A 57,671-nucleotide genomic window follows, 5' to 3' on the forward strand; every position below is an offset into this window, starting at 1 on the left:
TGGTTCGTCCATCCTCGGCGCAAGGAGCCGAAGATTGATCGGGCGGATTGGCTATTAAGGGATAGGCTCTGATAGCCACGCTAGCTGTGCGGTCGCGATTGTTGCCGTTGCGCGGGAAGTCTCGATGTTTCGCCTTTGTCGGCAATCCCGGCGAATCGCCTAGCGGCACGGTCTTGCCAGTGCTGGGCGGTACTCGCGGTCCCTGCGCTCGGCGCAGCTTCTGCACATGCCGCTTGCTCTCTACCTGGAGCCCATCGGCGAGTCCGCTCAGGACAGGCTTTTCTCAGGGGGGATCAGAAAGCCGGAATCCACGGGCACGCAAACAGTGGCTCCAGAAGACGAGGCAAATACCATCTCGCCGGGGAGAAATTCAGCCTTCCCGACGTCAGTAAAGCCCTTTGGCACGTTGACCGCTCCTTGGATGTAGCGCACCTCAAAGGGAGACCTGCCGGTCAGGTTTACGCTGGTCGGAATGCCGCGACAGCTTATCGGATTAGGACGACTGGATTCGGCGACGCCGCGATCGAAGTACATGCAGCCATCCTCGATGCCGAGGCAGCTGTTTCGCCCGCTCCAAGGAGGCTGGTGGCGGCCTTTGTTTTCCACCCAAAACAATCGTCCAGGCATGACGGCGGGGTTCTTCAAGGCAAACCACATCCAGTTTTCCTCGATGTTGATCGCAACCACCCAGGAGAGGGCAGCTTTGGCAGGCCGCTCAAATTGCTGGAGGAGATCGCAAAAGCCGGGACGCGTCGGAAACGCGGAATAATCCGCCGGGGGCTCGCCCTTGAATATCGAATGCACCTTTGCCAGCGAACGGAAAACGGCGTCACGAGCCAGAAACTGATACTCTCCCTGCGCGGGATCAGCCAAGGCCACAGGGTAGGTCCGCCCAAAGGTGAAAGGGCTGGTGAAGATGCGCAGCGCACGCTCCTGCTGAGGAGTCGCAAGCACGGCATGGTGTGCAAAGGGAGTATGCCCGCGAAATCCCTCGATCACCGTGCGGCAATAGACGGCATTGTGACCATCGCGGAGCGTGAACTCGCGATGAACCACGCCCGGACGCACCTGGGTCTCGAGGCAGATGCGAAGGCTGGTCGCACCCTCGGTCCGAACCGCCTCCTCCAGCCTCCAGCGGTCCCCCGCAGTATCGCCGTGCGGGGGATGTCTTTCGCCGCGCCAGGCTTCCTGATTCGCACCAAAAGGCAGGCAGAAGAAATCACCTCGCAGCGGGACCATCGTTGCTGGCATGGGAACCGGGCGCTCATCCTGCCACGGGCTGATATAGTAGGGCTGGACGGGATGCTTGCCGTCCCGGCAAAAGGTGACGGGTGCCATGTGGCCGCCGAGTTCCGTCACGGCAAGACTCACACAATCGTTACTGATGACCCAGGACGGCTGGGAGGCTATCTTTCGGCGCTCGGGAAAGGGGTACTTCATTGATGGATGGAGGCAAATCTATCCTCCAGCATCAGGCAGAGACAATGATAGATCGGGAGATGAAATTCTCGGACGAGCGTCGTGCTCGTCGCAGGGACACAGATGCAAACATCGGCCAGATCCTTTAGCCCGCCGCCACTTTCCCCGGTGAGCGCGAGAACAGGAAGCTGCCTCACCAGTATAACCCCGCCATTGCTCAACACCTCCCTCCCGTGAACTCCCCCTCGAATCGCCGGCGATCCAATCTTAGCAACTTCCACCCATCTCCGGCACTATATTTCATTAATTAACCCCCCTCGGTTAAGCGTCTTGAATAACGTCAACCTTAACAGCCAACCCCGGCGACCTCGCAACTTTCTTGTTCCAGGGACAAAATATCCGGGCTAGCTGTGTAAAAGCTAGTGTAGAAAGTCGGATCCGGCGCGCCCGCCAACTGTAGCAGTGCATCGCCGAACGCTCCCGCCGTGATGATGCTTGCCAGAGTGCATGATGACTAGGACATGCTCCCGCTCCGGGGATGACTTTTTCAGAAAGCGAAAATTTTCGGACTTTCGGCTTCGGTTGATGATTACTGCGCTGAATAGGTCAGCTCACCGTTCGCCGTCGCAATAGGCCGAGACCCAACGCCACACCAGAGACCATAAGCATCGCGTAGGTCGCCGGGAGATTCGACTGCTCCATCTAGGTTGCCAGCCGGTCGTCTGTGTATGGAAAAATTGGGAAGCCGCACCCCACGAATGGGGCGAGAAAAACCGGCGGCTGTATCAGAAACGAGGGCTAAAGAAGCTTGCCATCAGCTTTCACGGACGCGGACTTCACACCCTTTCCACCGGGCCGGTAATCGATGAGAAGAGCTTAGTTGGAGACGTGTTTGTCGGATTTATGGAACGTGCTTTTGGCGTAAGCGCTCTATCGGGAAAGGGACGAAAGCCGTTTGTGATTCGTACGGGTTGTTTTTCGGCCTTTGATGAGGAGGGCCGCTGCGCCTGCGAGGGCGAGGAGCGCGTAGGTCGAGGGCTCGGGAATGGCGGCGAACTCGCTATTGTGGTTGGTGACGGCCCAGACGGTGTTGTTAGCGGTGTCCAAGCCGTAAGTACCGAGGTGGAAGTCGGTGGCGGCGTTGTAGGCGCGGTCTCCGGCGAAGAAGGCGGTGCCGCCGGTATTGCCGTCCACAGCGAGGGTCCAGCTTCCGGTGCCGGGGTCGAACCACCCGAGGCGGGTGGCGGCTTCGTTGCCGAAGAGGGCGGTGGCGGTGGCTTCGTCGTAGGTGAGCTGGAGGACGAGGATGTCGGAGAAGCCTATTCCGGAAGTGCCGCTGAGGCTCACGATGTCGCTGGCGAGCCCGATTTCCAAGTCGGTGAAGAAAACATCCACATCGCGGTTCTGGCCGTAGTATCCGTTCCCGCCGCTTCCAGCCGTGCCGTCGAGCAGATCGACGGTGGTGCCGAGTCCGCTTGAGCGGGTAAGGGCGGTAAATTTGTCGTAGTTCATCCCGGCGACGAACTTCGTGTTCGTGACTCCGGCGGCGGTGCTGGTGTTGGGATCGGCGGGGTTGAGCAGCAGGGCACGTGTCTGGCCGCCCACCGTCCCATAGGCTGCGATCTGGCCCCAGTCGTTGATGGGAGAGCTGACGCTCCCGATAGTAATATTGGTGGCCCCGGTGGTGATGGCATTGAGATCCAGCATGGTTTTGTTGACATAGAGGAAGCCATTCTCGGCACTGTTTCCGGATGTGTTGGCAGATCCCACGATCTGGCCCGAGGCATTGATGCCGTAGGCGCGGCTATTCGTCCCGCCGAGGGTGCCGAGGTCGGTATTGCCGCTGCCTGTGCCGCTGAAGAGTGTCGCGTGGTATGCAGTGTTGCCGGATGTGTAAGCCAAGCCCACAATCTGGCCCGAGGCATTGATGCCGTAGGCGCGGCTATTCGTCCCGCCGAGGGTGCCGAGGTCAGTATTGCCGCTGCCTGTGCCGCTGAAGAGTGTCGCGTGGTATGCAGTGTTGCCAGATGTGTAGGCCAAGCCCACGATCTGGCCCGAGGCGTTGATGCCGTAGGCATGGCTATTCGTCCCGCCGAGGGTGCCGAGGTCGGTATTGCCGCTGCCTGTGCCACTGAAGAGCGTCGCATGATAGGCACTGTCGCCAGATGTGGTGGACCTGCCCACGATCTGGCCCGAGGCGTTGATGCCGTACGCGTCGTTATATGTCCCCCCGAGGGTGCCGAGGTCGATATTCCCGCTGCCTGTGCCACTGAAGAGCGTCGCGTGGGAGACGTCGTCGGACGTGACGGCATATCCCATGATCTGGCCCGAGGCGTTGATGCCGTGGGCGGCGCTATACGTCCCGCCAAGGGTGCCGAGGTCGGTATTGCCACTTCCGGTGCCGCTGAAGAGCGTCGCGTGCTCGGCACTGTTGCCAGATGTATAGGCAGATCCCACAATCTGGCCCGAGGCATTGATGCCGTTGGCGCGGCTACTCGCCCCGCCGAGGGTGCCGAGGTCGATGGCGGTGTAGGATTGGGCGTGAAGGGGTGCGGCCTGGAAGGCAAGGGCCGCAGCGAGAAGGAGCAGGCAATAGTTGGGTTTCATCATTGTGGAATTGGAAATGGAAGGTGCTCTCGGCGAGAGAACTCCTTAGCAGGGCAGGAGCGGAAGCCGTTTGTGATTCGTGCGGATTGTTTTCGACGTTTTAGGAGGAAGAGAGTTGCTCCGCTGAGCGCGAGGAGCGCCCAGGTAGAGGGTTCGGGGACGATTTCGACAACACCGTGCAGCGGGAACGGTGGGGCTGTGTTCGCATTGAAGTAATCGTCCCAATATCCTGCCGTCCCGCGTCCTAATCCGAGAATGAAGCCGTAATCCTGATCGCCGGCGTTATTCGGTTCGCCAACACTCCAATTCCTGAAAGAAGACGTTTCTCCGTTTGCCCACACCCAATTCCCCTCGGATGCAAAATCTGAAAGCCCAATCCACAAATCTTTGTAGGTGCCGCCATAAAACGAGAAAGTGGATAACACCCAGGCGTTTTCGTCCGCGTCATTGATCGTCGTCAAATGACCGCCAAGATCGATGGCTTCGTTTTCCGAGGCTGTCCAAATATTCGAATTCAGCAAGTAATAGGTGTGTCCGTTCGCCGGATTTACCACCGGGCCCGTGAGTACTGCAGCCTCGACCGCTCCCGTGGCAGAGAGGATAAAGACCGCCGCCAAAAGATGTGCGGCAATGCCCTGCGAGAGGGTTGCGAAGACGGCGGATATTTTCTCGGACATATTCGGTCTAGCTGAGTGTAATGGTGGCAGCGGGGCCGGGGGGCTCGGGGTCTCCGCTGGGAGCCTGTCCCAATGACCAATACCCTGCCGTGCTGAAAGATCCGTTTTTCATGAATGGAGTTGGGTTTGGGCCTGAATCTTGCAATGAGAGGATTCGTCGGGAGTTTCGACTGATCCATCCGCCTGATCTATCGGCGGTTTGTTTATGGGAAAACCGGAGCTCTGCCTACCCCCACGATTGGGGGGAAGAAATAGAGGCGTTATCAGGAACGAGGCCTGAAGACACTTTCCCGCAGCTTTCATGGGCGCGGACTTTGCATCCTTTCCACCGGGCCGGTAAATACGGAGAAATGCGTATGGCCAGATGTCGTCCTGGCTGTAAGGATCATGCTCGGCGCATGGAGATCGCGCAAAGTAGGGAAATGAATCTCGCAATTCTAAGGAGCCGCGAACTGAAAGCTTACTCCGAGGCCGTGGAAAGAATTCACGCTGCCTCGGATACAAAGGATTTTTCCCAGTCGGTCTTTTCGGCTCTGGCAGAGTTGATTCCGGCAAGTTTCATTACTTCCGACGCGTACCACCTGGCGTCAGGCATTTCGAGACACGCATCCTCGCGCCAAGGCCCCCGCGGTTGGGCGGAAAGGCTTTCGGAACTCGTGGAAAAAGAGCATCCTGCGTATTTCGCCATCCGCGACGGACTGCGTGAGCCGTTACGTCTGGACGACCTGATCAGCCAGAGGAGACTGCGCCGTCTTGCCCTCTACCACGATGTCTTTCGTCCTTTGAACGGAGGACACCAAATCGTTCTGCCGCTGGTCGCGCCGGGCTTCGTAGCCGGCTTCACGATCAACCGCGACACCCCGTTCACGGAGGAGGAAATGTGCCTGGCTCGCTTGCTTGGCCCTCATCTGGCGCTGGCTCATCTGCACTCGCGAAGCGAGATGGAGGCATGCCGGGGATTTCCTGATGAGCGCACGGTCACTCCCCGGGAGAGGGAGGTTTTGCACTGGATCGGCCAGGGGAAAAGGGATGCGGAAATCGCGCTCATCCTGGGCATAGCGAGACGCACCGTAAGCAAGCATGTCGAACACATCCTGGCGAAGCTCGGATGCGAAACGCGAACGGCGGCCCTCAGCGCCCTTAACGAGCACCGGCGCGAGGTTTGACGGTCACAAGTCCTCCTCGCAATGCGACCGGAATCTGCTCAGCAACTCTGCATGGGAAGGAACTCCGAAATACCGATAAATCGCCTTCAGGCATCCCGAAACGGTGTTTTCGCTGATGGTCTGGTAAGCCACGATCTGATTTTTCCCAGGTCCGTCGAGAAGCAGTTTGAGGACCAGTCCGGACTTCGCAACAACTCGGGCACAGTCGCCCATCGATTCTCTGGCCATCCCATTTCGTGCAGCCAAGGCACCTCGCTCAGAACGACATGAGCGATGCGAGATTCCCGGTCGGAGAATTCCTTTTCATCCTTTCCTCGGTGAAGCCCTCACTGCTTACGGATCATAACCGATGGGCCTCAACAAGAGAATAAGCGGGCCGATATCTGATAAGGGAATGAGAACCGTCGCTTCCATGCCGATGGATGAAATTTTCCAAGGAATCGAATTCATAAATGCGATGGCCCGGTGCAGTCTCCTGCAAAGGTGCCATCTCTAGCGAAGATGCTGCCGGGATGAGGCCTGGCTACAAGGATGCACCGTTGGACGCAATCACCTGCTGATACCAGTGATATGAGGCCTTGGGAGTCCGCTTCAGTGATTCAAAATCCACATGAATCAGGCCAAAGCGCTGTTTATAGCCCTCGGCCCATTCGAAGTTGTCCATCAACGACCAATGAAAATAGCCGCGAACGTCGACGCCGTCGGCGATTGCCGCACCCAGGGCGCGGAGATAGCGCCGGGTAAAGTCGATGCGTTGGGGGTCCTCCACGGCGCCGTCGAGATTCACCCAGTCGGGATTGGCGATACCATTCTCGGTGATCACCACGGGCAGCTTGTATCGCTCGTGCAGGAAGCGCGGCCCCCAATACAAGGCTTCAGGCGTGATCGCCCATTGGAAGGATGAGCGCGGCGTCCCCGGCATGGGCTCGACCCTTTGGGCGAACCCATCTTCCGTGGCGCGCACCGTGAGAGCATGGTAGATGTTGACTCCAAAGAAATCGATCGGAGCGGATATGGTCCGCATCTCCTCCGACGTGAAAGCCGGAGCATCCGCTCCGAATGCGCTCAACTCATCCTCCGGGTAGTGCCCGAAAATGACCGGATCGCCCCACCACGTATTGCTCCAGACGCAAGTATCGTCCCAGGGATTGACGATCATTCGCCGGCTGTCTCTAGCAAACATCGCGCGCCTGGCCGCATCGATATCCGATTCGGTCTCGGATGCTGGCAATGCAACCACCCCGACGGGAGCGCAGCCGATAAGCGGACTGCTTTTCGCATGTTCGCGTATTACCTCCACCGCGCGGCCATGGGCCAGCAGCGCGTGATGTGACGCTCGGAGGATCTGAGCGCGGGAGAGCCGGATACCGGGAGCATGAATGCCGCTGTCCAGCCCCAGCCCGATGAAGCATTGAGGTTCGTTGAGCGTTATCCAGTGCCTGACCCGGTCGGAAAGCCGGGCTACCACGACCTGGGCATAATCGGCGAAAAGGCCCGGCATGGCGGAGTTCATCCATCCCCCACGATGGTAGAGCGCGCTGGGGAGGTCCCAGTGATAAAGCGTCACCCAGGGTTCGATCCCTGCAGCCAGCAGTTCATCCACGAGCGAGTCATAGAAATCGAGACCAGCCTCGTTGACCATCCCCTCGCCCTGCGGAATGATCCGAGGCCAGGCAAGCGAGAACCGATACGCCTTCAAGCCCAGCTCACGCATCAACGCCACGTCCTCCTTCCAACGATGATAATGATCGCAGGCAATAGTCCCGGAGTTTCCCTCCCACACCCGGCCGGGGGTGCGGCAAAAATCGTCCCAGATCGAGGATCCGCGCCCTCCCTCCTCGACGGCTCCCTCGACTTGATAGGATGCCGTCGCGGCGCCCCAGGCAAAGTTGTCGGGAAAGGGACTGGCCTCGAAGGCTTCGCGGGGCCGAAGGAAAGTGTCTGTAATCATGAAGAAAAATCGCCAGCACTATTTCCTCATCAATTCCCTCGCGCAGGAATTTTCCGGCTCTAACGTTAGAGCATTGGATCGCTGTGAGCTTCGAAGGCAGGATTCATGAACCGCGGAGCCAACGGAGAACAATCGGAAGGGTCTCTCTGACGATGCAGCGCCGAAATAATCTCACCGATGGCTCCCCTTACCTACTTCACAGCGAAAGCTCGCGGAGTGCCTTCAGATGTATCTTCAACATGGAAAATTGCTGCCAATTTCGGCGAAAGCTGTGTAGCCGCCAAGCGGTTTCATCCATTGCCGACAAATCAGCAGCCCTGCCGTGGCCATCGTCTGTCCAATCCTACCCCCGCTTCCCTCGCCTTTCTTTTTTGCGCTCCGAATATTGGTACTCTGGTTCAAAACAAACTGCAGGTAGTTCTGTCATCGCACCCAGCAGATAGCGCCCCGCATCGGATATCGCCTGATTATAGACGGTGGGTGCGATTTCACTGAGGAAGAACCTCAGCAACAATCCCGTTTGGAGATTGCCGACCTCAAGCTCCAGCTCGGTCGATAAAAACTCCTGAAGGGAACTTGTCATCTCCTTTTCGGCCTCTTTGGAAAGTTGAACAGGCACGGGGGAAGATTATCGCGAGGAGGCGACGAAACCCAAGCTTTCTTGCAGTTCGCCCGGCGACGCATGCCGGGGTACCGACTGACTCGGCCTAATTCGCTTTCTTGTCTCGGTCTGTGAAGACAGCAATCCGGCGTTTCACTTTTTGCCAGAAAAGCATCACCCGCAGCTTTGCGTCCAGTAGGAACCGCAAGCCCCATCGCAGGGGTGTCGTTACCGGGTGAAGCGCTCTTGGTTGCCCCAATTGTTGCATGGTGGAGCCGGCAAAAGACTCGACGACCCAGAGTTCCCATGGAGACAACTCCTTCCGCCATCCACCGATATTGGCTACTCCCACCGGATTGCGAGTCTTCACGTGGATGCTGTTCTCCCATGGTGCTGTCTCTTTGGCCGCTGTGCGATAGAAGTTCAGCATCTCCGGTTCATAAGGTTCCTCCAAGAAATCGCAGATCAAACGGAGATTTCTTTCCGGTTCGGTCACCAGATCCTCATAACTGACCTCAAGGTATCGCTCCGGACCAAGAGCCAGCCCCAATCTCGCCGCCCGGGTCATGCCAGTCCATTGTCTGGCTATCCGATGGATGTCCCCTTCACACCACCCGCCGTTGCGCATGGACACACAGGTGTCTCTGGCGTCGCGGTACAGGTGGATAAATTTCGCTGAAGGAAATACCTCATGCAGCTTGGTGACATAGTAAGAGTATTTGGGAGTTTTTTCTCCCCAGCGCGCTTTGCCTCGCATCCCCGAGCACTCGCGAAAGACCTCATTCACGAGAGAAGAGAGATCCGTCACCTTTTCGGAAAAGATCGCCGCTTGAAGGACGTCATCCCCGCATTCCCAATCCTTCCATCTGGAGTGCGTGGAAATCATCTCATATGCCTGCGCTTTTTCCTCCTCGGTAAGCGGATCCTTCAGCGGAAGCCTGTCGAGCAATGGAATAAGAAACCAGGACTCTCTCGGCACCCGCAGCCGCGGGTGCATGTTAATCATCAGCCTCAGTATTGTCGTACCGGACCGCCCGGACCCGACGATGAAAAATGGAGACTCCGCCATTCTCCTCAGGCGTTCACCCGGATCGAGCTGCTGCCTTGAATCCAGAAAGTTTCAAAGTTCATACACATCATAACCCTCCAAGTTTGAAATTGTTTCATAATCACTTCCGCGTACCTAGTGACGCGAACTTTCGTGAAGGTGAATGGCCTTCCTGGCCCCAAGCAGATTTTGTACCGCTTTACCGGAGAGAGTTTATTCTCCAGATTTTCGCTGACGGGGGCAAGCCTTTATCAGCCAGCAACTGGTTGTAACAGTCATGCGTCTTGCGTATTCCTTCACTTCCTCCGCCGAAGGAACGACTTTCATACCCGAGCAGGGCTGCGCAGGGGGATTCCTGCTGATTCTCCAGTATGAACGAACTCGTTCATCAAGGAGCTCGCTTGCGAAGGCGGTACGACTACGCTGCCAACAAATCCCCTTTTCAATGAAACCTCCTCGCTTGTTGCTCTCAACTCTCGGACTCGCTGCCTTCAGCTTTTTCACTCTTCTTTGCGACGCGGCAGAGCCAATACCTACGGTCTCCCCGGATCAGGACTCGCTCACCATCGGCTTCGATGTCGGCAATTGGAAGGGGGCCGAGCTATCGACAGAGCATGTAAAGGCGGGAACTCACTCCGCCCTATGGAAGGATCACCTGATTAACGAATCACTTTCCTCTGGAAGCATTCCCCATGACTGGACCAGCTACAATGGGCTGAAACTCTGGATCTACAATGCTGGCAAGCCTCCGGTATCCTTCATGATCGTAGCTGTCTCACAGAAAGATCGCGAGGCCTTCTCGTACTATGCTCACCGTGTCGTGGTAGACTGGGAAGGATGGAAGGAAGTGTGGATACCCTTCAGCGCGTTTGAGCCTAATCGCGATCCCGCGGGGTGGAACAAGATCGATTCCGTCCTTATCACCTCAAAGGGGTGGGCTCTCAAGCCCAGCGCGGACGCCGTTCTCTATCTCGATGGGCTCCGGCTTGCAAACTCCGCCCCATAAAAACCGCCTCCCCCACGGCTGCCCGGCGGGCGAGCAGTTTAGCCCCCCGGACAGAGAGCGCCAGACGGCGAGGCATTGATCGCACGACGCCTGCTCGCTTCCGCCTCTGCATGGTCCGCGTCGCCATTTGCCGAATTCCACGAAAAGTGCGTTACTCTAGCCATGGCCGAACCAACTCATGGCACCTCCGGGCGCTTGCTTGATACCCCGATTCATCCAGCCACCCGCATCGGGCATGTTCATCTCAAGGTGGCCGACCTGGACCGGGCGATTCATTTCTACCACGACATCCTGGGTTTCGCCGTCACGCAGCGTTACGGGCGGCAGGCAGCATTTCTTTCTGCCGGGGGCTACCATCATCACATCGGGCTGAATACCTGGGAGAGCCTGGGCGGGAGTCCGCCTGCCCGCGGCACAACCGGCCTTTATCATCTTGCCATCCTTTACCCCACCCGGGCAGACCTCGCGGATGCGCTGCTGCGGTTGATCCGGGCTGGCATTTCTCTCGATGGAGCCTCGGATCACGGCGTCAGCGAAGCGCTTTATCTTCGTGATCCGGATGAAAACGGAGTCGAGCTTTATTGGGACAAGCCCCAAGAAAGCTGGCCGCTGACCTCGGACGGCGGACTCTCGATGTACACGAAGCCACTCGATCTGGAAAGCCTCCTCGCTGCGAAGCGGCAGGACTGATCCGCCGCCATCGCCCGGCAAGTCGTCCCGCTATTTCCCGGCGACGGCGGGCGTAGGCTCAGCCTTGATGGCATCGCCATCGCGCAACATCGCGTTGGGATTCAGAATGACGGGAGTCTGGGCGGACAGCCCATCCGACATGATCTCAACATTTCGGCCCAGATTCCGGCCCGGCAGTACGTCGATAAAGCGCACTTTGCCGTCTTCCGCGATCGCCACTAGATTGCTTCCCTCACGAGAAATCAGGGCATTTGTGGGCACGAGAAATGTATTAGGCGGCGGAGTTACATCAAAGGTGGCAGTGCCGGTGAGTCCCGCCGGCAGGGTCTTGTCCTTATTGTCCAGCAGCAGTTCGATCCGCATCGTTCCGCTGGCGGTATCAAAGACTCGGCTGACATGGGCCAGCTTCGCCGTGAAGGTACGACCGGGAAATTCGCGAAACTCCACATGCGCCTCCTTTTCCTTACCGAGCCGCAATGCAAGGTCAGGACTGGCGTACACGGCAAAGCGCAGAGTATCCAGACGGTCGAGCTGATAAAGCCAGCCTGTGGACGGCGCGGCATCGCCTCTCGCGAGGTCGCCCCGGTCAAAGTTTCGCGCCGAGATCACACCGTCAAAAGGTGCCATGACGGTCGAGAAGCGCTGCTGCTCCTCGAGCTTGGCCAGTTCGGCCTCCGCGACTCTCACCGCCGCCGCGGTCTCGCTGGCGGTGGTCTGCCGCTGCTCGGTCTCCTCCTTGGAAACGACCTGGGATTGCAGAAGGCGGGTGGACCGCTCGGAGAGGGACAAGGCGATACCGGCTCGCGCCTTGACCTGCTCGACATTTGCCTTGGCTGCGTCCACGGCCCGGTCGACCTCGGGGGTGGCCACGACAGCGAGGACGTCTCCGCTTTTCACCTCATCGCCGATTTCATAGCGCCGTTCACTGATGACTCCGGTGGCCCGGGTAAAAATCGTCGCCGACTCAAAGGGCTCCGTGCGACCGGGCACTTCATAACGCGCCGCCTTGGTAGCGGGAACGGGCTGGGCGGTCTTCACCGCCATCGGATCGGCGGCAAAGGCTGTCGCAATCAGGCAGGATAAAGACAGGATGGTGGCGAGTATCTTCATGAGCGGGCAAATTCTTCAGAGTCTTTGAGCATTTCCGGCGAGTTCTCAGTTTCGCGCTCCTCACGGCGATCAAACCGCCTCCTCACGGCGGCAAAGACCACCGGGACCAGAAAGAGCGAGGCTGTCGTGCCAAACACCAGTCCCCCGATAACGGCCCGGCCGAGAGGTGCATTCTGCTCGCCTCCTTCCGTGTGTCCGATAGCCATCGGGATCACGCCCAGGATCATGGCCGAGGCTGTCATCAGTACTGGCCGCAGGCGAGTCGTCGCGGCTTCGATCGCGGCCCGCAGGGCCGAGAGGCCGTCATCGGAACGCAGCTTGGCAAAGGTCGTCACCAGCACGCTGTTGGCAGTCGAGACACCGACCACCATGATGATGCCCATGAGCGCAGGTACGCTGAGCGGAGTCCCGGTGAGCCAGAGACCAAAAAACGCTCCGGAGATGGCGACGGGCAGTCCGCTCACCGCCACGAAAGGCAGCGTCCAGGACTGGAAATTCACGACCATCACCAGAAATACCAGCAAGGCCGCCAGCCCGAGGCCGCCGATCAGTTCCCTGTACGACGAGCGCATGAGTTCCGCCTGTCCGACCAGCTCGATCTTGTTGCCGGGCTTGAGCTGGGGACGGAGCTCGCCGATGATCTTCTCCAGATCGTTGGTCACCGAGCCGAGATCACGGCCATGAGCGTTACCGACGATGGTAAAGACCGGCTGCATCATGCTGCGGGTGACTGTAGCCGGCGAGCGGCGCTCGACCACCGAGGCAAACGTGCGAAGAGGTATCCCCTGCCCATTTCCGACGGACGGACGCACCACCAGATTCAGGATATCATCGATCGAGTCGAGCTTATCCGGCGGCGCGATGACCTGCACATCGTAGGAGGACCCGGTGGCGGGATCGGACCAGAAATTCGGACTCACCGTGCCGCCTGATCCCAACGCGGAAAGGATCGCACGCGAGGCATCCTGCTGGCTGATGCCAAATGTCGCCGCACGCACGCGATCGACCTGGATGGCGTAGCGCGGTTGATCGAGCACCTCGCGCAGCGTGACATCGACCGCCCCGGGAGTTTCGGCAAACCGCTTCTTCAGCTCCCTGGCAATGGCAAGATTACCTGCCCGGTCCCGCCCGATGACCCGTACTTCAAAGGTCGTCGGCGCCCCGGAGGACAGCGTCTGGCTGGTCGCGTCAGCGGGCTGGAAGAAGGCCTGCACATCGGCAAATTTCTCGTGCAGGATATCGCGGATCTTTGCGACATACTCCTCGCTCGGCGCATGGTTGCCGTGCAACTGGATCAGTATCTCTCCATCCGAGGAACTGATCGCCGCACTCGGCACCCAGGCCAGGTTGATGGGATTGGGTGCACCGATGTTTTCAACGATGAACTGAAGTTCGCTCGCGGGAATGATCTCGCGAATCTCGCGTTGAATATTCGCCATTTCCCGTGCCGTATCCTCCACGCGAATGCCGCTGGGGATACGTACGAAGAGCCTGATCAACCCTGCGTCGGTCTTCGGAAAGAACTCCCGACCGGCCTGAGTCGCGCCCCATATGCCCAAGGCCACCGCAATGCCGACTGGAATGAGGACCAGCACCTTGCGCCGCATAAGAAACGTGAGTACTCCGCGCTGGAACCTGATGATCCGATCCAGTCCCCCCTCGACCGCATGATGCGTCTTCATCAGCGGATTGGGTCTGCGGTGTTTTGCCTTTTCCTCCGCATTTAGTTCAAAAGGCAGAATCATCGAAGCCAGCGTAGGCACCAGCGTACGGGCAAGCATGTAGCTGGCCAGCATGGCAAATACGACCGCCATCGCGAGCGGACGGAATACGTCGGCCGCCGTCCCCGTCAAAAGGAAGATCGGCAGAAAGACGATGCAGATGGAGATGGTCGAAACGAACTCCGGAAACGCCACCTCGCGGGCGCCATCCAGGATCGCCGTACGCACGTCCTTGCCCAGTCCGATCTGGCGCTTGATGTTCTCGATCTCGACCAGGGCATTGTCGACCAGAATGCCGATGGCCAGGGCAAGCCCGCCCAGGGTCATGAGATTAAAGGTCGCACCGGTAAGGTTCAGCCCGATGATGGAGCAAAGCAGGGCGAGTGGGATGGAAGTCAGTACGATCAATGTCGACCGCCACGAACCAAGGAACAGCAGGACCACCATGGCCACCAACCCGCCAACGAGCAGAATCTCGTGCTGCACACCATGGACAGCGGCACGCACAAAGACCGACTGGTCAAAGATTGGCTCGATGCTCATGCCGGGAGGCGCTGAGGCCCGGATCTCAGGCAATCGGGCGAGGATGCCATCGATGATGTCGATGGTGGAGGCGTTGCCGAGTTTCAGAATCGAGATCATCACGGCATTGCGACCGTCGAGGCGGGCGATGTTTGTCGTCACTGCCTCGCCATCACGCACATTGGCGACATCGCGCAGCAGGACCGTGCGGCCATCGACGGACCGAAGCGGGATGTCCAGAAAGGCCTGTACCGTCTCCGGGCTGGCATTGATCTCCACCGGTAGTTCCCTATCCCCCTCCCTCAGGGAACCGGAGGGCAAGGTGAGGTTTTGCTGCCCAATGATTGCGGAAACATCAGACGCGGTCAGATTAAAGGCATGGAGCGCATCGGGATCGAGATCGACCATGACCTGCCGCGCTGCTCCCCCGTATGGCAGCGAAATGCGCAAGCCTGGCACGCTTTGCAACTGACCGCGCAAGGTCAGTCGCGCATAGTCAAATAATTGACCGCTCGACAGCGTATCCGACGACATGACGAGCTGAACGATCGGCACGCTCGACGGGCTGGTCCGGATAATGAGCGGAGGCGTGGTCCCCGGCGGCATGCGCCTCAGGATGGTCTGGGAAACACTGGTTGCCTGCGACATCGCCGTGTTCATGTCCACGTACGGCTGAAAAGTCAGGTTCACGAGTCCAACACCGTTGGATGTCTCCGAGCTGACCTCAATGAGGTCATCCACATTATTCATGATGGCGATCTCAGAGAACGAGGTGATCTTTGCCGCCATCTCGGTCGCACTCAGCCCGGTGTACGTCCAGACGATCGTGATCTCGGGACTATCGACTCGTGGCAAAATATCCGTCGACATGCGACGCGACGACATCACCCCAAAGAGCAGGATGAGGATCGCCAACACGGCAATCGTGTATTTATAGCGAAGCGCAAAAACGACAATCCACATAGGGTCAGTTCATCAAAGTTCCCCCCACCCTAGCACCTCCGGCGCCCAAAAGTGTGTCAGTGCAGGCTCTAAATTGTAACAAAGTCTGCCAGAGCCGGGAGAATGATACACCTTGTTACACTTTTTGAGATTTCTCCTTTCGATTTCCGCGTATTCTGATGATGCACGTTCATGCCGCCTGTCCCTCACATCGCTGTCGTCGACGACAATCGCGAAATCCGCGAACTGCTCGTGCGCTATCTCGGGGAGCATGGCTACAAAGTGAGCGCAGCGGAGAATGCCGCAGCCTTTCGCCGGCTGATGGAATCCGGCATGCCTGACCTCATCGTGCTGGATATCATGATGCCGGGCGATGATGGCCTCGTCCTTTGCCGAGAGCTTCGCGCCAGATTTTCCGTGCCCATCATTTTCCTCACCGCGATGGCGGATGATACGGACCGCATCATTGGCCTGGAAATGGGCGGTGACGATTATCTGACGAAGCCCTTCAACCCCCGGGAACTTCTCGCCCGCATCAAGGCCGTCATGCGACGCACTCAGAGCATGCCGCCCATCCGGGAGGCGACCCAGTCGGAAAAAATCACCTTCGGCCCCAAGTCTCTGGATGTGAACCGGCGCGAGGTCGTCGGGCGGGATGGAGTCGCGATTCCCTTGAGCCACGCGGAGTTTCGGCTCCTCTGTGTTTTCCTGGAACGACCGGGTGTCATTCTCTCTCGCGATCAACTCCTCGACCTTACCTCGGGTCGCATCGCGGAAGTCTGGGATCGTAGCATCGACAATCAGGTAAGCCGCCTGCGTCGCAAGATTGAGGACGACCCCTCGCAGCCAGAGTTCATCAAGACCTGCTGGGGAGATGGCTATCAATTTACTGCGGAGGTTTCCCGCTCATGAGGATCTGGCCGCGTACTCTCACAGGCCAGTTGATTCTGGTCCTGCTGCTGGCCCTGGCGATTTCTCAGATCGTCACCCTGTTCATTTATCGCTTTGAACGAGCGCGAGCGCTTCGGGTCGTAATTGGGGAGGAATGCCTCGGTCGGGCCGTTTCCGCCTTTCGTCTCGCAGAAGGGGTTCCCCCCAACCAAAGAAAGTCGGTTCTCAAGACCATCGAGACCCCGCTCACCCGTTACTGGCTCACCCACGATGAGATTTCTTCGGAAGAGTGGCAGCGGGAAGCACGCGACCACCTCCTCAAGCCCACCTCCGCCGCTGGCAGCAACAATCCCACCGCGAGCATGTTTGCCCGCGAGACGATGCTGAACCAGCTCTCCACCGCATCGTGGCGCGAACTCCCCGGCGGCACGTGGCTCCTCCAGAAACCCCTCCACATCCTGGACCTCGCGGCCTGGAATGGCTTTGGCTTCAAAATGCAGCTCAACGATGGCGAGTACCTCAACATGATTTACGCCAAGCCGGAGTACCTCATGCAGTCGGCGCTCACTCCCGGCTACTACACCGCGCTCGTCATCACCGTGCTCATCTTTGCCGGAGCCGCGCTACTCATTGCCCGCCGCATCGTGCGCCCGCTCCGCCACCTGACCAAATCCGCCGAGCGCCTCGGTCGCGGCCACGAGGTGGAGATTCTCAGGGAGGAAGGCCCCGAGGACATCCGCGCGACCATCTCGGCCTTCAACCGCATGCAGGTGCGCCTGAACCGCTTCCTCACCGACCGCACCCGCATGCTCGCCGCCATCAGCCACGACCTCCGCACGCCCATCACCTCGCTGCGCCTGCGCACGGAGTTCATCGCGGATGAGGAAATGCGGCAGAAATTCAACGCCACGCTCGACGAAATGCAGGGCATGGCGGAGGCCTCGCTGTCGTTCGCCAAGTCGGAATCCACCGCGGAGACCACCCGTGTCGTCGATCTCGACGCCCTGCTGGAGAGCATCTGCGACGATATCACGGAATTGGGCGGCAAGGTCGACTTGACCAGCCCGGGACGGCTTCCCTACAAGTGCCGCTCCGATTCCCTCCGCCGCGCGCTGCGCAATATCATCGAGAATGCCGTGCGCTACGGCGAGTGCGCCCGCGTTACCCTCCACCGCCATTCCGACCGCATCGACATCACCGTGGAAGACGACGGCCCCGGCATCCCGGCAGCCGATCGCGAGCGCGTCTTTGAACCCTTCGTTCGTCTGGAAAGTTCGCGCAACCGCGATACCGGCGGCGTCGGCCTCGGCCTCTCCATCGCCCGCTCCATCATCCGCAACCACGGCGGCGAGATCACACTCTCGCAGGGCAACAAAGGCCTCCGCGTCCTGATTCAACTTCCCCCGGTTTGTCCTAATCTGGCCTAGAGCCTAACGACGCCAGCACGGCAGCCTCCAACTCAGGGGGTGCGTCAACGACCTTCCCCTCGCCGGAGATCGCGGCAACCTGCGGTCCGCTCTGAGGCAGCCCATGCCAGGGCAGGAACTCAAGGACGACAAAATCCCGCCCGTCCAACGATGCGAGCGAGATCTGAAACAGCGTAAATTGCCCCAGGAACTCCGCTTTTCGAGAAAACTTAACCGGGCCTGACGGTATACGCTCCAACGCTCCGCCATCGATTTTCACCCACCAGGCAGGCCTTTCAGGAAAATCCACCTCCAGCCCGGTTTGGGTAAGTTTCACGCTTCGAAAATAGAAGCTCAGCCATTCCGCTGCGGTGCGCGATTTACTGGCCGATTGTTTGCACTCTTCGATAATGTCCCGCCCGAAATGGACAGGTAGTGCAGCCAGCATGACACGGTCGTAGCCTCGATCGAACTCATCATCCTGCGGCAGCCCCCCAAAGCATCCCCGCATACCGGTTGAACCCACCCCGAAACGAAACTGGAGCTCGTTCGCTATCGCTCGTCGCTCTTGAACTCGTCTCTCTTCACTATCAACCTTCATAGGTATCGAATGGAGAAAGAACCTCCCTCTGGCCACATCGCACAAAGCTGACACATACCCAACCGGCCATCCCCACGGCGTGAACCAGAACGCAGCCACCAGGATCACCAGCGCCCAGAACTTTCGTGCATCCGCATGCAGCCCTTCCCGAAACCTTGATGAGAACGGTGCGATCACCAAGGCAAGAACCAGGGCCAGCGTAACACACACCCCGGCCAGATAGATCAACACCATGGCCGTCATTTGTTTCTCACGCTAAGCCTTTCTCCCCGATATTCGGAGAAAAAAACAAAGGTCGCCTCTACGCTTCCCTTAGTCGCAGGAAGAAAACTGTCGCTAATCCAGCCTCTTTCCCCGGCACGGATAGAACGAGCACCGACCCGGGCTCCAGCACGCCCTCGTTGGTCTGCCCCGCTTCCACGCCGTCCACCGTCACGCTCAGATCGCGCTTGTGTACGGGTTTGGTCCCGAGCGAGATCGTTGCTGCGGGGTTCTTCAAGGTCGGAGCCTCCAGCACGAGCTTGTCACCCTCCACCCGTGGCGTGATGGATACGATGGCAATCCCTTCCGCCGCCAGCGCGCGGCGAACGACCGCGCTCACGCTCGGAATGAGAATGCCACGCACCGGACGCTTCACGTCGAGAGGCAACTCCTCCGGCTTGCCCGCATTAACCGGCTGCTTGCCGGGCAGGAACATTCCTTCCATTCCCATCTCGCGAATCTTCTCCACCGGGCAGGTGAAAGACTCCACGCTGATCCTGGAATCCGCCGCCAGCGCCGAAAACATCCCCGCCAGCAAACCCAGCAGGGAGACAGCCAATACGGCCCCGCGCTTCATCGTCCGGCCCCCGATTCGCTCAGGGCGTTTGACACCTCGATGAGGTTGCCATCCGGGTCGCGAAAATAGACGGAAAGAATCGGCCCGCCCGCCCCTGCCCTCACCACCGGCCCTTCCACGACATCGACGCCATGGGTGGCGAGGCTTTGAAACAAGCCCTCCACGGGCTCATCGGAGAGAAAACACAGGTCCGCCGAGCCGGGCGTGGCGCGGGCGGCGTGAGGTTCGAGTTCCCGCCCGGCCTCATGCAATTTGATCATCTGGGAGCCAAAAGACAGGGCATCGCGCCCGTCACCGAGAGGCACCACAGTCATGCCGAGAACCTCGGAATAAAACCGGATCGTCCGGGGAATATCCGCCACTGTTAATACCAGGTGATCCAGATGCGAAATCATGGACTACTTCTATTCCATTCCGCCCATCATCTCAAGCCGCGCCAACGGCCGTCCCCTCGACGGCCTGGATACGTAGCGTTCCTTAGTTTGCCTCTCCCTCGGAGATTCCAGCGCAAAACAGGAGGATTGCATTCCATGCGAAAGCCACCTAATTGCACCCGCGATGACAGAGACACAGGCATTCGTTGCGCTCAACCTCCTTCCCGGCATGGGGCCGGTTCGCGTGCGACGACTGTTGGCGAGATTCGGCTCCGCCGGAGCCATCCTCGCAGCGAATGCCCGCGAGCTACGGCAAGTCGAAGGCATCGGATCCGAGACCGGAGATACGATTGTCTCGTGGCAGGATCGGGTCGATCCGGCAAAGGAGCTGGAAAGAGTCGCAGCCTTTGGAGCGACGGTTGTCTCGCTGGCCGATCCCGAGTACCCGGAAACCCTGCGCGAACTGCACGACGCGCCTATATTACTCTACGTCTGGGGCGATCCGTCCGTACTGGCCTCCTCTCAGTTGGGGGTGGTCGGTACGCGCAAGCCCTCCCACTACGCCGCCGAGTGCGCCAAAAAACTCTCCTACCAGTTGGCCTATGCGGGCATCACAGTGACCAGCGGACTCGCCCGCGGGGTGGACGCCCTCGCCCATCAGGCCGCGCTCGCCGCACGCGGGCGCACGGTCGCTGTGTTGGGCAGCGGACTGAATAATCTCTATCCGCCGGAAAACCGCGAGTTGGCCGAAAAAATCGCCATCACCGGGGCGGTTGTCAGTGAGTATCCCATGGATACCAGGCCGGACCCCCGGCAGTTCCCGATGCGGAACCGGATCATTTCCGGCCTCTCCTTTGGCCTCCTTGTCGTCGAGGCGGGAACCAAAAGCGGTTCGCTCATCAGCGCCTCGCAGGCCACCGAGCAGGGGCGCTCTGTGTATGCCGTCCCAGGCCGCATCGACCAACCCAACGCCCTCGGGTCCAACCGCTTGATCCAGCAGGGGGCCAAGCTCGTCATGAGCGCCCAGGACATCTTGGACGACCTCGGTTTACTCTTCTCCGAAACACCCAAATTGACCAAATCCGCACCAGCCATTTCTCTGAGCGGATCAGAAAAGACTGTCCATGAGGCACTTGGCGACGAGGAAACCACGATTGACGACCTGATTGCCAAATGCGGGTTGCCAACGCATGAGGTCTCTTCTACGTTGCTCGCCCTTGAAATGAGGCGGCTGGTCAAGCAACTCCCCGGTGGCCGCTTCGTAAAATTAAACTGACCATGCCCAAAACTCTCGTCATCGCCGAAAAGCCCAGCGTAGCCGCGGACCTCGCCCGTGCTCTCGGCAAAATCCCGAAGAAGGACGACCTCTTCGAGAACGACGAGTATGTCATTACCTCGGCCATCGGCCACCTCGTGGAGCTCTGCCTCCCCAACGAGATGGACAAGAAGCGGGGCAAGTGGTCCTTCGCCGCGCTGCCGATCATTCCTGAGGAATTTGACCTCAAGCCGATCGAGAAAACGCAGTCGCGCTTCAATCTCCTCAAGCGCCTCCTGAAGCGCTCCGACATCGATGTCGTCGTGAACGCCTGCGACGCCGGGCGCGAGGGCGAACTCATTTTCCATTATCTGGTCAAGCTGGCTGGTTCCAAAAAGCCCACCCAGCGTCTCTGGCTGCAAAGCATGACGCCCGAGGCCATCCGCGACGGCTTCTCGAAGCTCCGCGAGGGCGAGGAAATGCGCCCGCTGGCCGACGCCGCCGTCTGCCGCAGCGAAAGCGACTGGCTCGTGGGTATCAACGGCACCCGCGCCATGACCGCCTTTAATTCCAAGGGCGGAGGCTTCCAGCTCACCCCGGTGGGCCGCGTCCAGACCCCCACCCTCGCCATTCTGGCCGAGCGTGAGGTGAAGATTCGTGGCTTCAAACCCCGCCCGTATTTCGAGGTCTTCGGCGACTTCGGCGTGCAGGCTGGCAGCTATCGCGGTCGCTGGTTTGACGAGGCTTTCAAAAAGGGCGCGGACGAAGACGGTCGCGCCGAGCGCATCTGGACCCGCGAGCAGGCCGACGCCATTGCCGCAAAGTGCCTGGGCAAACCCGGTATCGTCACCGAGGAGAAAAAGCCCGCCACCCAGATCTCGCCCCAGCTTTACGACCTGACGACGCTCCAGCGCGAGGCCAACTCGCGTTTCTCGCTCAGCGCCCGCCGCACGCTGCAAATCGCCCAGGCGCTCTACGAAAAGCACAAGGTCCTCACCTACCCGCGTACCGACTCGCGCTACCTGCCCGAGGATTACGTGGGCAATGTGAAGGCCGCGCTGACCAAGTTCGACAACCCGGAGCTCGCCGGGCATGCGCAGAAGGCGCTTTCCCAGGGCTGGGTGCGTCCAAACAAGCGCATCTTCAACGACGCCAAGGTCACCGACCACCACGCCATCATCCCGACCGGCGTTGCGCCCAAAAATCTCGATGAGATCGAGATGAAGGTCTACGACATGGTGGCCCGCCGGTTCATCGCCGTCTTCTATCCCGCCGCCGAGTTTGAGATCACGACCCGCATCACGCGCGTCGAGGGCGAACCCTTCAAGAGCGATGGCAAGATCATCGTCAACCCGGGGTGGATGGCCGTTTACGGCAAGCAGGCCGCCACGGGCGACGACCAGACCCTTTGCCCCGTCGTCTCGGGCGAAACCGCCCAGACCGAGAATACCGAGGTCAAACAGAACGAGACCAAGCCGCCGGCGCGGTTCACGGAAGCCACCCTGCTTTCCGCCATGGAAGGCGCGGGCAAGCTCGTCGAGGACGAGGAACTCCGCGAGGCCATGAGCCAGCGCGGCCTCGGCACCCCGGCCACGCGCGCCCAGATCATCGAAGGGCTCATCCTCGATTCCTACATCAACCGCCAGGGCCGCGACCTCATCGTGACCCAGAAGGGCCTCTCGCTCATCAATCTCCTGCGCGGCATCGGCATCAATGCCCTCACCTCCCCGGAACTCACGGGCGAGTGGGAGTTCAAGCTCAAGCAGATGGAGCGCGGCGCCATGCCCCGTCCGCAGTTCATGGACGAGATTCGGCACTTCACCGAGGAGATCGTCGCCAAGGCCAAGGACTACTCGGGAGACGCCGTCGAGGGACAATTCCACGACCTGGAAGCCAAGTGCCCAAAGTGCGGCAACGTCGGCTTCAAGGAATCCTACAAGGCCTACGAGTGCAAATCCTGCGCCCTCCTCGTCTGGAAAAACATGGCCGGACGCGAACTCGAGCGCGAGGAAGTGCAGACCCTTCTCGAAAAAGGAGCCGTCGGCCCGCTGGAGGGCTTCCGCAGCAAGCTCGGTCGTCCCTTTTCCGCCGTCATCAAGCTCGACCCGGAGTTTAAGCAGAGCTTCGACTTTGGCACGTCCGACGCCGCCGAGGCGCAGACCATCGACTTTTCCGCCCTGCCCGTCATCACCACCTGCCCGGTCTGCAAGACCGGCTCCGTGCGCGACACCGGCAGCGCCTACCAGTGCGACAACACGGGCAAGTGCAAGTTCCGTATGGGCAAATCCATCTGCCAGCGGGAGATTCCTGCAGAGCAGGTCATCAAGCTCGCGGAAAACGGCAAGACCGACCTCATCCCGCGCTTCATCTCCAAGAAGGGCAAGCCGTTCTCGGCCTTCCTCAAGCTGGAGGGCACGCGCGTGGCGTTCGAGTTCGAGCCCCGCAAACCCGCGGCCAAAAAGACCTCGGCGCGAGCGGCTTCCTCCGCGGCTGCGGCCTGATCGCATTAGCTTATTTTCATAAATATTAGGGTTCCGCTTTACATATCGCGGGATCGTGTTTAGGTGGCGTCGTTGTTCAATGACCAGCCCTGAGGCCAGTCAATCGTCCCCGTCGGGTTTTCGAATTCTTGTCGATCTTACCCTGCGCTACCCTCGTCTTCTGGGGGTCATCATCCTCCTGGGCTTCCTCTCCAGCCTGGTGAGCGCCCCCACGCCGTACCTCGGCAAGATCATCATCGATGACCTGATTTTCCGCGGCGGCGCGGCGGCAGGCCACGAGGTTTCCGGCTGGCTGGGCATCTCGCACACCGTCTGGATGATGACCGGCATCGTCGCCCTCGGCGTGTTCCTGAAAGTCGTCGGCAGCCTGCTGGGAGGTTGGCAATGTCATTACATCCTCCAGATCACCCGCAACTCGCTCTACGACGTGCGCCTGAATACCGCGCTCCGCCTCATGGGCGCGCGGCAGGAGAAGCTCGAGCGGCTGGAGGCCGGGCGTATTGCCTCCCGCATCGGTTTCGATGTGAACCAGATGGATGGCGCCATCTTCAGCATCCTGCGGAATTTCCTCTCCAGCGTCTTCCTCGTCATCGTGGTCGTCGGGTTCATGGTCTTTATCAATCCGTGGCTGACCCTCGTCGTGCTGGCCACCATGCCGGTCACCGCGATCCTCAGCATGGTGTCGTACTCGAAGCTCCGGGAGTTCAGCCGCGAGGAGTCCGACCGCGTGGCCGATCTCACCGCGACCACGGCGGAAACCTTTGGCGCGCTCAAGGTCATTCGCGTCTTTGCCTCGGAGGGTTTTTTCCTCTCCCGCCTGCAAAAGCGCTGCGAGGCGCTGCGCTATGAGGGTCTTTACCACTGGACGCGCTTTCACGCCCTTAACCTCCTGCTCACCCTGCTCAGCAGCCTCGGCGGTGACATCTTCCTCCTCGTCGGCGGCATCCTCGCGATCAAGGGCGAGATCACCTTTGGCTCCTTCTTCGCCTTCTACGGCTACCAGGCCATGCTCTGGGGCCCCATCGGCACGCTCCTCAACGCCGGTCAGATCATGCAAACCGGCACCGCCAGCGCGGAAAAGGTGCGGACCATGGCCCTGCTGGAGCAGGAGCCTTACCTGAACAACGCCCGGCCCAAGCCCTCGCAGGCCTTCCAAGGCGAGATCATCGCGGAGAACCTCACCTTTGCCTACAATGCGGGCGAGCCCATCATTCGCGACCTGAGTTTCCGCATCGCCCCGGGCTCCATGGTCGCCCTCGTCGGCCAGTCCGGCTCCGGCAAGACCACGCTGGCCAATCTCCTCCTCGGCATGTACCTGCCAACCGGCGGCAAGCTCTACATCGACGGCACGGATATCCGCGACTGGGACCTTCAGGCGCTCCGCGCCCACATGGGCGTCGTCCTACAGGATGCCATGCTCTTCAACGACACGCTGCGCACGAATCTCTGCATGGGCCGCGAGCACCCCGATGAACGCATCTGGGCCGCCCTCGCTGGCGCGCACCTCGATACCTTCGTGCGCGGATTGCCCAAGGGCCTCGACGAGCACGCGGGCATCGGCGGCACGCGACTCTCCGGCGGCCAGAAGCAGCGCATCGCCATCGCCCGCGTGTTTCTCAAGAACCCCAAGCTCCTCATCCTCGACGAAGCCACCAGCGCCCTCGACAGCGAGACGGAAAAGGCCATCCAGCGCTCCTTTGACGCCCTCATGGCGGGCCGCACCTCCGTCGTGATCGCGCACCGCCTTTCCACCATCTACCAGGCCGACCAGATCCTCGTCCTCCACCAGGGTCGCCTCGTCGAGAGCGGCACGCACGAGGAACTCGTCAGCCGCCCCGCAGGCCATTATCGCGAACTCTACGAAGCCCAGGTCGAGGGCATGATCCCCATGAGCGGCGCCACTCGCCGGTCCTGGACAGAGCCCCGCCACTAACTCGCCATGGTCGTCGACGAAATCACATCGAAGCGCTCCGACGTGCGAACGAAATCGCCGCTCTGCGATGACGATTACCGCCTGCCGCTAGCGAAGCTTCCCAAGGCCATTCCGCCTCGCTGGATGTACACCAGCATGCTCTGGAGCATCGGCGTCACCGTCGTGCTCACCGCCGCGACTCTCCTCAGCCCCATGGATGAGTATGTCACGGCTCCCGGCGAGGTGCGTCCGGCCGAGTACGCCTACGTCTTCAGCCGGGCCGAGGGCATCCTGGAGACCATCGACGTGAAGGACGGCGAAAAAGTCCGCCAGGGCCAGGTGCTCGCCCGTCTCGATGGCTGGGAAATCCGCAAGCGCATCCGGGAAATCGAGGCCGACATCGCCCAGACGGAAGCCGAGCTCGCCATGTCCGAGGCCGCCCAGCGCAAGGTCACCGCCGCGCCCGTCCCCGCCGAGTTTCTCTTCAGCGCCGTCGAGATGGAGCGCCAAAAGGAAATTCAGGGCCTCCAGCAGGATTACCTCCATCGCCTGAACGAACTCCAGAAAACGGGAGCCGCCTCCGGCACGGAACTCCTCAACATCCGCCTCCAGCTCATCGCCTCGGAATCGATGCTCAAGCGCAGCCAGCAGGCCTACGATCTCTTCAAGGGCGACTACGGCGCGGCCTCGCAAACCGAAGCAGCCGAAAAAGTGCGCGTCACCGAGGCCCGGCTCGCCGGGTTGCGCTCCCGCCTGGAATCCGCCCAGAGCGACCTGAAGCGCCTGGAGATCATCGCCCCCACCGACGGCAACATCCTCACGACCGCCCGCCGCTTCCCCGGGGAAAAAATCGCCGCAGGCACCGCCCTCTTCAAGATCAGCGACGACAACGACAAGACCGAGCTGCGCCTCTACGCCACCGAGGACCGCGTGAACCTCATCCAGCCCGGCCAGCTCGTGCGCTTCCGCGCCAACAACAACCCCGACCGCCTCGCCCCCCTCGCCATCGCCCGCGTCACCGAGGTCGCCCGCGACCGCGACCTCGCCTCCGAGGAGGATGCCGCCGATACGAACAGGCTGAGCACCTATCGCGTGAAGGCGGCTATTGAAGAGGCACAATACCCTCTCGCCGTCGGCGCCACCGTCGAGGCCGAGATCGTCCTCGAGCGCCGCCCCTTCTGGCGCCTCCTCCTCATGAAGCCCCAGCCCACCGGCTCCAAGCTTTAACGCAGATCAACTAAAGATGCGCCCCCTGCCCGGTGCCCACCCGGGGCCGACACGGTGACCCTAACTCCAGAAATGGGCTCGTGAACGGATTTAGGACTTTGGGGATGCGTCCATATCCGGTCATCCTCAGGGGAGAATGACGATTTCGACATTTTCGCTCTCCCATATCTCCAGACCTCCACTCATCGTCGCTACCGATCACGCATTCGGCCCAAGCAACTTAAATTTGACATTTGACTCCTGATCCCCACTTCGGTGAATACCTAAATACACGCAACGCCCCCGGAGAAATCGGACGCTTCACCTCCTAGCCACAATGCCTATTCGCAACCATCTTGATATAGTTGGCCATCGCAAGTTTGATGTGGCAGAAGTGTTGTCCGGGATGGTCCCGATCAACAACATTCTGATCGATACGGGGAAACCTGATGACGAGTGGCTGAAGAAGTCGACAGAGTTGATCGCGGAGTGGCGGGCTATCTTTCGCTCAATTTACATCAAGTGGGCCCTCGCCCTGAACGGTTTGGACGTCGCTGTCGAAAAGTATTCTGCTCCGGCTTGGCAGGCCAAGAAACGATTCTTCGTTACCTCGCTTCGCACAGAGAGGTCCGGGCTGTCAAAAATTACAGAAATCGCAGATTGGAATGGAGGTGACGCAGCCGCTAACCATCAGTCCGTCATCCCCTACATCGCGGGTTGGGGAATCATCGACCTCGGTTCAGCGCTCGAAGAGTTCATCTTCGATCTCTACCGGATATTTCTTTGGCAACACACGGAGCATTTGACCCAAGGGGCTGAATTCAAAAATCTTCGCAGACTGCGTACGGATGCCATGAACAGCCCACAAGATTTGGCAAAGTGGGAAGAAGCGTTCGCCGAGCGTCTGGACAACTGGCAGCGGAACGCCGTCTATAAATCAAAACGCGAACTTTTCCTCGCCTACTGCAATCACGCAGGGCTGAAGACCCCCTCGATCTACAAACACACAACGCTGGAAACCTGGGCTGACTGTCTCAACGGGGTCTGCATTCTTCGGAATTGCCTTATTCACCCGAACGCGAAGGTTCCGAAGGAGCTGGGTGACTTTTCCGCTTCGAAACTTAACATCGGTTATGATTTCAAGGAGGGCCATCCGCTCCAAGTGACTTTGCAGCATCTGCAATGCACGGAGTGTTTCCTCGACCAATTGCTGACAGGACTCAACTTCTCGTTTGTGGAGCGCACAGGCGTGAGACTGCCCGAAACCAAGAATACCCCATAACAGGCGCCACGTTTAACCTATTGTAACCATTCAAACTAAATTACGCACGAGAGAAGGGGGCAGGCGCCTGAATGGCATTAAGATAACGCCTATTTGGGAGCGTTTTGCTCTGTCGGAGAGCGCCGCAGGTGTTGACTTGGCTGCTCCTGACCCATTCGTTTCAGTAAATTTACGGGCCAACCGAGAGTCTGACTGCCGAGGGTTGAGCCTGCTTCCAGCGGCTTTTTGAGCGTTTGGCCGGTTCAATTGCGCACTCGAAAAGGCTCATTATATTAATGCCATTCACTCCAGCCCCCCACATTTAAAACTGAAATCACTCAGACTCACCCGTCGATTTCGGCGGAAGATACATAGTGAGTTGAACGGGAATACGACCAAATTTCTCGGCCATACGGCGGCGCAGCTCGGACATTGTTTCACAGGCTGACGCCATGCCTACCACCATCCAAATATGTTCAATCAATTTCTTAAGACCGTATTGACTACTCATCCATTGATGATAATTTTGACCAGCAATCGGCTTGGGGGCATGATCTTTAAGCCATTTTGCAACATCTTTATCTAGGTATCCGTAAATCAGTTCCATAACCAATTTGCCCCAGTATTTCGGGCGATGGTGAAGCTGGCCGCTCCATTTGGTGAGCCTACCGAATTCCACCCACAATTGATCCGGGAAAGTCTTTTCCCATTTCCTCATTTCTTCCTCCAAGAAGATTTTCATTTTCAATTGGAGAGCATCAACAGGGCGGTCGTATTGGTAGCCGGTGGCTTCATCAACGAGAGCAACAATTCCCGTCTTCGCTGCGGCTCGGAGAAACGTGCTCGCCTTGACGGCGATCTCCATTTGGCGCGCGGTTAGCTTTGAGTCGCTTGCGCCAGAGGCAAAATTCTGCAGCGCACTTGAATAGGCTCCGCAGAGATCCATAAACTTCTCAACATCCAAGCCCAGAGCATGTTGCGCAATCCCAGATGCCCCGGTATCGAACTGAAAAAGGGCCGAAACCTTACCATTTTCTGCAGGAATCAAATCTTTCGGCAGATATGGCTGCAGCACCTTTACTTTTAGGTACTCCGCAAGCTGTCCACCATCGGTTCCTATCAGACTGACGACAATTCCTTTCAGGCTGAAGACGCGAATTCCGTTCTCCAGAACATAGCAAGGAATTTCAACCTCCCCGATTTTAAGAGAACCCCAGTGCGTAGCTTTTGGAATATAAACCTGATCAACGATAACTTCAGGGGTAGCAATGAAGTCAGCAGGTGAAAGATCAATCCCCTTCTGCTCGGCAAGTTCCAGTAGCTTGGGTTGCCATTTCGCCGGGATATGCCCTTTTGACGCCCAATATTGAACTGTTGTTTGTCCCTTTCCGATGAGGGTCGCCAAAGCGGATTGCCCGCCAAACTTTTCAATGATCCTTCCCGCTATGCCGTGTCGCATAAAGGCAAAGTATCAGTAAACCAAAAAACAGTCAATCAGTTTTTCTGATGAGGCAACCTTTACAGCTTTGATAGCATCGAATTTCATTTACGAATTTCCACTCTGCCTGTTCGCCCTTTTTACACCCGGCCCGGAGTGTCCACTTGCGCCACCATCTCTCACCCCCCTCTACCCCCCTTTGCGGCGTCGTAGGCTGCAAGCACCTGGCGGAAGACAGGGCTGAAGTCCTGCGGGGTCCGGGCGAGCCACTCGCGTACCTGGGGCATCGCGAAAAACGCGCCGGTTTCCAGTTCCATGCGGGGGAGGACAAACGGGCCGTCGTGGGTGCCGGAGTACAGCTCGATGAACTCAAAGCCGGTCTCCGCCGAGCACCCGAGGCGACCGAATTTCTCCAGCGGAATCCGAATTCCCAATTCCTCCAGAATTTCACGTTCCGCCGCTCCGTCGTAGGTTTCCCCGGCATCGACATGTCCCGCTGCGCTGGAGTCCCAGACGCCAGGATTCTTGTCCTTCCAGATCGAGCGCTTTTGCAGGAAGAGCTCCCCGGCCTGGTTGAAAATCAGCATGTGAACAGCCCGATGGCGGAAGTTATTCACATGGACAGTATTCCGCGTCTCCGAGCCGATGACGCGATCAGATTCGTCCACGATGTCAAACATTTCGTCACCGCTTTGCGCCCTGGCCGGAGCCACCATCTGCGTGAGCTTTTCCCACTGTTGTAATGACAACTCCTCCGCCCGCACGGTCTCCGGGAGACCCAGCGCAGCGCAGGCGTCGGGCCACAATTCCCGGTACTCCGGCAGGAGCTTGCGCAGCTGTTTGCGGCGTTCGGAAAATCCCTTGCGCACGAGGTACTCAAAGAGCGCTTCATCGCACGCGGGCACCTCGTCGGCGCTCTTCTTTTCGAGGATGACGACAGCCGACGCGACCTTGGGCTGCGGGAAGAAAACGGTGTGCGGAATTTTCTTCGCGTAGCTCACCTTCCACCTCCGCGCGGTGCACACGCTCATCGCGCCAAAATCCTTCGTGCCCGGAGTCGCCGCGAGCCTCGCCGCCACCTCGTGCTGGAGCATCAGAACAAGTATTGATGCGGGTGAGAGGGCGGATGCGTATTTCGCGATCAGTGGGGTTGACACGTAATACGGCAGGTTTCCGACGATCTTCACCGGCCCCTTTCCGTAGAGCTTGCGCAGGTCAAAATCCAGCGCGTCCATGTGGAACAGTTCTACGGGCTGACCCGCGAATTTTTTGCTCAGCCACTCCACCATGAGACCATCCTTCTCGATGAGCGTGACAGTCACCCCCGGCTGCACCAGACACTCGCTGAGCGACCCCAGCCCCGGCCCGACTTCCACGACGTGCTCACCCTCACGCAACGACAGTTGCGCAGCGATCCAGCGGGCGATGTTTTGATCGTGTAAAAAGTTCTGCCCCAGGCTCTGGCGAGGCCGGGTTTCCAATTCGGCCAGAGCATGCTGGATTTCCGTGAGCGTCATGCACTTGGGATACAGGAAAGAACTCCGTTTCACAAACACGAGGTGAGGGCTTGCGGAGGAAAGTGGGGATTTTTTCGCAAGTTATTCACAATCGGCTGTCAACTGGGAAAATCGCCTTGCGGCAATTCCCTCGGATACCGCTTGAGACAGGAGCCAACATCAGTCAGGGTACGGCCTTTCCATGAAAAAGTCGGGTTGTGTCATTCTCGCGCTCTTCTTCCTGGTTTGCATCAGCATGTTTGCGAACCTGCTCCTCTTCTTCGCTCTCATCGGGAGCTTCAAGGGCTCGACCAGCGTGGCTGGCGTGAAGGTGCTCCGACCTCGGGAGTTTGAGGAGGTCGTGGAAAAGGAGGGCACCACGTCGTCCTCCCGCATCGCGGTCATCCCGCTGGAGGGAGTCATCGCCCACGGTGCGCCCGGCCCGCTCGGCGAGGACATGGTGAATGATTTCAAGCGCGCCCTGGAACAAGCCCGCGACGACGACCGGGTGAAAGCCGTCATCATCTCCGTCGACAGCCCTGGCGGCGAGGTCACCGCCTCGGATGTGCTCTACAACAGCCTGAAGGAATTCAGCCGCCACAAGCCCTCCATCATCTACTTCAACTCCATCGGAGCCTCCGGCGCGTACTACACCGCCTGCGGCGCCTCCTGGATCATGTGCAACGACACGACCTTCACCGGGTCGATCGGCGTCATCATTTCCACTCTGAACTACCGGGAGCTCTTTGGAAAAATCGGCCTGGAGTCGGTGGTCTTCAAGAGCGGAAAGTTCAAGGACATGCTCAATGGCGCCCGTGAGATGAGCCCCGAGGAGCGCGCCTATGTCGAGGGTCTCGTGATGCAAAGCTACGGCCGCTTCGTCGGCATCGTCGCCAAGGCCCGCAAGATCGATGAGAATACTCTCCGCAACGGCGTGGCCGATGGCCGCATCCTCAGCGGAGTCGACGCATTCGACGCCAAGCTGGTCGATCAACTCGGCTACATCGAGGATGCCTACGCCAAGGCCCGCGAACTCGGCAAGGCCCCCGGCGCGCAAATCGTGCGCTACAAGCGCGTGGTGACTTTTGCCAGCCTCTTCCGCGCCTTCAGCGAGACCAAGACGCCGGCCATCAAGGTGGACGTCTTCGAAAACCTTCCCAAGCTCCAGCCCGGCCGGGTGTACCTGATGCCCGCCATCTTCGCGCCTTAAGCCGTGTCCATCGCTATCTGGGCAGTATTGGCAATCCTCGGGCTTGCCTATTGGTTCTATTATCTTCGCGGCCTTCCCCGTCCGGTCCTTCCCACCGAAAAGGCGGCGTCATTCGGCCCGGGAGACATGGTGGCAGGTCTTCTTCTGGGCGCCTATCTGGCTTCCAACATCTTCATCGCCAGCCAGAAGCCTCCAGCAGTCACTCGCGATATCATCATCGTGAGTTGCGTCTATTACGGGCTGATCGTCATCATGCTGCTCAGCCTGCTGATCGTGCGGAACCGCAATCCGGTCCTGCTCTTCGGCCTGCGTTGGCCCACGTGGAAAAGGGACCTCCCGTTCACGGTCCTCGCGCTCCTTGCCCTCTATCCGGTGCTCAATCTCACCCAGGAGGTGATCCTGTCCTTTGTGGGGGAAAAGGAGGCAACCCAGGAAGTGCTTCTCTTCCTAATCCGATCGACGACATGGGAGGACAAGGTGCTGGTAGCCGTGATGGCCCTGGTATTTGCCCCTGTCTCCGAGGAGTTGATTTTCCGGGGCTTTCTGTACGGAGTGGCACGCCAGTATGGTGGCCGGTGGGCGGGCATGACGGTTTCCGCCGCCTTATTTGCGGCCATCCATATCCATCTCCCCTCGATGCCGGCCCTGTTTCTGCTGGCGATTGGCCTGACACTCATCTATGAGCGAACGAGGTCGCTCTGGGCTCCGATCATCGTCCATATGCTGTTCAATGCAGGCACGGTGATTTACGTACTGATCGCCAAACCCCAGCTATGAAACGGCTCGACCAGGTTCGCGAAGACGATCTGGTAAGGGAACTCATCCGCCACCTCCCGGCTGGAGCAGGCACGCTCCTGGGAGCTGGAGACGACTGCGCCATCCTCAAGCCCAAGCTCGGCAGCTATCTGGTCTACAAGACCGACTGCATCGTCGAGGGCGTTCATTATCTCGCGGAGGACCGCCCAGCCCTGGTCGCCCGAAAAGCGCTCTGCCGCAACCTGAGCGACATCGCCGCGATGGGCGGAGTACCCCGCTGGGCACTCGTCACGATACTGAGTCCCCCGGAAAAGCCCGTACGATACTGGACCGCGTTTTATCGGGGACTCGGAAAGACTGCCCAAAGGTTTGGCTTGGGCATCGTCGGCGGCGAGGTATCCCGCAGTCGGCAGGCAGCCATCTCTGTGGCGCTGATCGGCGAACTGCCGGAGAATCGTTATGTCACGCGCATGGGAGGAAGGGCCGGAGACCGGATTTTCGTCACCGGAAAGCTGGGCGGTTCCTTTGCCAGTCGCAGGCATCTCACATTTACCCCCCGCCTCAAGGAAGGCCAGTGGCTCGCCGAGCAACGATTCGCTACGGCAATGATGGATATCAGCGATGGCCTCGGCTCCGACCTTCCCAGGCTCGCCCGGCTGAGTCGTTGCGGATACTCCATCATGCCAGAGTCCCTTCCCCGCCATCGTGGCTGCACCATCGAGCAGGCCATTCGTGATGGAGAGGATTACGAACTGCTCTTCACCGTCCCGCCCCGGCGGGTGGCGGAACTCCGGGAAAAATGGCCCTTTACCAAGACACCGCTTACCGAAATCGGCGCCCTGACCCGCTCAACTGCCTCAAAGATCCCCGCAGGTTTCGATCACTTTTTCCATTGCCAGCCCGCAGAGAAAAAGGCGTCCTAGACACGCGATGATCAGGATCAAGTATCACGCCCCCGGCACACCCCCGGCGACCCTGGTTGCCAATACCGACGAGGCGGCAAAACCCTCCGTCCTCACGCTCATCCAGTACGACAAGGAGGGGATATTCGAAGGTCGCTTCGACACCTTTGAGGAACTGATGCAGCGCTACGATCCCGCCAAGGTGAACTGGATCAACATCGACGGTCTGGGCAGCCTCGACATGCTCCGCCAGGTTGCCGAGCGTTTCAACATCCACCCGCTCGCCCTGGAGGATGTGCTCAATACGAGCCAGCGCCCCAAGGTGGATGTCTACGAAGATCATTTTTTCATCGTCAGCGAGATGCTCTACACAGAGACCGACCACCGCGTGGTCCTCGAGCAGCTCAGCATGTTTCTCGGCGACCATTACGTACTCACCATCCAGGAGGAGAGTGAGCACGATGTGTTTCAGAAAATCCGCGAGCGCCTGCGCTCGGGTCGAGGCTATGCGCGGACAATGCAGGCCGACTATCTGGCCTATGCCCTGCTTGACGCCACGGTCGACCAGTTTTATCCCACCCTGGAATCCATCGCCGACAGCCTGGAAGACCTGGAGGAGCGCCTCCTCGAAAGGCCAAGCAAGGACCTGATGCGAAAGCTCTACGGCATCAAGCGCCTCCTGCTTCAGCTCCGCCGCGCAGCATGGCCGCAACGTGAAATCTTCAACGCTCTCATCCGCGATGAGAGCGGCATGATCTCCCAGGGGACACAGGTATTTCTGCGCGATTGTTATGATCACACCACGCAGATCATCGATATCCTCGAGAGTTTCCGAGACCTTGCAGCGGGCCTCATGGAGGTCTATCTCACGAGCCTGGGATTCCGCACCAACGAGATCATGCGAGTGCTCACCGTCATATCGAGCATCTTCATTCCCCTCACGTTTATTGCCGGCATTTACGGGATGAATTTCAACACCTCCAACTCGCCCTTCAACATGCCCGAGCTCGATTGGAAATTCGGATATTTGTATTGCCTCGGCCTCATGGGCTGCGTCGCTCTGGGCATGATTATCTTTTTCAAAAGAAAGCACTGGCTGTGAGCAGCATATTGATCCTGACGGCCAGCTTCGGCGAGGGCCACAACGCCGCCGCCCGCAATCTCCGGGAAGCCATCGCGGCGAGGTCGCCGGACACTCCAGTGACCATCTGCGACATTTATCGCGATACCTACGGATGGTTCAACGAACTGACCAAGCAGACCTATCTCCGGCTGATCAACCACGCACCGCAGGTCTGGAAGCTCGCCTTCGATCTGCTCGATCGTACGCCCCTCGTGGAATGGCAGACCAAACTTCATGGCATCGCCGCCCGCAAGCTCGCTCGGATCATCGAGGAAAGCGGAGCCACCACCGTTGTATCGACCTTTCCCGGCTGCAACCACCTGCTTGATCATGCGTACCGGCATCGGCTTAAACGCCCATTTCGCCTCGTGACGATAATCACGGATTCCATCTCGATCAACTCGGTCTGGCACCGCTCCTGCAGTGAATGGTTCATCGTGGGTAACCAGCCGACCGCCGACGTTCTGGTGCGGGCCGGCGTACCGGAATACAAGATCCGCATCGACGGGTTTCCGGTACCTCGGGTCTTCTCAGAGTTGCATAGATCGAAAACTCCGCCCGGCCGAGGCGAGAAATGGCGCATCCTCTATGTCGTCAACTCCGGCCATCATCTCGCCCCGGGCATCGTGCGCAGTATTCTCGGCATCGAGAATATCGATCTCACCGTGACGGTCGGCAGACATCCCACGCTCCAGCAGGAACTAGAAAAGGTTTCCCTCGACCTCAATACTCCCATCTCTGTTCTGGGATGGACGCCCGAGATGCCGCGGTTGATGGCCGAAAGCCATCTCATCATCAGCAAGGCAGGTGGAGCCACCGTCCAGGAGACACTGGCTGCGGGGACTCCGATGATCATCACCCAGGTGATCCCCGGCCAGGAGGAAGGCAATGCCACACTGGTCATCGAGGCTGGCGCGGGTGCATTTGCCGACACGCCGCAGACGATCGCCCGGACCATACGAGAAGCTATCGCCAGCAATGGCGCTCAATGGATCAACTGGCGCGATCAAGTCCTTCGTCTCAGTCGACCAGATGCCGCCGACAGGATTGCGGACTTCGTTCTTGAGCTTAACGGTTCACCGTCACGCGATCTCCAGCCGCAGGCAGATTGACGACGCAGACAAACCGGGTTCCCTCACCGGGCGTGCTCGTCACAGTGATGTCGCCGCCCATCATCCGGCTCAGGCTCTGAGCGATGACCAGCCCCAGGCCGCTGCCTCCAAACTGGCGCGTCGTCGAGCTATCGGCCTGAGCGAAAGGCTTGAACAGTCGGCTCAGTTGATGGGACTGGATGCCAATGCCCGTATCGATGACTTCAAAAATGGCCGCATCACCTTCTCCTCGCTTCACCAGCAAATCGATGCGTCCGGTCGATGTAAACTTCACGGCATTGCTCACGAGGTTCGTCAGGATCTGCCCAAGGCGCAGGCTGTCGCCAACAACGATATCCTCAACATCCGGAGCCAGCTTGGATTCGAGAATCAATCCCTTGAGCTTGGCCGCAGGCAACTGGAGGCGGCAAACCCGGCCGACAACATCGCGGAGAGAAAACGCCAGATGCTCGATCTGCATGCCCCCCGCCTCGATCTTGGAGTAATCCAGCACATCGTTCAGGATACACAGGAGGGATTGGCTGCTATCGGCTATGAGGTTGACATAATCCGCCTGTTCCTCGGAAAGCTGCGTCGTTTTGAGCAAATCGAGAAACCCGATGACACCATTCATCGGTGTACGCACCTCGTGACTCATGGTGGCAAGAAAGCGCCCCTTGGCTCGATTGGCATTTTCCGCTTCCTCCCTCGCCTGTTGCACCAGTTTATCGGCGACCTTGCGCTCGGTGACGTCGCGCAGGAGGATGATACGCGCGGATGGCTCCTCCGCATCCTCGGGTACTGGAATGATGGAGCACTCCCAGATACCGCCCGCGCTTACCTCCACCTCCACATTCTCCACCGCCCGCTGCTCCAAGAGGTTGGTCACACCGCTCCATCCCCGAAGCAGACGCTGAACGGGGCGGTCCAGAGCGACCTTCGCCGCTACGTCAAAGGCACGACAGGCCGCGCGATTGAGATCCAGCACCAGCCCTCGCGAATCGATGACGATAAGGCACTCCTTGAGATGCTCCACGAGCAGAACCCTGGCGACCGGAGCCAGATCATCCATGCGGCTGCCGAGGAGAGCCCAGATCGCCAGCCAGGCGGTGAACGCCAGCACGATGGGGGTGTAGTTAAATCCCATCGTGGGCGACCAGCCGACCATGAAGAGTCCATTCACAGCCGTCGGCAACAAGCCGCTCATGAACATCAAAAACTCCCCTCGTCGAGACCAGGGAGGGGCGTGACGAAGGTGGGCGGCCAGCCAGTAGAGCGCGGTAATGGCAAATACCGCGACAAACGTAAAGTAAACGATCGTCATCGGCCCGACCCGATAGACGAGCACGGCAAACTCCGAGTTCCGAGTCAGCCGGATGTCGTCAATCCAGAGCGAGCCCAAACGCGGCGTCCATGCCACGACCAGCATGGAGAGAGGAATAATGAGCGAAAGATAAAGCCTCTCCCTGACCAGAAAGCGGGTCCCCTTCACCAGTCGATGGACTGCCTCGGCGAAGAGCAAGGGAACAAACGGCAGGATGGTGAAGCGCAACTTGAGAAGCAGCACCTTGTCCGCCACGGTCGTGGAGGAAACCTCGGCAGCAGCGAGAATGCACCAGATGCCAACAAGCACCAGAGCGATCGCGTACGGTCGCGTCGCCAGGATCTGCACGCGACGATAGGCTATCGCCGAAAGCGCAAAAGCCAGCCCCGAGGCGATGAGGGCGACGAAAAACTGCCAAGCGAAGCTCATCCGAGACCTCTCTCTCCAGCCACCCTATCCAAGAAAAGCCGATGGCATGCCGTTGACCCCAGGTCGACGACGCCCGGAAACGGAAAAACGGGGGGAATTCCGCCCTGAGACGAGCGCTTCATGAACGAACGACACCTACCGTGCCGTCATTCACTTGTCGAACATCTCTGGCGATTCAAACGCGGATTTTTTCCGCGTCCACTAACCGTGAATACGCCGGGAGAGCAGTTGAGCCTTCAGGCAGAGTTCCGCCGCCTTGAACGCATGTGCCTGAGTCATCGCGTTTTCCGTGCGGTTGAGGCAATCCAGAATCAACTGGCCAAAGAAGGGGTACCCGACCTTGCCCGCACATTCGATACGTTGCTCACTCTGCTGGTCGACAAGGAACAGGACATCCTTGTCGGCACCCTGGCTCGTGATGTCGATATACTTGCGCATCTCGATATATCCCTTGGTTCCCAGAATGAGAGTACGTCCATCTCCCCAGGAGCGCAGGCCATCGGGTGTCAGCCAGTCCACACGGTAATACCCCGATGCGCCATTGTTACCGACGAGCGATGCCTCGCCAAAATCCTCCAACTCCGGGTAATCCGGGTTGGCAAAATTACCGACGGAACTCGACACGACGGAAGCATCGCTGCTGCCGGTGTAGTAGAGGAACTGCTCGCTTTGATGGCTGCCGATATCGCACAGGATGCCACCGTACTCCTCCTTGTTGAAGAACCATGCGGGACGAGCCGAGGCGCTCAACCGATGCGGACCAAAACCCGCGGTCTGCACCACGCGGCCGATCGCGCCGGAAGCGATCAACTGACCGGCAAAGACCGCGCTCTCCACGTGCAGGCGCTCGCTGTAGTAGACCATGTAGCGCTGACCCGTGCGGGCGGCGACTTCGCGGGCTTCGTCGAGTTGTGCCAGCGTGGTAAACGGTGTTTTGTCTGTGAAGTAATCCTTCCCCGCCTCAAGCACCTTGCACCCGAGCGGACCGCGCTTGTTCGGGATGGCCGCCGCGGCCACCATCTTGATGGAGGCATCATCGAGGATCTCTTCCAGAGATCCTGCCGCCTTGGCTGTCGGGAAGCTCTTTTGAAATGCCGCGACCTTCGCCGGATCGGAGTCGTAAACCCATTTCACCTCTCCACCTGCCTCGACCAGACCATTGGTCTGTCCGTAAATGTGGCCGTGATCCAGCGCCACGGCAGCGAAGAGAAACTCCCCGGGCTTGCAAACCGGTGCCGGCTTGCCCTGGGGGGCGTATGTCATTCCGTCGGAATTTGTCATGTCAGGAAACAAAGGTCTTTGAGAGGTAATCGAAACTGAGCTTGATCGACTCGAATGGGTCGCCCGGGCAGGTATCCTGCTCGACGACGAACCACTCCGTACCGGCCTTCTCAGCCGCGGCCACGATGGCTAGCCAGTTCAGGTTTCCATAACCCACCTCGGCAAAGCGAGGTTTATCCGGGGGTTCCACCACATAGTCTTTGCAATGAAGCACCGGCACACGACCGCTAAGCTTCTCGATCCATGTCACGGGGTCGCCTCCACCGTACTGCACCCAGTACGTGTCGGGCTCGGCAGCGAGGTTGCGAGGGTCGGTCTCCGCGTAAATGCGGTCGAGGACCGTCCTGTTGCCGCTCCGAATGAACTCGTGGGCGTGATTGTGATAGAGAAGCGTCTGTCCGGCGCTGGCCAGCACGGCCCCGGATTTATCGAGTCCACTGATGAGTCCCTGCACAGATGCCTCATCGGCAAAGTCGATGCCGGCGGGAAACGGATATGCCGTATATTTGCACCCAAGCTTGGAAAGCCGCTCTACCACTTTCTCGGGAGACTTCAGAATGACGTCCCCAGGTTCGTGCGTGGCACAGATCGTCAGCCCCTCTCCCTGACAGATGGCGACAAGCTCGCTCTCCTCGATCGGCCCCATGCCGCTAACCTGGACCGCACGATACCCGATCTGTGCGACCCGCTTCAGCGTGGCAGCGATGTCGGCAGGCGTCCGAATGAATTCCCTCAGCGTGTAGAGCTGAATTGCAATATTTTCGACTTTCATGGCGAAGCCTTAGTGAGCGAAGGAAAGAGTGAAATCGGAGGCTTTCACCTCCACGGTCTTTTTGACAAAGGTCGACTCAGCGATCTTCTTCTTCAGCCAGCTCTCGTATTCCGCACCATCAAATGGCATCTCGAGCGTCTCGCTGCGAGCCGAGGAAAGCAGCATGGCATTGGCGAGTTCCACCGAATGAATTCCCTCCTCCGCAGGAGCAATCAGAGGTTCCTTGTCGAGAATGGCCGCCGTAAAATTCCTCAGGATTTCCACGTGCTGCCCACCGTGTCCGGAGAGCGGAATCTCCACGTTCCAGACCGGAGGACGGGAGTACATGGCGTCGACCGTCTTGCTAAAGTCCGACATGCGCGTCTCGTTACGAGTATAAAGAAACTTGTTATCCTCGATCACCACGCGCCCCTGCTCTCCCACGACCTCCAGCCGATTGGTGCCGGGGGCTTCGCCTGTCGAGGTGATGAATGTGCCGTGCATCCCGCTGGGGTACTCCATGTACGCGGTCACGTCGTCCTCCACCTCGATGTCGTGATAGCGACTGATGTGGCAGAAAGCACGTACCCGCGAAGGGCGCCCAAAGAACCAATACCAGAGATCCAGGTTATGAGGGCACTGGTTGAGCAGCACCCCGCCGCCTTCCCCGCCCCAAGTCGCACGCCATCCGCCTGATGCATAATAAAGATAGGTGCGGAACCAGTCCGTGATCGTCCAGCTCGCACGGCGAATCTCGCCCAGCTCTCCGCTCTGAATCATCTCCCGCAGCTTGATGTAATACGGGTCCGTCCGCTGATTGAACATCGCCGCGAAAACCTGGTCGGTCGATTTGTGGGCGGCAATCAGCTTCTCGCAATCCGCCTTGTGCACGGAAATCGGCTTTTCTACCAGCACGTGCAGGCCGGCATTGAGCGCGTCAATACCGATCGTCGTATGAGAGTAGTGCGGGGTCGCGATCAGGATCGCGTCGATTTCTCCGGAGGCGATCATCTCTCCCGCCGTGGCGAAGCCTTTCGCTTGGGGATAGCGATTCACCTTTTCGGCGTTTTCATCCGCAACCGCGGTGAGCCGCAGGCGCGGAATTTTCCCAGCGAGGACGTTATCCGCGTGTGCGCCGCCCATGTTTCCAAGACCCACGATCCCTAAACGAACTTCATTCATAGCAAAATGGAGGATTGATTCACACACGTGTTAGGTTAGTTTTGTAGGACAGTCAATGAAAAACCCGGTCCACTCCACCAGTGAACTCGCCCGACGTCTCGGCCTCTCCCGCTGGACAGTCTCACGCGCGCTGAACGGACACACAGGCATCAATCCCGAGACCGCGGCCCGCGTACGGGATGAAGCAAAGAAGGCGGGATTCTCCCCCAGCATCCTGGGCCGGGGCCTGAGGAGCGGCCGTACGGATCTCATTGGCATCGTCGCCCCCGACCTTGAGGAGTACTTCCTCACCCGCAAGCTTTCCGTACTGCGGTTGCGCATCGAGGAAGCGGGCTATCACGGCATCATTCAAATGACGGATTCGAGTCCCGCCAGCGAACGTGCCGCGCTTGAGCGATTTCGCGCCATCCGATGCAATGGCGTGCTCACATTTGCCTCCATCCTGGGACCACGCGACATTGGGCTGCAGCGTTTGAAAGAGGCAAAAATTCCCTGCGTGCAGATCGACCCGCTCCTAAAAACCTCCGGGATCATCGCCGGAACGGACCGCCTCGAAGCCCAGCGTCTGACGCTGGAGCATCTCTTCTCGCTTGGCCACCGCCAAATCGGCGTCTTTGGCATCGACTCCTCCACCACTTACGGGCGCCAGCGTTACGATGGCATCACGGCCGCCTGCACCGCCGCCGGGCTTTCCCCGGAGAAAACCCTCCGATGGTTTCCCCGGCAACATCCGAAGGATGACTTCACAACCGGCTATGCCCTGGCGCATGAATTTGCAAAAACACGCCAAAGACCCACCGCCATCGTCACCATCAATGACCGCATGGCCCTCGGCGCGATACGCGGATTGCAGGAAAGCGATCTCGACGTGCCTCGCGACATCTCGGTGATCGGTTACGACAACGCGGATTTTTCCGCATACTGCAATCCCTCACTCACCACCATCGATCCTCAAGGAGACACGCTCATGCGAGGGGCGCTCGACATGATTCTCGCCCCAAAAAGCCTCGGACACTTTCGCGTGCAGCCGACCCTGATCGTCCGTCAGTCCACTGCCGCACCGTCACAAGTTCACTAAAAGAACTCATGTTTGCTGCATTCACCCATGCATGGAGACGTTTTGACTTGCCACTTTGGCCGAAGTTTCGTGTTATGATCCGATTATGAAGGCTGCCGTCACCCTCCTCGCCGTGCTTGCTATCGGCGGAACTGCTTTCGCAGACATCCAGCAACCCCCTGCTTCCGATTTCGGTCCCACCCGCAAACTCGGGCGCGGTCTCGGTAACGTCGCTTTTGGCGTCACTGAGATCCCTGATTCCATTTTTGGAGTGAACTACTCCGAAGGCAACTCCGCCGCCTGGAGCTACGGTCTCGTCCGCGGCGTAGGTCGGACCTTTGCCCGCCTCGGCTATGGTCTTTATGAGATGGCCACCTTCCCGGTGCCTACCGTGAAGGGTTCCTACCGCCCGCCGTACAAGAGCATTGTTCCTTGGATTAATGGTGGTTATGAGGAATTCCCACCGGAGCTTGGATGGGAGACCCGCTTCAACTACGTTCGCGACTACCAGCGGACTCCCTGGTAGAAGCCAGTTTCCATTTTAGAGATTTTTATCAGCGCATCGAAAGATGCGCTGATTTTTTTTATCGCGGCTCACCAGCCTTGCTTCGGGCAGAGGGATGTTTCCTGGAGGAAAATCAGAAGGCACGGCCCGGAATCAGATTGCAGGTGGCCGAAAGGAATGCTGCCTGAGGGAAATCAGAATCCCGCAGGAAGGCGATCGCCTGATTCGGTTTCCGCCACACGGACTGGCCGACGCTGGCGGAAGCGTAGAGCCATCTGGCGCCTCGCGAATAGGCGCCTTGAGAACTATCCGTAAATAACGAGTTGGATGTTGTCCGGCAGGCTACCAGCTACTTCCGTCGCGACGTTCCCACGGAGCAATTTGCTCATGGATCCACGATGGGAAGCGCCGAGCATGAGATAATCCACCCCGAGCGTCGCCGCCATATCGACAATGATAGAAGCCGCATTGGGAGCATTGACAAAAACTGGTATCGTCGTCACTCCCCGGTGTTTTCCGATTTGAAGCGCGGTCCCGAGAATCGCGCTGGCCTCCGGGTCATTTTTCCAATCGGCCTTGGGCAAGGCGGCCGCACCCCCACCATAGAGAACCGCAATCTCACGGATGTAGAGAACGTACAGTGCAGCGTTTCGCATCTGAGCTTCCTCAAAGGCAAACCGTAACACCGGGGTAAGCCCACGCACACTGACCAGGATTTTCTGGGTCTCACTCACCGGAGCAGACATCTTTTCGACCACGTCAGGACGTACGATATCAGCAAATTCCTTCGAAACCGTAAGGGTGCGAGTGCCACTCAGACGCTGGGCATAGGCCCACAAACCAAGACCGATCACCAGCACACAGATCACAAAAAAGAGCGCATCGGGTTTAGTCTTGGCCAGAGTCAGTTCAACCGCGACGAGGAGGACAAATGTGAAGAGCATCAATCCGCGCTCAAGCACATTCATCTTCAAGTGCCGGTTGAACGTGCAGCACCCGAGGTTCACACAGATGGCGCCCACCACACCGATAGCATAGAGTCCAGCCAGCGCCTCAAAGTTGTCCGTAGCGAGGAGCACGATAATCGGCAATCCTACCGAGATCCCGAGTGGCGCTAGAGGAACGCCATGGGAGTTCAGCTTCGTAAATGCCCGTGGCATGTCCCCTTCCCTCGACATCATGAAGAGGAGTCCGATCAGCGCCGCTATCGCGGTATTTACAGCACTGAGGAGCAGCAGGGCAAAAACAACGCCCACGATGAACCCGAAGATATGACCGAAACCCGGTCCGAAATTCATCGTGCCATATTGCTCGGCCAAAAAGCGCAACATATCCTCCTTGCGCTTAATCATTTCCGGAGCGAGTTCCTTCGGCAGCGAGAGCATCGCCCAGCCGAGCAACGCCGTACCGAGACTCACCTCGATTGCCACGGGCAGGATTGCCTTGAAGGCATTACGTCCCACTTGGGGATGACCGATGACCGAACCACGGTCCGGCTTCATCGTTCCAGTCAGGTTCGCGATCGCCTCGACACCGCTCAGAGCCAGAATCACACCCACAAATGATACCCAGGTATGCTGGAAATTGTCATGGAGAGGCTCCATGTGCGTGAACGTAAGGTGAGGTACCGCGAAAAGAATGATCAGCACGACCACGATGACAGTCGGCAACGCCAATGCGACCGCCAAGCTGCCGCTATGACGGGGACCATAGAAGTTGAGTACGCCCATCAGTAAAATGGCCCCAGTCGTAGAGACCAGAATCCACTTCTCGGGCACCCCGAGGTAACTCAATGCCGCCCAGCCACTAAGCGCAGCCGTTACTGTCAAGTCGGCTACGAGGAGCAAGGCTCCGACCACGGCCAGCAACCTCCCTTGCTGCTTCGCCGCGGAATAGACACCGCCTCCATCCGGAAACACCCGGCAGATAACCATGTAGTTGACGCCAACGAGCGCAGTAAGTGCGCAGACCGCAACAATGATGGGAAACGAGGAGAAACCAGCGGCAACGAATGCAAGACCAATGACGTATGCTTTACTGGTACCCCAGTCGCCGAAAAGAAGGGCTGAGGCGCGAGGCCAGTCGAGATTACGCGGCCTATGAATTTCAGGACTATCCAAAGTGATCAGGCAGTTTTAGCGAACGGCATGTTTGTCGTTGGCTGTGCGTCGCCCGTCAAATCCTTTCGATGGAAGCTCGCTGAAGTGACCAAGAAACATCCTTTGCTCTCCCCGTCCAGGCAGGCTACTCTCCCCGGCTGAAAATGTCTCAAATCACTTTTGAACTCATACTGATCGCGGTCCTGCTCGTGGCGAATGGTGTTTTCGCCATGGCGGAGATCGCATTGGTATCCGCCCGCAAGGCGCGCCTGAAGACGCTTGCGGACGAGGGAGCCTCAGGCGCCAAGCTCGCTCTCGACCTTGCCAACTCACCCGGCAAATTCCTCTCGACCGTCCAGGTCGGCATCACCCTCGTAGGCGTGCTGGCGGGCGCCGTCGGTGGAGCCAACATCGCAGACAAGCTCACCCACATCCTCGTCGACGTCCCCGTCATTGGGACCTACGCTCACGTCATCTCAATGCTGTTCGTCGTGTCGATCATCACCTATCTGTCGGTGATCATCGGCGAACTCGTTCCAAAGCGTCTGGCTCTCAACAACCCGGAGCGTATCGCCTCAATCCTGGCGGGACCGATGAACTGGCTGTCAAAAATCGCGAGTCCCCTCGTCAACCTCCTCAACCACTCCAGCGACCTGCTGATGACCCTCATGGGCGTCAAAAAATCCGACGAACCGCCCGTCTCCGAGGAGGAGGTGCGCGTGCTGATCGACGAAGGCCTGAGCGCCGGCGTCTTCCGCAAGGCGGAGAAGGAATGGGTCGAGAGCGTCTTCGAACTCGACGAGCAGACCGCCGAGGATCTCATGACGCCCCGCCCGCAGATCGTCTGGCTTTCCCTCGACGATACCGACGAGGAAAACTGGCGTCGCATAGCAGGCTCCGGCCACTCGAATTTTCCCGTCTACCAGAAAAGCCACGAGCACGTCGTCGGCATGATCTCGGTCAAGTCGCTCTGGGCGAATCTCTCGCTCGCGGGCAACGCCGACCTCTCGGCCCTAGTCGTTCCGCCGCTTTACGTACCGACCACGATGCACGCCAGCAAGCTCATCGAGGAATTCAAAAAATCCGGCAAGCACATCGCCCTCGTGGTGGATGAATTCGGCAGCGTGCAGGGTCTCGTCACCCTCAAGGATCTGATGGTCGCAATCGTCGGCAACCTGCCCGAAAAGGAGCAGCGCCGCGAGCCCAAGGCCGTTCTGCGCCCCGACGGTTCCTGGCTGGTCGACGCGCTCCTCGACATCGAGGAGGTACGCAAGGTTCTCAGCATCGAGGATGAACTGCCCGGCGAAGAGGAGGGAAATTTCACCACCCTCGGCGGCTTCCTGCTCGACCGCTTCGGCCACCTGCCCAACGAAGGCGAGAACCTCGTGTGGGATCGCCATCGCTTTGAGATCATCGATATGGACAACCAGCGGATCGACAAGGTGCTCGTCACCGAGATCAAGCCGCCCAAGTCCTCCGCCGAGGACGAAGCCGCGAACTCCGCCGCGAATATCTGAATTGATCCCGCCCCCGCGCCGCCGTATGGTGCTCGGAGTGGCGGATGGCCGATTCCGACGTCGCAAGACGCTCGGGATAGGAAAGTCCGGACACCATAAGGCAGCATGCCCTGTGAAAACGGGGGCGCGCTGAACGAAAGTTCTTTGCGACGGATAGTGTCACAGAAAACAAACCGCCGGAGCCCCGCAAGGAGCGCCGGTAAGGGTGAAAAGGCGGAGTAAGAGCCCACCGTCCGCGCCAGTAATGGCCGGAGCCGATAAACCCCACGCGGTGCAAGACAAAACAGGAGGTCGGACCGCCTGTCCGTCACGCTGGTCCGCCAGTGTGACAGCCTCCGGGTAATAGTCGCAGCCCTCACGGGCTGTCCGGCGCGCGAGCGCCAGACAAGATAAATGGCCATCCCCGCGCCTGCTTGCAGGTGCGGGACAAAATCCGGCTTACAGCCACCCAAGCAGGGGCGGTTCCCCAAAGGAGCCGCCCCTGTCCTGTTTTACGCCCCGCATTGCCTTCCCCGGCGATCTGGCGCAAGATGAGCGCATGGATGTGAGTGAATTGCGGCAGGACTACCAGATCGGCGCTCTCGACCGGGAGCACATGGCGGCGGACCCGTTTCGCCAGTTCGATGTGTGGTTCAAGGCGGCGCTCAGTTCCAAGGATCTCCGCGAGCCCAACGCCATGACGCTCGCCACCGCCGGGGCCGACGGCAAGGTCACCGCCCGCACCGTGCTGCTCAAGGCCTGGGACGAAAAGGGCTTCGTGTTTTACACGAACTACAACAGCCACAAAGCCCACCAGATCGCAGAGAACAGCAACGTCGCGCTCCTCTTCCCGTGGCTCACCATGGAGCGCCAGGTGGAAATCTGCGGTCGCGCCGAGAAGGTCTCGCTGGCCGAAAGCTTCGCCTACTTTGCCAGCCGACCCTTTTCCAGCCGCCTGGGGGCCTGGGTTTCGCACCAGAGCAGCGTGATTACATCGCGCAGCCTGCTGGAGATGAAGTTCGACGAAATGAAGCGCAAGTTTGCCAATGGCGAGGTGCCTCTGCCGGATTTCTGGGGTGGCTATCGCGTGGTGCCGGAGACGGTCGAGTTCTGGCAGGGCCGGACCAGCCGCCTGCACGATCGTTTCCTCTACAGTCGCCAGCCGGAAGGCGGCTGGAATCTCGAGCGCCTGTCGCCCTGAGTTTGGAGCTTGCTCCGGGAGAGCATCCCGGAAAGGCTGGCCCCAATGGACAAGGAGATCGCTGAACTGCGAGCCCGCGTCGAGCGCCTGGAGCGAATGGCCGGGCTCACGCCCCCGACAGAACGCCCCGCGCAACCGCCAGCCGTCGAGCCTGCGCCGGAATCCACCGCGCCTCCGCCACCTCGCGACCCCGTCCTGCCCCCGCCTGCGTTTCCCTCACCTCCGCCCGTATTGCCGACGCCTCCGCCGCTGCCGGTGCTATCCCCCCGGCCCGCCGGGGCTCCGGCCCTGCGGTTCAGCGAGGCCTGGCTGGCCCGCACCGGCATCGTCCTGCTCCTCATCGGCGGGATTTTCTTTCTCAAACTCTCGCTCGATCGCGGCTGGATCACGCCGTTCCTCCAGCTCACCATCGCCGTGATCGCCTGCCTCGGGCTGATGACGTGGGGATTCCTCCTCTCCCGCAAACGCCCGGAACTCGGCGACCTCGCCTTTGGCGGCGGCATCGCGGGACTCGTCGGCGTGTGGACCTGCGGACAGTATCTCTATCACCTGTACCCCGGCTCCACGACCATCACGCTGTCCCTCCTCACGGCGGCGGTCTGTCTCGCCCAGGCCCTGCGGCAAAATTCCCGCGTGCTGTGCATCCTCGCCATCCTGGGAATTTTCATCTCTCCTCTCTTCATCGGCCTCGATCAGCCGGGGCTCTTTGCCATTCATGCCACGGTCATCACGATCATCGTTTCGCTGGTCTTCATCCGGCGCGGCTGGCTCGGGGCGTTATTCATAGGCGCCGTTACGGCGGGGCTGCTCCTGTACGGGGCCGCCATTTCCTCCCGGCTGGGCATCGACCACGAGCTACGCCCGGTATTGCAGGCCGCGCTGATCTTCTGGTGGCTCGCACTCTGGCTGGCCCCGGTCGCGCGCTATCAGCTGCGGGGAGAAGCTCCCGCGCCGGTCGCTGCCGCGTGGTTCACCGCCTTTACGCCCGCCCTGCTGACCGCCGGGGCGGCGCTGACGATCTGGGGCACGGATATCCGGCACGCCCTGGGCATCTTTCTCTTGGTCGCGGCCCTGCTCTGCGGGGTGCTCGGTCGACTTCTGGTCAACAGCGGTTCGCGGGAGATGGCCAGTTCGCAGCAATTTGCCGCAGCACTCCTGGCCGGGGTCGCCCTGCCGGTCCTGCTTTCCGGGTGGGTGTTTTCCTTTGCCTTTGCCGCCTTTATCATCGCTCTCCATTTCGCCGCCAGCCGGGCAAAAAACACGCCCCTCACCGTCGCCGCCACTCTGGCCTCGGCGGCGGGGCTGGTATTCTTCGCGATCGAGGCCATTCAGCTCAGTGATCGCGGGGGCGCTCTCCACGCGCTTTCCGCTCTGGCCTTCGTCATCGCCCTCATGGCGGCGGCCTTTGCCCGCTCCGAGGGATCGTTGAAATACTCCCATCAGGTCGCGGCCCAGTGGTTGCTCGCGTTCTGGTTCGCCGCGCTCTGCCCGCCGGGCATCCTTCCATGGCCTGTGGGAATCGTCCTCGCCAGCATCGCCGCGGGCGCGGGCATGATGGGCCTTCCGGGCGGCAATACCCTCGCCCTGCGGGCATCGAGCCACATCCTCCTGTTGTTTGTCCTCATCACGGCGGCGCTCCAGCTGATGAACAGCGCAGAGAGCACACCCTGGATCAATGGCCCCTCCCTCGCCCTACTTTTCGCTCTGGGCATGGCGGCGTTTCTGGCGATTCGTTCCGCCAATCTCAACGTCAAGGCGGTCTATCTCTGGATCGTGCTGGCCGGAAGCCTCTTCCTGCTCTCGCATGAGTTTGCCCCCATCGGACGCGGAACGCTGGTCAGCATCTCGTGGACGGTGGTCGCCGTCGCGCTCATCCTCGGCGGCATTGTGCGCGACGTGCGGATGATCCGCATCGCGGGCATCTCCACGCTGGTGCTCGTGCTCGCCCGGCTCTTCACCGTGGATCTCGCCTCGCTCGACCTCCCGGCCAAGACCCTCGTTTTCCTCGGCATCGGCGTCCTGCTTTTCTCCGCAGGCTATTTCCTCCCGAGGTTTTTACCCCGGGAAAATCCGCCGCCCGAAAACTAGGCGACGCCTGCGGTTTCCGCCGTCGGCGTCTCGGAGAAGCCAAAGAGCCGCCGGTCGCGAATGATCGACGCCACCTCCGGCGAGACGCTCTTTTCCCATTGGGAATCTCCGGCGCGAATCTTCGCCAGCACCTCCGAAGAGCGAATCTTCAGGTAATCCTGCTGGTAGCCCTCGATGGCCTCGATGAAGCCATTCGTGATGAGGTGATTGTAGAGATGCCCGAGATTGTCGGGGGTGAGGAAATTATCTGCCGTGACCAGCTCGCCGCTCTGGCCGATGAAGGGATACACGTAAAGCTTCACGCCTTTCTTGAAGAGCCGGCCCAGGCCCTCCAGGATGCCACCCTCCAGGTCGCGGTAATACTGCTCCTCGAAAATCTCGACCAGCGCCGGGATGCCGAGCGGCAGGCCGATCATGCGGTCGGTGTAGCGGGTCAGGTAATTCACCAGGCGGTAATATTCGCCGTATTTCGAGATGAGCACGGTGCGCCCAATGGTGCGGAGCATGTCGACTCGGTTGAGGAAATCGCGCAGGTCGAGTTCTCCGCTGGAGAGCAGGTTCTTCATGGTGATCTCCATGAGGATCTCCGGCTCCTCGTTTTTCACTGTCTCCTCGCGCAGGAACATCGAGCGCGCGCAATCCAGCATGTCGTTGGTGACGAGCGTGACCGGGCGGAAGCTGCCGCGCTCCACCAGCAGCGGCTTTTTATAAAATGCGTCAGCGGGACTCACCACCTCGCCATCCGCGCGGAACAACGCGGCATCCGTGAGGCCGAGGGCGACCAACTGGAGGGCCATAATGCGGTTGTCGATCTCGACGAAATCCGGTCCGCTGAACCGGATCATATCGATCTCAATGCGGCCCGGCTCCAGGTCGTCGAGCAGGGAACGTAGAAAAGCCTCCGGGTTGTCGCGAAGGTAGAATGCGCCGTGGATGAGATTGACGCCCACGATGCCGAGCGCCTCCTGCTGCTCGAGATTGTGCGGGTCGAGCATGCGTACGTGCAGGATGATGTCATTGGTCGGCTGGCGCGGCCTGGATTGAAACCGAATGCCCATCCAGCCATGGGACTCGTCATGGCGGCGAAAGCTGCGGGCCGCCACCGTATCGGCAAAGGCAAAGAATGTGCGCTCGGACCCCACCTTGGCGTCCAGGCGCTCGATGAGCAGCTCAAACTCGTGCTCCAGCATGCTGTTCAACCGGGCTTCGCTGACGTAGCGCCCCGAGTAGCCGTAAATCGAGTCGCTGAACGTCATGTCGTAGGCCGACATGGTCTTTGCCACCGTCCCGGCTGCTCCTCCCACAGTAAAAAACTGCCGCGCAACCTCCTGCCCCGCACCGATTTCCGCAAAGGAGCCGTAAAGCGCAGGGTCGCGATTGATCTTGAAGGCTTTTTTGCTCACCTGCCGATCGAAGGGCTCCGCTGGAATCATCCGCCGAGTTTGCCTGATCCCCCCGGTGAGGCAATAGGCAACTTTCCCGCCCGATGGCAAAATAGGCGGTTGCGCATGACGCGTACGGATTTACACTTCCGCCCGTGAATTCATTGCGCGTTCTGACCTGCGGTATTTTGCTTTCCGCCGGTCTGGCATTCCTCGGCGGCTGTGGAAAGAAGGCTCCCGAGCAACCCGCCCCCGCTGCTGAAGCCACCCCGCCCCCGGTCTCCGAGGACCCGTCGGCCACCCGCATCGGGCTCATCCTGCCCCTCTCCGGCGCACAAGCATCCTTCGGCACGGACGCCATCAAGGGCGCTCAACTGGCGGAGTCTGAAATCAACGCCGAAGGCGGCGTTCTCGGCCACCCGATCAAGCTGATCGTTCGCGATAGCCAATCCGACACGGAAGCCACGCTCAAAGCGGTGAACGATCTGGCGGAAAAGGAAAACGCCGTGGCTCTCATAGGAGAAATCGCCAGCGATCGCACCCTGGCGGCTGCTCCGGTCGCGCAGAAACTCGGCATCCCGCTCATCACCCCCGGCGCGACTCATGCGGGCGTGACGGCGGCGGGAGACTACATTTTCCGCGTCTGCTACACGGACGCCGCGCAGGCGGTCGCGATGGCGAAATTTGCCCGCTCCATCGACGTGACCAAGGCCGCGATACTCTACGACCAGGCGAATCCCTACAGTTCGGACCTCGCCGCCATCTTCAAGAAGGACTTCACCGAGCATGGCGGGCAGATCGTCGCGGAAGCCACGTACCAGTCCGGCGAGTCGAATTTCTCCGCGCAGCTCCAGCAAATCAAAGCCGCCGCCCCGGAGATCATCTTTCTGCCGTCGTATTACCGCGAGGCAGCCATGGCGATCATCGAGGCGCGCCAGCTTGGGATCGAAGCGCCCTTTCTCGGAACCGACGGCTGGGATTCCTCGGAGTTTCTCCGGGTCGGAGGCAAGGCGGCGGACAACTCCTACTTCACCAGTCATTTCTCCGCGGAAAGCCGCGACCCGGCGGTGGTCGACTTCGTCAAGCGCTATACGGCCAAGTACAACGCCTCTCCCGCTCCCCTCGCCGCCCTCGGCTACGACAGCGTTTACCTCGTGGTCGATGCCCTCAAGCGCGCTGGCTCCGACGACCCTGAGCCGCTGAAAAACGCCCTCGCGGGGACGCAGGATTTCCCCGGCGTGACGGGTAAGATCACCTTCGACGAGAAGCACAATCCGTCCAAACCCGCCTTCGTCCTGCGCGTGCAGGATGGGAAGTTCAACTACATCGAGACCGTCCAGCCCCGCTGATTACGCGGCGCGGTCTTTTTTCGCCTTTTCCGTCTCGCGCAGCAGCTTGTCGAAGCGCTTCGCCACGTTTGAGTAAAACGGATACCGCGACGTGTCGCCCTGGCTGGGCTTGAAGCGCCAGTGTTTGTAAGCCCAGAGCCAGAGATGCGGCTCGGCGTGGATGGAGGGTTCCAGCACATTCCAGCAGAGCTGGGTCACCTCGGCAGCGGTGGCGCCTTCCGGGTACTCCAGAGGCGGGTGGATGTGCATGCGCACGCGACCGTCCGGCATCGGGTGGCACTCCACCGGCATGATGAGAGCGCCCGTGCGCATGGCCAGTGCGGCGTGCATCTGGGTGGCGCACAGCTTCAACCCGCCGAAGGTCTCGATGATGACCCCGGCCTCGTCGGGGTCGATATTGAGGTCGTTGAGCATCGAGAATTTCCCGCCGCTCTTGAGATGCTTGAGCATGCGAATCATGGCGCGCTCCTGCGGGAAAATCTGGTGCCCGGTGCTGGAGCGCAGGCGGTCAAAGATCGCGCCCAGGAGCGGGTTCCTAAACTTCTGCGTGATAACGAGGCCCGGCTCCACGATGTAGGCGCTGATGAGGCTCATCCACTCGAAGTTGGAATAGTGCAGACACAGGTAGATCACCGGCTTGCCGATCTCCTTGTGGCCCGAGGGATGATCCAGCCCCTCGACTACGGCGAGTTGCTGAAACCGCTCCGGCGAGAGATTCGGGGCCCAGAAGAGCTCCAGCATGGTGCGGGCAAACGTCTGGTAGCTGCGCTCGGCGATGCGCGCTTTTTCCTTCGGCGTGTACTTGTCGCCAAAGGCGGCGTCCAGATTGGCGCGCGCCACCTGCCGGCCGCGCTTGTCGGCGTGATAGGCGATCGACCCGACCACGGCGGCGAGACGGCGCAATGCCCCGTAGGGCAGTCGCCCCACCAGCCACACCACGGCTGAGAGGCCGTAGTATTCCAGCCGCTGCTGAAAGGTCGGCTCCGCCATGGCTTACTCTGCCGCTGTCTCGATCCTCGGGAAAAGCACCTGCGGCTCTCCCAGCACATGGCCATCCGGCAATCCGCCCCAGGCCGTGTCGGCGAGCGTAATCTCACCGGGCGCGGCGAGTTGATCGAGGATGCCGCGCGAGGCCCTGGGCAGCGCGGGAGCAATGAGGATGGCGAGGATGCGCAAGGACTCGGCCAGCGTGTAGAGCACGGCGTCGAGCTCCTGCGCCTTCTCCGGGTCCTTGGCGAGTTTCCACGGCGCAGACTCCTCGACGAAGGCGTTGCACCGTGTCGCGAGACCCCACGTGATTTCCAGAGCCTGATGCACGAGATTCTGGTCGAGCGCGGCGGTGTAATCCTTCACCGTCTGGGCGGCGAAGGCGGAAATCTCGGCGGATTCGCTGCGCACGAGTTTCCCTTGCCGATACCGCTTGGCCATGTTGAGCGTGCGGTTCAGCAGGTTGCCGAGGCTGTTGGCGAGGTCGACATTGTACCGCTGCACGAGCCGCTGGTCGGTGAAATCCATGTCCTGCCCCACCACGCAATCGCGCATGAGGAAATACCGCAGGCTCTCCACGCCGAAGGTGTCGGCAAAGGTGTGCGGGTCGCGGATGTTGCCGATCGACTTGCTCATCTTCTCGCCGTCCACCAGCACGTAGCCGTGAACGAGGAAGCGCGGCATGTCTTCATCGGCGAAGCCCATGGCCTTCAGCATGGCGAGCCAGTAGATGCCGTGAGCCGGGATGATGATGTCCTTGCCGATGACATGCAGGGCGGGCCAGAGCTGGCGGAACTTCGCATCGTCCGAGAGATACCCGGCGAAGCTGATGTAGTTCACCAGCGCGTCAAACCACACGTAGGTCACGCAGGACGTATCGAAGGGCAGTTCGATGCCCCAGGCGAGGCGGGACTTCGGGCGGGAAATCGAGAGATCGCCGCTCAGGCGCTCGGCGGCATTGCGCAGCTCCGTCTGGCGGAAGGCGGGCTGGACGCAACCGGGATGCGAATCGAGGAATTGCAGGAGCCAGTCGCGATAGTTGCCGAGGCGGAAGTACCAGTTTTCCTCCTCCAGTTCGACGACCTCGCCCCACTCGGGGCCGAAGTTGCCATCCTCGCCGCGCTCCTTGTCGGTGAGGAATTGCTCCTGCCGCACGCTGTAAAAGCCGCGATACTTCGCCTTGTAGATGTCGCCGCGATCGTAGAGATCCTGAAGGATCTTCTGCACGCAGGTCTTGTGCAGCGGGTCGGTCGTGGCCGCCCAGCCGTCATAGCTGATCTCCAGCTTTTCCCAGAGATCGATAAACTTTGCCGTCGTCTTGGTGACGAATTCCTCGGGCGAGATGCCCTCCTTGGCCGCGGCCTGCTGGACCTTCTGCCCATGCTGGTCGACGCCGGTGAGAAAATAGGAACTGTCGCCCTTGAGGCGATGGTAACGCACGAGGACATCGGCGAGGATTTTCTCGTAGGCGTGGCCGATGTGCGGAGCCGCGTTGGTGTAGTCGATCGCGGTGGTGATGTAAAACGTCTTGCTCAAGGTATGTGCGGCTGGCTGAAACTTTTATGCAGGGAGCGAAATGTATATCCGCTCGGCCCGGAGGCGTAAAGCCAAGAGCCGGAACCTGTCACCCTAAACGAAATCCAGTTCCGCCGTGCGTGCAAGCAGCCCGTGACGCAGGGCCAGCTCGCGAAAAAGCAGAATCGCCTCCTTTTCCTTCGCGCCCAGATCGTAGCGAATATAGCGCGTCAAGTACTCGTAGGAGCCACTGGGATCGCCCGTCTTGCTGGCGATCTCCCGCCGGGCTTCGAGTCCGTCCACCTTGACCTCCCGCAAAGCCCCGGCAACTCCCGCCGCGTCCTTCAACCCCGAGCGCAGCGCCCAGGCCGCGAAGACAAACGGCAGCCCCGTATGCGAGTGCCAAAGCTCCCCCAGATCGTGATACCGCCAGCCACCATCGTGACGGGCGCGAAACTCCAGCGCCGGGTCGCCGATGATGAGGCGCGAGGCGTTTACCGGTGGATTCGAGGAAGCCACCAGTTCCCAGTCGCCGGGGTAAAATTCCGAAAGCAGCACCTGCAAAAGAGCGACCGAACTCCGCGACGACGGATCGAGGTAAATCTCCCCCGGAACGCCAAACTGCCCCCGGCTCGCCACGAAAACGCTGTGCACCGGCCCGAGGCAGGCGATCGCCACGTCGTCGACAACCTTCTCCACCCCGAGGTGCAGGATTTCAAAAAGCGGGATCAGCGCGACGTCGATCTTTCCGGCCTCGAAGCTGTTCGTCAGCTTCGCGGGAACCTCGAGAACGACCTTTGCCGGGTCCAGCCCCCAGATGAGGGGCTTCGCATTGAGATAGGAAACACTGCCGACGCGCACGCCGGCCAGAGCGGCAGGATTCATCAGGCCGCGACGAGCTCACCCGACGCTGAGTTGGGAATACGCTCATAGAAGCTGTTTCGCTGCATGGGCACGCGCCCGGCTTCGCGGATGGCCTTTTCCAGGGCGGCGACGGTCTGCTGCTGCGGAGTCTGCGCGCCTGCCATGTGGAAAATCTTTTCCTCGATGATCGTACCGTGCAGATCGTCCACCCCGTAGCCGAGAGAGAGCTGGGCCGTCGGCAATCCGAGGCTGATCCAGTACCCTGTGATGTGCGGGATGTTATCGAGGTAAATGCGGCTGATCGCGATGTTCTTCAGCTCCTCGTACGCCGTGGCGTGCGGGATGCCTTTCAGCGCGGGGCGCGCGCCGTCGGGCTCGAAGGCAAAGGGCACGAAGCCCGTGAATCCGCCCGTTTCGTCCTGGATTTCCCGCAGGCGGCGCAGGTGGTCGATGCGATGGTGAGCATTCTCGATGTGCCCGTAGAGCATGGTGCAGGTGCTGTGCTCGCCGAGCTGATGCCAGGTGCGGTGCACCTCGGCCCATTCCTCGGCGGTCTCCTTGCCCTTGCAAATCTGGTCGCGGATGCCCTGGTCGAAAATCTCCGCGCCTCCGCCCGTAATGGCTCCCAGGCCGTTCTCGCGGAGCAGGATCAGCGTGTCGCGCACGGGCATCTTGAAAACCCGGTCGGCCAGGTGGCGAATCTCGACAGCGGTAAAGGCCTTGATGATGAGAGCGGAATCCAGTTCGCGCAACTGGCGGAGCAGGTCGAGATACCAGTCGCCTGTCAGCGTGGGATGCAGCCCGCCCACCATGTGAATCTCGGTGATGCCGAGCTTCAGCGCATCGCGCACGGTGCCGACGATCTCGGGTATCGCCATCTCAAAGGCATGCTCCTCGCGTTTCTTCGCCCCAAAGGCGCAGAACTGGCACGAGAGCAGGCAGACGTTGGAGTAGTTGATGTAGCGATTGTGAATATATGTCGCCACATTGCCGTTGATTCGCTCCCGGATGATATTGGCGATCGCGCCGATGCCATTGAGATCGCGGGAGCCGTACAGCGTCAGCCCGTCGGCGTCGCTAATCCTCTCGCCAGCAAGGACTTTATCACAGATGGGACGCAGTTCCGGGGCGAGCAGTTTCGGATTCAGTGCCATGGGTATTTCATCAATCTCACCTGCTACGTTCGTGCATGGCAAGACGGATTCAAGTCCCCGCCTGAAAATGGAATTTCAGGCGGGTGACTCTTGCAAAGATGTCTAGTGCTTCTTGTTCATGGCCGCGGTGAACCAGTCGACCTGGCCAAAACCGCCGCCTCCCCCGCCTCGGTTGCCGGAGCGATGGCGATCCACGTCGCGGGAGTTGCCTTCCTGGCGCTTCTCACCCGGCTTGCGGGCGGGAGCGGCCTCGGGCTTGCTCTTCATGGAGAGACCGACGCGCTTGCGGGCGAGATCGACCTCCATGACGGTGACATGGACCTTCTGGCCCACCTTCACCACGTCCGCAGGATTCTTCACGAACTGGTCGGAAAGCTGGCTGATGTGCACGAGACCGTCCTGATGCACGCCGATGTCAACGAAAGCGCCAAAGGCCGTGACGTTGGTCACGATGCCCGGGAGCTTCATGCCCGGCTGGAGCTGCTCCAGCTTCTCGACGCCATCGGCAAAGCTGAACGCCTCAAACTGCTGGCGCGGATCGCGGCCCGGTTTGGCCAGCTCCTGCATGATGTCGTTGAGGGTCGGCAGACCGACGTCGTCCGTGACGTACTTCTTCAGGTCGATCTTGTTGCGCTTCACGCCGTCCTTGAGCAGCTCGGAAACCGTCGCGCCGATGTCGCGGGCGATGTTGTTGAGGAGTTCGTAACGCTCCGGGTGCACGGCGCTCGCGTCGAGCGGGTCCTCGCCGTCGCGGATGCGCAGGAAGCCCGCCGCCTGCTCAAACGCCTTGGGTCCGAGATTGGCGACCTTGAGGAGTTCCTTGCGGCTCTTGAAGGGACCATTGGCATCGCGATGCTCGACGATGCTGGCGGCGGTGCGGGAGTTGAGGCCCGATACGTAGCTCAGCAGGTGCTTGCTCGCGGTGTTGAGTTCCACGCCCACGTTGTTCACGCAGGAGATGACGATGTCGTCGAGGGAACGCTTGAGCGCATTCTGGTCGACGTCGTGCTGATATTGACCGACACCGATCGACTTCGGGTCGATCTTCACCAGCTCCGCCAGCGGGTCCATGAGACGACGACCGATGGAGACCGCGCCGCGCACGGTGATGTCGTGATTCGGGAATTCCTCACGGGCAACCTCCGAGGCCGAGTAAATCGACGCGCCGGACTCGTTGACCACGACGACCGGGATGGAGGTCGGCAGCTTGATCTTGCGGATAAAAGCCTCCGTCTCGCGGGACGCCGTGCCGTTGCCGATGGCGATGGCCTCGATGTGATGCTTCT

The 57,671-nt window shown here is 59.9% G+C and carries 46 protein-coding genes and 1 other RNA gene (1 of these 47 only partly in view); 22 read left to right on the forward strand and 25 right to left on the reverse strand.

What is annotated here, in order from left to right:
• Positions 1-267: 267 nt before the first annotated feature.
• The 4 genes from TSACC_RS00170 to TSACC_RS00180 all read right to left on the reverse strand — a co-directional run bounded on the left by TSACC_RS00170 (position 268) and on the right by TSACC_RS00180 (position 4,703).
• On the reverse strand, positions 268-1,440 hold the full coding sequence (locus TSACC_RS00170; protein WP_075077384.1) for a hypothetical protein: 1,173 nt from the start codon (positions 1,438-1,440) through the stop codon (positions 268-270).
• Positions 1,437-1,616 (reverse strand): phosphoheptose isomerase family protein, encoded by a 180-nt coding sequence (locus tag TSACC_RS21400; RefSeq protein ID WP_153811176.1) that lies wholly within the window; start codon positions 1,614-1,616, stop codon positions 1,437-1,439. The genes TSACC_RS00170 and TSACC_RS21400 overlap by 4 nt, the downstream gene beginning before the upstream one ends.
• 733 nt (positions 1,617-2,349) lie before the next feature.
• Positions 2,350-4,029, reverse strand: coding sequence for a PEP-CTERM sorting domain-containing protein (locus TSACC_RS00175; RefSeq protein WP_084400072.1), 1,680 nt, complete (start codon positions 4,027-4,029; stop codon positions 2,350-2,352).
• Positions 4,026-4,703, reverse strand: coding sequence for a lectin-like protein (locus tag TSACC_RS00180; protein ID WP_075077386.1), 678 nt, complete (start codon positions 4,701-4,703; stop codon positions 4,026-4,028). Before TSACC_RS00180 ends, TSACC_RS00175 begins: the two co-directional genes overlap by 4 nt.
• Before the next feature lie 89 nt (positions 4,704-4,792).
• On the opposite strand from TSACC_RS00180, the gene TSACC_RS22235 reads away from it, so the two are divergent.
• The gene (locus TSACC_RS22235; RefSeq protein WP_202815874.1) at positions 4,793-5,869 is read left to right on the forward strand and encodes a helix-turn-helix transcriptional regulator; all 1,077 of its coding nucleotides are present in this window, start codon (positions 4,793-4,795) and stop codon (positions 5,867-5,869) included.
• A 523-nt stretch (positions 5,870-6,392) separates the two neighbouring features.
• Here the strand turns inward: TSACC_RS22235 and TSACC_RS00195 are convergent.
• The 3 genes from TSACC_RS00195 to TSACC_RS00205 all read right to left on the reverse strand — a co-directional run bounded on the left by TSACC_RS00195 (position 6,393) and on the right by TSACC_RS00205 (position 9,490).
• Entirely contained in the window at positions 6,393-7,820 is a 1,428-nt protein-coding gene (locus TSACC_RS00195) for a GH1 family beta-glucosidase (RefSeq protein WP_075077389.1), read from the reverse strand.
• 343 nt (positions 7,821-8,163) lie between these two features.
• Positions 8,164-8,439: a DUF2164 domain-containing protein gene (locus TSACC_RS00200; protein WP_075077390.1), complete on the reverse strand. Its 276-nt coding sequence runs from the start codon at positions 8,437-8,439 to the stop codon at positions 8,164-8,166.
• Positions 8,440-8,527: 88 nt separating this feature from the next.
• The gene (locus tag TSACC_RS00205; protein WP_075077391.1) at positions 8,528-9,490 is read right to left on the reverse strand and encodes a sulfotransferase family protein; all 963 of its coding nucleotides are present in this window, start codon (positions 9,488-9,490) and stop codon (positions 8,528-8,530) included.
• Positions 9,491-9,914: 424 nt separating this feature from the next.
• Here TSACC_RS00205 and TSACC_RS00210 point away from each other — a divergent pair, with 424 nt between their 5' ends.
• Together TSACC_RS00210 and TSACC_RS00215 are read left to right on the forward strand one after the other, a co-directional pair.
• Positions 9,915-10,475: a carbohydrate binding domain-containing protein gene (locus TSACC_RS00210; protein ID WP_075077392.1), complete on the forward strand. Its 561-nt coding sequence runs from the start codon at positions 9,915-9,917 to the stop codon at positions 10,473-10,475.
• 162 nt (positions 10,476-10,637) lie between these two features.
• Positions 10,638-11,165 (forward strand): VOC family protein, encoded by a 528-nt coding sequence (locus TSACC_RS00215; RefSeq protein WP_075077393.1) that lies wholly within the window; start codon positions 10,638-10,640, stop codon positions 11,163-11,165.
• Positions 11,166-11,195: 30 nt separating this feature from the next.
• Here the strand turns inward: TSACC_RS00215 and TSACC_RS00220 are convergent, their stop codons facing one another.
• Complete coding sequence (locus TSACC_RS00220; protein ID WP_075077394.1) at positions 11,196-12,275, reverse strand: efflux RND transporter periplasmic adaptor subunit; 1,080 nt, start codon at positions 12,273-12,275, stop codon at positions 11,196-11,198.
• Positions 12,272-15,481: an efflux RND transporter permease subunit gene (locus TSACC_RS00225; protein ID WP_084400074.1), complete on the reverse strand. Its 3,210-nt coding sequence runs from the start codon at positions 15,479-15,481 to the stop codon at positions 12,272-12,274. The genes TSACC_RS00220 and TSACC_RS00225 overlap by 4 nt, the downstream gene beginning before the upstream one ends.
• 171 nt (positions 15,482-15,652) lie before the next feature.
• Between TSACC_RS00225 and TSACC_RS00230 the strand changes: the two genes are divergently transcribed.
• Both TSACC_RS00230 and TSACC_RS00235 read left to right on the forward strand, forming a co-directional pair.
• A complete protein-coding gene (locus TSACC_RS00230) occupies positions 15,653-16,372 on the forward strand; it encodes a response regulator (RefSeq protein WP_075077395.1) in 720 nt (239 codons plus the stop codon).
• Positions 16,369-17,778, forward strand: a complete 1,410-nt coding sequence (locus TSACC_RS00235) for an ATP-binding protein (protein ID WP_075077396.1) — start codon at positions 16,369-16,371, stop codon at positions 17,776-17,778. Before TSACC_RS00230 ends, TSACC_RS00235 begins: the two co-directional genes overlap by 4 nt.
• On the opposite strand, the gene TSACC_RS00240 is transcribed toward TSACC_RS00235, so the two are convergent.
• The 3 genes from TSACC_RS00240 to TSACC_RS00250 all read right to left on the reverse strand — a co-directional run bounded on the left by TSACC_RS00240 (position 17,765) and on the right by TSACC_RS00250 (position 19,591).
• Positions 17,765-18,592, reverse strand: coding sequence for a hypothetical protein (locus TSACC_RS00240; protein WP_153811178.1), 828 nt, complete (start codon positions 18,590-18,592; stop codon positions 17,765-17,767). The two genes, TSACC_RS00235 and TSACC_RS00240, sit on opposite strands and share 14 nt — an antisense overlap.
• Before the next feature lie 67 nt (positions 18,593-18,659).
• Complete coding sequence (locus TSACC_RS00245; RefSeq protein ID WP_075077398.1) at positions 18,660-19,196, reverse strand: hypothetical protein; 537 nt, start codon at positions 19,194-19,196, stop codon at positions 18,660-18,662.
• Entirely contained in the window at positions 19,193-19,591 is a 399-nt protein-coding gene (locus TSACC_RS00250) for a VOC family protein (RefSeq protein WP_075077399.1), read from the reverse strand. The genes TSACC_RS00245 and TSACC_RS00250 overlap by 4 nt, the downstream gene beginning before the upstream one ends.
• 163 nt (positions 19,592-19,754) lie before the next feature.
• Between TSACC_RS00250 and dprA the strand changes: the two genes are divergently transcribed.
• The 5 genes from dprA (at position 19,755) to TSACC_RS00275 (ending at position 27,726) form a co-directional block, all read left to right on the forward strand.
• Complete coding sequence (dprA, locus tag TSACC_RS00255; RefSeq protein ID WP_075077400.1) at positions 19,755-20,846, forward strand: DNA-processing protein DprA; 1,092 nt, start codon at positions 19,755-19,757, stop codon at positions 20,844-20,846.
• Between the two features lie 2 nt (positions 20,847-20,848).
• Entirely contained in the window at positions 20,849-23,326 is a 2,478-nt protein-coding gene (locus tag TSACC_RS00260; protein WP_075077401.1) for a DNA topoisomerase III, read from the forward strand.
• Between the two features lie 79 nt (positions 23,327-23,405).
• Positions 23,406-25,259 carry an ABC transporter ATP-binding protein gene (locus tag TSACC_RS00265; RefSeq protein WP_075077402.1) on the forward strand — a complete coding sequence of 618 codons (1,854 nt, stop codon included), beginning with the start codon at positions 23,406-23,408 and terminating at the stop codon, positions 25,257-25,259.
• A 6-nt stretch (positions 25,260-25,265) separates the two neighbouring features.
• Positions 25,266-26,465, forward strand: coding sequence for an HlyD family secretion protein (locus tag TSACC_RS00270; RefSeq protein ID WP_075077403.1), 1,200 nt, complete (start codon positions 25,266-25,268; stop codon positions 26,463-26,465).
• Between the two features lie 316 nt (positions 26,466-26,781).
• A complete protein-coding gene (locus TSACC_RS00275; RefSeq protein ID WP_153811179.1) occupies positions 26,782-27,726 on the forward strand; it encodes a hypothetical protein in 945 nt (314 codons plus the stop codon).
• A gap of 313 nt (positions 27,727-28,039) precedes the next feature.
• On the opposite strand, the gene TSACC_RS00280 is transcribed toward TSACC_RS00275, so the two are convergent.
• Both TSACC_RS00280 and rsmA read right to left on the reverse strand, forming a co-directional pair.
• Positions 28,040-29,164: a P63C domain-containing protein gene (locus TSACC_RS00280; protein WP_084400075.1), complete on the reverse strand. Its 1,125-nt coding sequence runs from the start codon at positions 29,162-29,164 to the stop codon at positions 28,040-28,042.
• A 158-nt stretch (positions 29,165-29,322) separates the two neighbouring features.
• Positions 29,323-30,693: a 16S rRNA (adenine(1518)-N(6)/adenine(1519)-N(6))-dimethyltransferase RsmA gene (rsmA, locus tag TSACC_RS00285; protein ID WP_153811180.1), complete on the reverse strand. Its 1,371-nt coding sequence runs from the start codon at positions 30,691-30,693 to the stop codon at positions 29,323-29,325.
• A 148-nt stretch (positions 30,694-30,841) separates the two neighbouring features.
• Between rsmA and sppA the strand changes: the two genes are divergently transcribed.
• From sppA to TSACC_RS00310, 5 genes are read left to right on the forward strand one after another with little or no spacing between them, the layout of a single operon-like run.
• Positions 30,842-31,849: a signal peptide peptidase SppA gene (gene sppA / locus TSACC_RS00290; RefSeq protein ID WP_075077405.1), complete on the forward strand. Its 1,008-nt coding sequence runs from the start codon at positions 30,842-30,844 to the stop codon at positions 31,847-31,849.
• Between the two features lie 3 nt (positions 31,850-31,852).
• Entirely contained in the window at positions 31,853-32,626 is a 774-nt protein-coding gene (locus TSACC_RS00295) for a CPBP family intramembrane glutamic endopeptidase (RefSeq protein ID WP_075077406.1), read from the forward strand.
• Positions 32,623-33,528 (forward strand): thiamine-phosphate kinase, encoded by a 906-nt coding sequence (locus tag TSACC_RS00300; RefSeq protein ID WP_075077407.1) that lies wholly within the window; start codon positions 32,623-32,625, stop codon positions 33,526-33,528. Before TSACC_RS00295 ends, TSACC_RS00300 begins: the two co-directional genes overlap by 4 nt.
• Before the next feature lie 7 nt (positions 33,529-33,535).
• Positions 33,536-34,609, forward strand: coding sequence for a magnesium/cobalt transporter CorA (gene corA, locus TSACC_RS00305; protein WP_075077408.1), 1,074 nt, complete (start codon positions 33,536-33,538; stop codon positions 34,607-34,609).
• Positions 34,606-35,742 carry an MGDG synthase family glycosyltransferase gene (locus TSACC_RS00310; RefSeq protein ID WP_075077409.1) on the forward strand — a complete coding sequence of 379 codons (1,137 nt, stop codon included), beginning with the start codon at positions 34,606-34,608 and terminating at the stop codon, positions 35,740-35,742. The genes corA and TSACC_RS00310 overlap by 4 nt, the downstream gene beginning before the upstream one ends.
• Here TSACC_RS00310 and TSACC_RS00315 read toward each other — a convergent pair.
• From TSACC_RS00315 to TSACC_RS00330, 4 genes are all read right to left on the reverse strand, one after another.
• A complete protein-coding gene (locus tag TSACC_RS00315; RefSeq protein ID WP_075077410.1) occupies positions 35,699-37,474 on the reverse strand; it encodes a hybrid sensor histidine kinase/response regulator in 1,776 nt (591 codons plus the stop codon). The two genes, TSACC_RS00310 and TSACC_RS00315, sit on opposite strands and share 44 nt — an antisense overlap.
• A 201-nt stretch (positions 37,475-37,675) precedes the next feature.
• On the reverse strand, positions 37,676-38,755 hold the full coding sequence (locus TSACC_RS00320; protein WP_075077411.1) for a Gfo/Idh/MocA family protein: 1,080 nt from the start codon (positions 38,753-38,755) through the stop codon (positions 37,676-37,678).
• 1 nt (position 38,756) lies between these two features.
• On the reverse strand, positions 38,757-39,527 hold the full coding sequence (locus TSACC_RS00325; protein WP_075077412.1) for a sugar phosphate isomerase/epimerase family protein: 771 nt from the start codon (positions 39,525-39,527) through the stop codon (positions 38,757-38,759).
• Positions 39,528-39,536: 9 nt separating this feature from the next.
• Complete coding sequence (locus tag TSACC_RS00330; RefSeq protein ID WP_075077413.1) at positions 39,537-40,688, reverse strand: Gfo/Idh/MocA family protein; 1,152 nt, start codon at positions 40,686-40,688, stop codon at positions 39,537-39,539.
• A 55-nt stretch (positions 40,689-40,743) separates the two neighbouring features.
• Between TSACC_RS00330 and TSACC_RS00335 the strand changes: the two genes are divergently transcribed.
• Both TSACC_RS00335 and TSACC_RS00340 read left to right on the forward strand, forming a co-directional pair.
• Complete coding sequence (locus TSACC_RS00335; RefSeq protein WP_075077414.1) at positions 40,744-41,766, forward strand: LacI family DNA-binding transcriptional regulator; 1,023 nt, start codon at positions 40,744-40,746, stop codon at positions 41,764-41,766.
• Positions 41,767-41,851: 85 nt separating this feature from the next.
• A complete protein-coding gene (locus TSACC_RS00340) occupies positions 41,852-42,271 on the forward strand; it encodes an exosortase system-associated protein, TIGR04073 family (protein ID WP_075077415.1) in 420 nt (139 codons plus the stop codon).
• 284 nt (positions 42,272-42,555) lie between these two features.
• Here TSACC_RS00340 and TSACC_RS00345 read toward each other — a convergent pair whose 3' ends face one another.
• On the reverse strand, positions 42,556-44,370 hold the full coding sequence (locus TSACC_RS00345) for a universal stress protein (protein WP_202815876.1): 1,815 nt from the start codon (positions 44,368-44,370) through the stop codon (positions 42,556-42,558).
• 143 nt (positions 44,371-44,513) lie between these two features.
• Between TSACC_RS00345 and TSACC_RS00350 the strand changes: the two genes are divergently transcribed.
• From TSACC_RS00350 to TSACC_RS00365, 4 genes are all read left to right on the forward strand, one after another.
• Positions 44,514-45,866, forward strand: coding sequence for a hemolysin family protein (locus TSACC_RS00350; protein ID WP_075077417.1), 1,353 nt, complete (start codon positions 44,514-44,516; stop codon positions 45,864-45,866).
• A 32-nt stretch (positions 45,867-45,898) separates the two neighbouring features.
• An RNA gene (rnpB, locus tag TSACC_RS00355) (RNase P RNA component class A) lies at positions 45,899-46,322 on the forward strand.
• A gap of 82 nt (positions 46,323-46,404) precedes the next feature.
• Entirely contained in the window at positions 46,405-47,046 is a 642-nt protein-coding gene (pdxH, locus tag TSACC_RS00360) for a pyridoxamine 5'-phosphate oxidase (RefSeq protein WP_075077418.1), read from the forward strand.
• A 45-nt stretch (positions 47,047-47,091) separates the two neighbouring features.
• Entirely contained in the window at positions 47,092-49,134 is a 2,043-nt protein-coding gene (locus TSACC_RS00365; RefSeq protein WP_075077419.1) for a DUF2339 domain-containing protein, read from the forward strand.
• Here TSACC_RS00365 and TSACC_RS00370 read toward each other — a convergent pair.
• A complete protein-coding gene (locus TSACC_RS00370) occupies positions 49,131-50,567 on the reverse strand; it encodes a nicotinate-nucleotide adenylyltransferase (RefSeq protein WP_075077420.1) in 1,437 nt (478 codons plus the stop codon). The genes TSACC_RS00365 and TSACC_RS00370 overlap by 4 nt on opposite strands.
• A 104-nt stretch (positions 50,568-50,671) precedes the next feature.
• Between TSACC_RS00370 and TSACC_RS00375 the strand changes: the two genes are divergently transcribed.
• Positions 50,672-51,865 carry an ABC transporter substrate-binding protein gene (locus tag TSACC_RS00375; RefSeq protein ID WP_084400078.1) on the forward strand — a complete coding sequence of 398 codons (1,194 nt, stop codon included), beginning with the start codon at positions 50,672-50,674 and terminating at the stop codon, positions 51,863-51,865.
• On the opposite strand, the gene TSACC_RS00380 is transcribed toward TSACC_RS00375, so the two are convergent.
• From TSACC_RS00380 to TSACC_RS00400, 5 genes are all read right to left on the reverse strand, one after another.
• A complete protein-coding gene (locus TSACC_RS00380) occupies positions 51,866-52,855 on the reverse strand; it encodes a lysophospholipid acyltransferase family protein (RefSeq protein WP_075077421.1) in 990 nt (329 codons plus the stop codon).
• Between the two features lie 3 nt (positions 52,856-52,858).
• Entirely contained in the window at positions 52,859-54,388 is a 1,530-nt protein-coding gene (locus TSACC_RS00385) for a class I tRNA ligase family protein (RefSeq protein ID WP_075077422.1), read from the reverse strand.
• Between the two features lie 93 nt (positions 54,389-54,481).
• Positions 54,482-55,252: a menaquinone biosynthetic enzyme MqnA/MqnD family protein gene (locus TSACC_RS00390; RefSeq protein WP_075077423.1), complete on the reverse strand. Its 771-nt coding sequence runs from the start codon at positions 55,250-55,252 to the stop codon at positions 54,482-54,484.
• On the reverse strand, positions 55,252-56,385 hold the full coding sequence (gene mqnE, locus TSACC_RS00395; RefSeq protein WP_075077424.1) for an aminofutalosine synthase MqnE: 1,134 nt from the start codon (positions 56,383-56,385) through the stop codon (positions 55,252-55,254). The genes TSACC_RS00390 and mqnE overlap by 1 nt, the downstream gene beginning before the upstream one ends.
• A 102-nt stretch (positions 56,386-56,487) precedes the next feature.
• A protein-coding gene (locus TSACC_RS00400; RefSeq protein WP_075077499.1) for a Tex family protein crosses the window boundary here: on the reverse strand, positions 56,488-57,671 show its 3' portion. It continues 1,102 nt past the right edge of the window; only the last 1,184 of its 2,286 coding nucleotides appear in the window; its start codon lies beyond the right edge, outside the window; the stop codon is at positions 56,488-56,490.

This window comes from Terrimicrobium sacchariphilum (assembly GCF_001613545.1).
In the GTDB taxonomy this organism is placed as follows: Bacteria; Verrucomicrobiota; Verrucomicrobiia; order Chthoniobacterales; family Terrimicrobiaceae; genus Terrimicrobium; species Terrimicrobium sacchariphilum.

Coding starts and splice junctions, on each gene's coding strand:
- TSACC_RS00170 (WP_075077384.1), bottom strand. CDS start 1,440: ATGAAGTACCCCTTTCCCGAGCGCCGAAAGATAGCCTCCCAGCCGTCC.
- TSACC_RS00175 (WP_084400072.1), bottom strand. CDS start 4,029: ATGATGAAACCCAACTATTGCCTGCTCCTTCTCGCTGCGGCCCTTGCC.
- TSACC_RS00180 (WP_075077386.1), bottom strand. CDS start 4,703: ATGTCCGAGAAAATATCCGCCGTCTTCGCAACCCTCTCGCAGGGCATT.
- TSACC_RS00195 (WP_075077389.1), bottom strand. CDS start 7,820: ATGATTACAGACACTTTCCTTCGGCCCCGCGAAGCCTTCGAGGCCAGT.
- TSACC_RS00205 (WP_075077391.1), bottom strand. CDS start 9,490: ATGGCGGAGTCTCCATTTTTCATCGTCGGGTCCGGGCGGTCCGGTACG.
- TSACC_RS00210 (WP_075077392.1), top strand. CDS start 9,915: ATGAAACCTCCTCGCTTGTTGCTCTCAACTCTCGGACTCGCTGCCTTC.
- TSACC_RS00215 (WP_075077393.1), top strand. CDS start 10,638: ATGGCCGAACCAACTCATGGCACCTCCGGGCGCTTGCTTGATACCCCG.
- TSACC_RS00220 (WP_075077394.1), bottom strand. CDS start 12,275: ATGAAGATACTCGCCACCATCCTGTCTTTATCCTGCCTGATTGCGACA.
- TSACC_RS00225 (WP_084400074.1), bottom strand. CDS start 15,481: ATGTGGATTGTCGTTTTTGCGCTTCGCTATAAATACACGATTGCCGTG.
- TSACC_RS00230 (WP_075077395.1), top strand. CDS start 15,653: ATGCCGCCTGTCCCTCACATCGCTGTCGTCGACGACAATCGCGAAATC.
- TSACC_RS00235 (WP_075077396.1), top strand. CDS start 16,369: ATGAGGATCTGGCCGCGTACTCTCACAGGCCAGTTGATTCTGGTCCTG.
- TSACC_RS00240 (WP_153811178.1), bottom strand. CDS start 18,592: ATGGTGTTGATCTATCTGGCCGGGGTGTGTGTTACGCTGGCCCTGGTT.
- TSACC_RS00245 (WP_075077398.1), bottom strand. CDS start 19,196: ATGAAGCGCGGGGCCGTATTGGCTGTCTCCCTGCTGGGTTTGCTGGCG.
- TSACC_RS00250 (WP_075077399.1), bottom strand. CDS start 19,591: ATGATTTCGCATCTGGATCACCTGGTATTAACAGTGGCGGATATTCCC.
- dprA (WP_075077400.1), top strand. CDS start 19,755: ATGACAGAGACACAGGCATTCGTTGCGCTCAACCTCCTTCCCGGCATG.
- TSACC_RS00260 (WP_075077401.1), top strand. CDS start 20,849: ATGCCCAAAACTCTCGTCATCGCCGAAAAGCCCAGCGTAGCCGCGGAC.
- TSACC_RS00265 (WP_075077402.1), top strand. CDS start 23,406: ATGACCAGCCCTGAGGCCAGTCAATCGTCCCCGTCGGGTTTTCGAATT.
- TSACC_RS00270 (WP_075077403.1), top strand. CDS start 25,266: ATGGTCGTCGACGAAATCACATCGAAGCGCTCCGACGTGCGAACGAAA.
- TSACC_RS00275 (WP_153811179.1), top strand. CDS start 26,782: ATGCCTATTCGCAACCATCTTGATATAGTTGGCCATCGCAAGTTTGAT.
- TSACC_RS00280 (WP_084400075.1), bottom strand. CDS start 29,164: ATGCGACACGGCATAGCGGGAAGGATCATTGAAAAGTTTGGCGGGCAA.
- sppA (WP_075077405.1), top strand. CDS start 30,842: ATGAAAAAGTCGGGTTGTGTCATTCTCGCGCTCTTCTTCCTGGTTTGC.
- TSACC_RS00300 (WP_075077407.1), top strand. CDS start 32,623: ATGAAACGGCTCGACCAGGTTCGCGAAGACGATCTGGTAAGGGAACTC.
- corA (WP_075077408.1), top strand. CDS start 33,536: ATGATCAGGATCAAGTATCACGCCCCCGGCACACCCCCGGCGACCCTG.
- TSACC_RS00315 (WP_075077410.1), bottom strand. CDS start 37,474: ATGAGCTTCGCTTGGCAGTTTTTCGTCGCCCTCATCGCCTCGGGGCTG.
- TSACC_RS00320 (WP_075077411.1), bottom strand. CDS start 38,755: ATGACAAATTCCGACGGAATGACATACGCCCCCCAGGGCAAGCCGGCA.
- TSACC_RS00325 (WP_075077412.1), bottom strand. CDS start 39,527: ATGAAAGTCGAAAATATTGCAATTCAGCTCTACACGCTGAGGGAATTC.
- TSACC_RS00330 (WP_075077413.1), bottom strand. CDS start 40,688: ATGAATGAAGTTCGTTTAGGGATCGTGGGTCTTGGAAACATGGGCGGC.
- TSACC_RS00335 (WP_075077414.1), top strand. CDS start 40,744: ATGAAAAACCCGGTCCACTCCACCAGTGAACTCGCCCGACGTCTCGGC.
- TSACC_RS00340 (WP_075077415.1), top strand. CDS start 41,852: ATGAAGGCTGCCGTCACCCTCCTCGCCGTGCTTGCTATCGGCGGAACT.
- TSACC_RS00350 (WP_075077417.1), top strand. CDS start 44,514: ATGTCTCAAATCACTTTTGAACTCATACTGATCGCGGTCCTGCTCGTG.
- pdxH (WP_075077418.1), top strand. CDS start 46,405: ATGGATGTGAGTGAATTGCGGCAGGACTACCAGATCGGCGCTCTCGAC.
- TSACC_RS00365 (WP_075077419.1), top strand. CDS start 47,092: ATGGACAAGGAGATCGCTGAACTGCGAGCCCGCGTCGAGCGCCTGGAG.
- TSACC_RS00370 (WP_075077420.1), bottom strand. CDS start 50,567: ATGATTCCAGCGGAGCCCTTCGATCGGCAGGTGAGCAAAAAAGCCTTC.
- TSACC_RS00380 (WP_075077421.1), bottom strand. CDS start 52,855: ATGGCGGAGCCGACCTTTCAGCAGCGGCTGGAATACTACGGCCTCTCA.
- TSACC_RS00390 (WP_075077423.1), bottom strand. CDS start 55,252: ATGAATCCTGCCGCTCTGGCCGGCGTGCGCGTCGGCAGTGTTTCCTAT.
- mqnE (WP_075077424.1), bottom strand. CDS start 56,385: ATGGCACTGAATCCGAAACTGCTCGCCCCGGAACTGCGTCCCATCTGT.